Raw genomic sequence first — 54,522 nt, 5'->3', positions numbered from 1 at the left:
CGGGTACGGATCGAAGTCGACGACGACTGCCCGGACCATCCCGTGCTCACCCCACCGTCGCTCGAGCGCCTCGGTGGCCGCGGCATGCACATCGTGAACAAGCTCGCCCACACCTGGGGCGTGCTCGAGCACCCGGCCGGCGGCAAGACGGTGTGGGCCGAAGTGTCCTGCGACGGCATCGACCCGGCGCCGTCCGCGGCAGCGACCCGTCGCTGAAGTGAGCTTCACCCGCTCACCGCCCCTCCCCGCCTGCGCCACCTCCCGCCCCGCGCCTGGTCGACGAGGCGCTCTTCGGAGCTGACCGCGATCTGCTCCGCCGGCGCACGCTGCTCCGCCTCGGGAACGCCTCCGGCCGACTCGGCCACCGCCGACCGCTCCCCTCTCCGCCGGTCCGCCGGTGCGGGGTCAAGCGCAGAGGCGGCTGTAGAGCCGGCTGGCCAGGGATCCGGCCAGCTGGTTCAACGCCGAGTGGGGATCGAGCTGCGCGAACTGCCCCAGCAGCTCCGCCGCCGCATAAGCCTCGGCCTCGGACACCACCGCCACGCACCGCTCCCGCCGTCCCCGCTCCAGCAACCGCGTCAGCGCCTCCGCATACTCCTCGAGGTCGCCGACCTCGGTCAGGCCGTAGCGCTCCTCGAGCGGATCCCGGACAACCTCGTCACTCACGGTCGCACCCCTATCCTCACCGTCAACCCGACACGGGCCAGAAAATCTATGCCAGCCGGAGTAGACATTAGAGGACGGGTGTGTGTAGTGTCCTCCTCGTAGCGAGAGAGACAACGTCAAGCAGGCGCGGGAGAGAACGTAACTACCCGCGAAGTGAGACAAGTGAAGATCAGCAGTATCCGTAGTAGTTGTGTGCAAGTGCAGTGGCAGGACCGGTCAGGTGGCCGGGGCCGATCGGTGAACGGGGCTCCGGGCAGTGACCAGCGGCGTCAGCGTGCTGGGACCGATCAGTGGAAGGGTCCCGGCAGTGACGTCCGTCGCAAGTGAAGTGGCAGTACCGAGTAAGTGGAACAACCAGGAGAGAAGGGAACGGAGCCATCATTGGATCGCCCGCAGCGGCCGGGTAGTGCCGCGCGGGTGCCGCAGTCCCATCGAGTTCGGAGGTGGTGCTCGGTCACGAGTCAGCGATCCCCGCTCAGTCCGGCTTTCGGCCGGACGCGGGTGCAGGAAGCCGGCGGCGACGCCGGTTGACAATGGTGAAACCCAACCCTTGAGGACCCCGGGTGCCGTTCGCGGCATCCGGGGTCCTTCGTGATGTGGAGGTGGATTTGATCCCTGACCAGGAAGGGCCGGACACGCCGAGCCGGGCCGACAAGTTCGACGACGAGGACTATCCCGCCTACACCATGGGCCGGGCCGCGGAAATGCTCGGCACGACGCAGGGTTTCCTGCGCAGTCTCGGCGAAGCCGGGCTGATCACGCCGCAACGCTCCACCGGCGGGCATCGCCGCTATTCCCGGCGGCAGCTGCGCTTGGCCGCTCGGGCGCGGGAGCTGGTCGACGAGGGCACCGCCGTCGACGCCGCTTGCCGCATCGTTTCCCTCGAAGACCAGCTCCACGAAGCCCAGCGCCTCAACACCGAACTCCGCGCCTCCGACTGATCCCGCCGGCCACCCCGGCACGAAGCGGGAGTGCCGTTCACGACCGGCCTCCCGCTTCACGAGCCGGTGGAGGCAGCGGCATCGGCCGACTTCCCGCTACCGGGGCCGGCGAGTACGGCTCCGCTCGCTGCCGGCATCGGCGTGTGGATCGGATATCCCCGGCGTCGGCCGCGGCTCGCGCGATCGACGACGACCGGCGCCGGCCCGACGGCGGCTTCAGCAGGGCCGCGATCCGAGGATCACCCCGCAGCGGACATCGCGGGACCGCAGCCCGGGAGACCGGAGCAGCCACGAGCCTCGCCGTTCATTCCGAACCCTGGAGCACCTGCCACGCCCTGGTGGCCAGGTGCAGGTTGAGCCTGCTTTCGACGTCATTGAGGTCGAGATCGGTGATCTCCCGGATCCGGCCCAGCCGGTAGCGCAGGGTGCTGCGGTGGATCACCAGCGCGGAAGCGGTCTCGTCGTAGTGCCCGCCGCATTCGAGGTACTGCGACAGCGTCTGGACCAGATCCGTGTTCTTGTGCTCGTCGTAGTCGAGAAGCCGACCCAGCCATTCCCGCACGAACGCAACGATTTCGCCGCGATTCTCTCCCGTGTCCAGAATTCGATAAACGCCCAGCTGGTCGAAGGTTGTGACGCCGTCGGGCGACCTTGATTTCCTGCGAATATCCAACGCCCGCATCGCTTCCGAATAGGATCGCGGAAGATCGTCGGGGCTGTCACAGCCGGCCCCGATCCCGATCGCACCGGCGCTTCCGAGGCGCTCCGAAAGGGCGTGGTACAGCGCGTCCCCGTCCAGGTGGCCGCTGACGATGAGCACGATCCCTCCCGGGCGCCGCGAGGTCATCGAGCTCAGCCGGAGCGAAGCGGCCGCCCGGCCCGCGGCGTCGGCGACTGCGTCGCCGGTCTGCCTCCCGCCCCACTGGACGACGACCACGCAATGCGGGCCGCGCAGGTCGTGCCCGATCGCGTCGGCGCGAGCGTAGGCGCTCTCTTCGTCGGTGCCGGTGATCAGGTCCTCGACCAGGTCACGGTGCAGGCGCAGCTCGACCTCGGCGAGGTTGCGCAGGTGGGACAGCTCCAGCGCCAGCACCGTCGTCCCGTATTCGAGCGCGAACATCTCGTGGCTGCCCACGGTCTTGCGTGGGTCCACGAGCGCCACCACGCCGAGCACCTCGTGCCGCGGTTTGACCAGCGAGATCACCCGGTCCTTCTCCCGCACCGGATGGGCGACCGCCGAGGCGCGCCTGAGCAGCTCCTCGCGCTTGCGGGCTTGGGGCTTCGGGTACGGGTCGGGCTCACCCGGACCGGCCCAGGCCCGCAGGTTGCCGAACCGGTCTTCGATCGCGACCGGCAACGCCGTCAGCTGGTGGACCGCGTGGGCGATGCCGGGCTCGCCCCCACCGGACACGGAGATGTCGCCGAGCACCTCGTGCACGTGCGTCTGCTGCTGGAGCCGGGCGACCGATGCGGACAGCCTGCTGTTGAGCTGCTCCAGCTCGACAGCCTGGTCTCGCTCCCGCCGGTGCAGCGAAGCGTTCGCCAGTGCCCCCGCGGTCTGCTGCCCGAGCATTTCGAGCAGGAAGTACTCGTCCTTCGACGGTTCGACGTCCGCGTTCACCACCAGGTAGCCCTTCAGGCCACTCAGCCCGCGCAGCGCGAAGCCCCAGCACCAGCCACCGCCGGGGAGGACGAGCGGGCCGCTGCCGCCGTCGAGGAACCGGATCTGCCGGTCGAGCTCCGGGTCCGGCTCCGCGTGATCACGACGGCTGAGCGCGCCGTCGATCACCAGGTACACCGCCAGGGCGCCGCAGCCGCTCAACGACGGCACCGAGGTGGCGGCCAGCCGGATGATGTCGTCGGCTTCACGACCGTCGAACATCATCGTCGAGATGACGAACAGTCCGCGCAAATTCGATTGCCGGCCACGCCACCGGCTGTCCGACCTTTGTGGATTTTGGTGGGCTCCGCCCGCCGCCGCGGGTTCCATCCGGGCCTCCGACCGCCGACTGCGCAAAACATTACACGGTTCTTCCTGCTCTGCCGGGTCGATCATTCCCGCGAAATTCGACCTGCCGGGCGCACGCGCGGGCACCGCCGTCCTTGTCAGTGTTTGTGGCAGCCCGAGAGGTCACCGCGACGGCCCCGATTTCGCCGGTATCCGCAGAAATCGTGTCCGCGGGTGAACCGCGCCGCAGAGCCGGCTGGACGCGGTCGGCCTCTTCGCGACACCTACCCGGACGAGGGATGAGGAGAGTCATGACCTTGATGCGTTTCGACCCGTTCCGCGATCTCGAACGACTGACCGAGCAGGCCGTGGCCGGCACCCGCGGCCCGCGGGCGATGCCGATGGAGGCCTTCCGCCGCGGCGACCGGTTCATCGTCGCGCTGGACCTGCCGGGCGTGGATCCCGGCGACGTCGACGTGACGGTGGAACGCAATGTGGTGACCGTGCGCACCCGTCGCGCCCCGCTCCGCCGCGAAGGGGACGAACTGCTGGTCGACGAACGGCCGCAGGGTGAGTTCAGCCGCCAGTTCTTCCTCGGGGACAACCTGGACAGCACGCAGCTGACCGCGGAGTTCGACCGCGGCGTGCTCTTGCTCGGCATCCCGGTCGCCGAAGCCAGCAAGCCCCGCAAGGTCGAGATCGGCGGTGGTACCGAGAAAGCCGAAAACCAGCCCCGGATCGCCGACCGGGCTGCCCGAGAAGAACCCGCCAACGTCTAGGAGTGCGACGATGACCGCGCAGCCGGGCGCCACCGCGCCCTCACCACGTCATTCTTCGGACCAGCACGGTGCCGAACAGCTCACCTCGGACCAGCGCCGTCCGATCGGCGCCTACACGACCTACAGCGAAGCCGAACGTGCCGTCGACTACCTGTCGGACCACGGTTTCCCGGTCGAGCGGGTCGCCATCATCGGCTCGGACGTCAAGCTGGTCGAGCAGGTCGTCGGCCGCCTGAACTACGGCGGCGCCGCGTTGCACGGAGCCGGCTCGGGGGCCCTCACCGGGCTGCTGATCGGCTGGCTGTTCGGGATCTTCAACTGGTTCACGCCGCTGCTGGCGGCCTTCACGCTCGTCGTCTACGGCTTCGTGTTCGGTGCGGTGATCGGCGCGATCTTCGGCGTCGTCGCGCACGCGCTCCAGCGCGGCCGCCGCGACTTCGCCTCGGTCCGGGTGATGACGCCGAGCCGCTACGAGGTCGTCGCCGACGACGCGGTGGCCGACGAAGCCAAGAACCTGCTGGCCGGGATGAAGGGCGGTGCGTGATGGCGAAGGCGGTCGGCATCGACCTGGGCACGACCAACTCGGTGATCGCCGTCTGGGAGGGCGGCGAACCCACGGTCATCGCCAACTCCGAAGGCGCCCGGACCACCCCGTCGGTGGTCGCGTTCACCGAAAGCGGTGAACGGCTCGTCGGCCAGCTCGCCCGCCGGCAGGCGATCCTCAACCCGAAGGGCACCATCTACTCGGCGAAGAGGTTCATCGGCCGGAAGTACGACGAAGTGAGCGACGAGGCCAAGGCCGTCGGCTTCGACGTCGTCGAGGGCCCGGGCGGCGTCGTCCGGTTCAAGGTCCGCGACAAGCTCCACTCCCCGGAGGAGATCAGCGCGCAGGTCCTGCGCAAGCTCGCCGAAGACGCGGGCAAGTTCCTCGGCGAGCGGGTGACCGAGGCCGTCATCACCGTGCCTGCGTACTTCAACGACGCCCAGCGGCAGGCCACCAAGGACGCCGGCAAGATCGCCGGCCTCGAGGTCCTGCGGATCATCAACGAGCCGACCGCCGCCGCACTGGCCTACGGGCTCGACTCGAAGGGCCACGAGACGGTCCTCGTGTTCGACCTCGGCGGCGGCACCTTCGACGTGAGCCTGCTCGACGTCGGCGACGGCGTGGTCGAGGTCCGCTCGACCGCCGGTGACACCCACCTCGGCGGGGACGACTTCGACCGCCGGATCGTGGACCACCTCGCCGACCGGTTCCAGCAGGAGAACGGCATCGACCTGCGCTCGGATCCGCAGGCGCTGCAACGGCTCTTCGAAGCCGCGGAGAAGGCGAAGGTCGAGCTCAGCTCGGTCAGCCAGACCAGCGTGAGCCTGCCGTTCATCACCGCGGACAAGGACGGCCCGAAGCACCTCACGACCACCATGATGCGTTCGGAGTTCGAGCAGATCACCGCGGACCTCGTCGAGCGGTGCCTCGGCCCGGTCAAGCAGGCGATGGCCGACGCGAAGGTGACCGCGAACGACGTCGACGAGGTCATCCTGGTCGGCGGGTCGACCCGGATCCCGGCCGTGCAGAGCCTGGTCCGCAGGCTGACCGGGGGCAAGGACCCGAACATGACCGTCAACCCGGACGAGGTCGTCGCGCTCGGCGCGGCGGTCCAGGCGGGGGTGCTCAAGGGCGAGGTCAAGGACGTCCTGCTGCTCGACGTCACCCCGCTGTCCCTCGGCGTGGAAACCCGCGGCGGCGTGATGACGAAGATCGTCGAGCGCAACACGACGATCCCGGCGCGGCGGACCGAGGTGTTCTCCACCGCGGAGGACAACCAGCCCGCGGTCGACGTCGTGGTGCTCCAGGGCGAGCGGGAACGGGCCGCCGACAACCGGGTGCTCGGGCGCTTCCAGCTCACCGACATCCGGCCGGCCCCGCGGGGCGAGCCCCAGGTCGAGGTCACCTTCGACGTCGACGCCAACGGCATCCTCGACGTCACCGCGAAGGACAAGGACACCGGCGCGCAGCAGGGCATCACGATCAGCGAGAGCTCGAACCTCGACCAGGCGGAGATCGACCGCATGGTCACCGAAGCCGAACGCAACCGGTCCGAGGACCAGCGGCTGCGCGAGGAGATCGACGCGCGCAACCTGCTCGACTCGGCCGCCTACCAGGTCGAACGGGCCATCACGGACACCACCCCGCCGCACGAGAAGGCGCGGGCGGAGATGCTCGTCCAAGAGGCGCGCGAGGCGGTGAAGGACGCCGCTCCCCTGGACCGGGTGCGGTCGCTGACCTCCGAACTGCAGCAGGTGCTGGCCGGGCTCAGCGCGCCGCGAGCGAGCGGCGGCGGTAACGGCGAAAGCGGTGCTCCACCGCAGGCGGCCGACGAGGACGACGTGATCGACGCGGACTTCGACCGGGCGTGAGGCGGAGCGATGGCCACCACAGGAAGGGCCGCGGAGCAGGGAGAACCCTCCGCGGAGGTCGCCGAGGCCGGCACGGTTTCCCGCCCCCAGGAGATGCCGGCCTCGGCGACCGGGGCGGAGGAGAAGATCGCCGAGCTCGAAGACCGGTGGCGCCGGGCCGTGGCCGACCTCGAGAACGTGCGCAAGCGCCACGCCACGGAACTGCGGCGGGTGGCGGAAGCCGAGCGGGCGCGGGTCGCGTCGGCCTGGCTTCCGGTGCTCGACAACCTCGAGCTGGCGCTCACGCACGCCGAGGCGGACCCGGCGGCCATCGTGCAGGGCGTCCACGCGATCCGGGAGCAAGCCGTCCGGCTGCTCGCCGGCCTCGGCTACCCGCGTGACGACGAAACCGGGGTCCGGTTCGACCCGAACCGGCACGAGGTCGTCGCCGTCGTCGAGGACCCGGCCACCGAACCGAACACCGTGACCCACGTCGTGCGCCCCGGCTATGGGACCGACCGGCACCAGCTGCGGCCGACGGCCGTGACGGTGTCCAAGTCCCAGGGGTGATGGCCGTGGCAACCGATTTCTACGACGCCCTCGGGGTCGCCAAAACCGCGAGCGCCGACGAAATCCAGCGGGCGTACCGGAAACTGGCGCGCCGGCTCCACCCCGACGTGAACTCCGACCCGGACGCCGAAGAGCGCTTCAAGGAGATCAGCGAGGCCTACCAGGTGCTGTCCGACCCGGACCAGCGCAAGAAGTACGACCGGTTCGGCGCGGACTTCCGCCACGTGCCCGACGACTTCGACGAGCGGGTGTACGCCGGTGCCGGCGGGCGGGGTGGCGGCCGCGTCCGGCAGCCGGGTGCGGGCGGCGGTGGCGGATTCGGGGGCGGGTTCGAGGGCTTCGAAGGCGTCGACATCGAGGACCTGCTCGGTGGCTTCTTCCGGAGCCGGGGCGGCGGCGGGCCGATCGCGGGCGCCGACCAGGAGGCCGAGCTCGAGCTGACGGTCGAGGAGGCCTACCGGGGCGGGCGGCGGCACTTGAGCTTCGCCGGCGCGGGCGAGCGCGGTTACGACGTCGACATCCCGGCCGGCGTGCTCGACGGGCAGCGCATCCGGCTCGCCGGCCAGGGCGGGCGGGCGTCCGGGAACGCCGCGCCCGGCGACCTCTACCTCGTGGTGCGGATCAAGCCGCACCCCCGCTACCGCCTGGCCGGGCGCGACATCACGGTGGAGCTGCCGGTGTCGCCCTGGGAGGCGGCGCTCGGCGCCACGGTTCCCGTGATGACCCCCGGCGGTGAGGTGAAGGTGCGGGTCGTGCCCGGCTCGTCGACCGGACGGCGGCTGCGGCTGCGCGGCGAGGGCCTGCCCAACCCCAAGGGCAAGCCGGGCGATCTCTACGCCGAGGTGCGCGTCATGGTGCCGAAGAAGCTCGGCAAGCGGGAGCGCGAGCTCTTCGAGGAGCTCGCCGCGGTGTCCGATTTCGACCCGAGGAGGACCTGATGGCCGAGTACCTGCTCGCGCGTCCCGTCCGGCTCAGCCTCGACACGGTGGCCGCGCGCAGCGGACTGCACCCGGAGCTGATCCGCCGGTTCGTCGCGCTGAGCCTGGTGGACGGCACCGCCGACGCGAGCGGGCGGCTGTGGTTCGCGCCGTCCGCCGTGGCCACCCTCGCGCGCGTCCAGCGCCTGCGCGCGGGCCTTTCCCTCAACTACGCGGCCATCGGGCTCGTGCTCGACCTGCTGGACCGACTCGACGTCCTCGAAGCCCAAGTCAGGAGCCACCGGCGATGGACATGAGCAAGCTGACCCAGAAATCGCAGGAAGCGCTGCAGGAGGCCCAAAGCGTGGCGCAGCGCCACGGTCACACCGAGACCGACGGCGAGCATCTGCTGCTGGCCCTGCTCGACCAGGCCGACGGCCTGGCGCCCCGGCTGCTCGTGCAGGCGGGCGCGGACGTCGACGGTCTGCGCGAGGCCGTCGAAGCGGAGCTCGCGCGGCAACCGAAGGTGACCGGCCCCGGCGCCACGCCCGGGCAGGTCTACCTCACCCGGCGCCTCGCCGGCCTGCTCGACGCCGCCGAGCGGGAAGCCAAGCGGCTCAAGGACGAATACGTCTCCGTCGAACACCTCGTGCTGGCCCTCGCCGACGAGGGCGCGAAGTCCGCCGCGGGGCGGCTGCTGACCCGCCACGGCGTGACGCGCGAGTCGTTCTTGACGGCACTGACCAAGATCCGCGGGAACCAGCGGGTCACCTCGGCCACCCCGGAGGGCGCGTACGAGGCGCTGGAGAAGTACGGCCGGGACCTCGTCGCCGACGCGCGATCGGGCAAGCTCGACCCGGTCATCGGCCGGGACGCCGAGATCCGGCGGGTGATCCAGATCCTGTCGCGGAAGACGAAGAACAACCCCGTGCTGATCGGCGACCCGGGCGTCGGCAAGACGGCGATCGTCGAGGGCCTCGCCCAGCGGGTCGTGCGCGGCGACGTGCCGGAAGGCCTGCGGGACCGGACGATCTTCTCGCTCGACATGGGCGCGCTCGTCGCCGGGGCGAAGTACCGCGGCGAGTTCGAGGAGCGGCTCAAGGCCGTGCTGGCCGAGGTCAAGGCCGAAGAGGGCCGCATCCTGCTCTTCGTCGACGAGCTCCACACGGTCGTCGGGGCCGGCGCCACCGAAGGCGCGATGGACGCCGGGAACATGCTCAAGCCGATGCTGGCGCGCGGCGAGCTCCACATGATCGGGGCGACGACGCTCGACGAGTACCGCAAGCACATCGAGAAGGACGCCGCGCTGGAGCGCCGGTTCCAGACGATCGTCGTCGACGAACCGTCCGTCGAGGACGCCATCTCGATCCTGCGTGGACTGCGGGAGCGGCTCGAGGTGTTCCACGGGGTCAAGATCCAGGACGGCGCGCTGGTCGCCGCCGCGACCATGTCCCACCGCTACATCACCGACCGGTTCCTGCCGGACAAGGCGATCGACCTGGTCGACGAGGCGTGCGCGCGGCTGCGCACGGAGATCGACTCCATGCCCGCCGAGCTCGACGAGCTCACCCGGCGCGTCACCCGCCTGGAGATCGAGCAGGCCGCGCTGTCCAAGGAATCCGACGCGGCCAGCAAGGCCCGGCTGGCGGACCTCGACCGGGAGCTCGCCGATCTTCGCGCCGAAGCGGATTCGAAGAAGGCGCAGTGGGAAGCCGAGCGCCAGGCGATCCGGCGGGTCCAGGAGCTGCGGTCCGAACTGGAACGCCTGCGCCACGAAGCCGAAGAAGCGGAACGGAACTACGACCTGAACCGCGCGGCCGAGCTGCGCTACGGCGAGATCACCGAAGCCGAGCGCCGGCTCGCCGCGGAGGAGGAACAGCTGGCGGGCAAGCAGGGCCGCAAGCGGCTGCTGCACGAGGTCGTCACCGAGGACGAGATCGCCGAGATCGTCGCCTCGTGGACCGGGATCCCGGTTTCCCGGCTGCAGGAGGGCGAGCGGGAAAAGCTGCTGCGGCTCGACGAGATCCTGCACGAGCGGGTGATCGGCCAGGACGAGGCCGTCCGGCTGGTCGCCGACGCGGTCATCCGGGCGCGGTCGGGGATCCGCGATCCGCGCAAGCCGATCGGGTCGTTCATCTTCCTCGGCCCGACCGGGGTCGGGAAGACGGAGCTGGCCAAGACCCTGGCGGCGGCCCTGTTCGACAGTGAGGACAACATGGTCCGGCTCGACATGAGCGAGTACCAGGAGCGGCACACCGTCTCGCGGCTGCTGGGCGCTCCGCCGGGCTACGTCGGTTACGACGAGGGCGGGCAGCTCACCGAAGCCGTGCGGCGCAAGCCTTACTCGGTCGTGCTGTTCGACGAGATCGAGAAGGCGCACCCGGACGTGTTCAACACGCTGCTGCAGGTGCTCGACGACGGCCGGATCACCGACTCGCAGGGCCGGACCGTCGACTTCCGCAACACGGTGATCATCATGACCTCCAACATCGGCTCGCAGCACCTGCTCGACGGGGTCACCTCCACCGGCGACATCAAACCGGACGCCCGCGACGCCGTGCTGGCCGAGCTGCGCCACCACTTCCGGCCGGAGTTCCTCAACCGCGTCGACGACACCGTGCTGTTCACCCCGCTCGGCCCGGCCGAGATCGAACGGATCGTCGACCTGCAGTTCGACGAGCTGCGGCTCCGGCTGGCCGAGCAGGGCATCACGGTCGAGCTGACCGCGGAAGCGCGGAAGCTCATCGCCCGGCACGGGTTCGACCCCGTGTACGGCGCCCGGCCGCTGCGCCGCTACATCTCCCACGAGGTCGAGACCAAGATCGGCCGCACGCTGCTGCGCGGCGACCCGACCGAAGGGCTGGTGATCACCGTCGACGCCAAGGACGGCGAGCTCGCCGTCACCTACAGCGGGGGCGAAGGGAGGTCCGCGGCATGAGCACCGGCACCGGAACCACCACGACGGTCGTCTGCGAACACTGCGGCCACAAGAACCGCGTCCCGGCGGCCGCCGCGGGCAAGCCGAAGTGCGGGCACTGCCACGAGCCGCTGCCCTGGATCGTCGACGCCGGCGACCACGACTTCGCGGAAGTCGCGGAGCGGGCCACGATCCCGGTCCTGGTCGACCTCTGGGCCACCTGGTGCGGACCCTGCCGCCAGGTCAGCCCCGCGCTGGCCCAGCTGGCCCGGGAGCGGGCCGGGAAGGTCAAGCTCGTGAAGGTCGACGTCGACAAGGCACCCGCGCTGTCGCAGCGGTTCGACGTGAAAGCCGTGCCGACACTCATGGTGCTGCGCGGCGGCGAAGTCGTCACGCGGCAAGCGGGCGCCGCGCCCGTCCCCGTGCTGCGCGACTGGCTCGACCAGGCGCTGGCGCGGTCGGAGAGTGCCCCCGGGAAGACCACCTCGACCAAGGAAGGTGACGCGCGATGACCCACGTCGTCGACCGGCATCTCGCGCTCGTGCAGGACGTGGTGCCGCGAACCCCGCAGGGCTGCGAGGAGTGCCTGGTCTCCGGCACGCCGTGGCTGCACCTGCGGCTGTGCCTGACGTGCGGGCACGTCGGCTGCTGCGACTCGTCGCCGATGAAGCACGCCAGCAAGCACGCCTACGCCATCGGGCACCCGATCGTGCGCTCGTTCGAGCCCGGCGAGACCTGGCGCTGGTGCTACGTCGACCAGACCTTCGTATGACCGCCTCGACCGGGATCGACCTCGGCGCGCCGCTGACCGAGACGCCGGACTCGTACGGAGCCTTTCCCCGGCTCACGGACGAGCAGATCCGCACGCTCGGCGCCGGGGGTGACCGCCGTCCGGTCGAGGCGGGCGAGGTGCTGTACGCGCAGGGCGGGCAGCCGTCCGAGTTCTTCGTGATCTTGAACGGCAAGGTCGCCGTCACCGAAGGTACCGGGGACGACGCGACAGTCGTCCGCGTCCACGGACCCCGCCGGTTCCTGGGCGAGCTCGGGATGCTCGAAGGGCAGCCCGCGTTCGTCGGCGCCGTGGCCGCCGAGCCCGGCGAGGTGCTCGCCATCCCGGTGAGCGCGGTGCGGCGGGTGGTGCTCGGCGATCCGGTGCTCGGCGATCTGATCCTGCGGGCCTACCTCGTGCGCCGGACGCTCCTCATCGGAGCCGGCAACGGGCTGCGGATCGTCGGCTCCTGCTACTCCCCGGACACCCGGCGGCTGCTGGAGTTCGCGGCGCGCAACCGGCTCCCGTACCGGCTGGTCGACGTCGACAAGGACCAGCAGGCCGAGGCGCTCCTGGAGCGTTTCGGCGTCGCCGTCGCGGACACCCCGGTGGTCGTGGTGAACGGCACCGAGGTGCTGCGGAACCCGAGCACCGCCGAGCTGGCCAGGCGAATCGGGCTGCGGCCGCCGGAACCGGAACGCGGGGTGCGGGACCTCCTAGTGGTCGGCGCCGGGCCCGGCGGCCTGGCCGCGGTGGTCTACGGCGCGTCCGACGGGTTGCGGCTCTCGGCGTTCGACGCACTGGCCCCGGGCGGCCAGGCCGGGACGACGTCCCGCATCGAGAACTACCTCGGCTTCCCGCCGGGGATCTCCGGCGCGGAGCTGGCCGAGCGCTCGGTGATCCAGGCGGCCAAGTTCGGGGCCCGGGTCGGCGTGCCGGCCGAAGCGCGCAGCCTCGAACAACGCGGCGGCCGCTACGCCGTCGGATTCGACGACGGCATCGAGATCGTTTCCCGCGCCGTCGTGATCGCCACCGGTGCCCGCTACCGCCGGCTCGTCGTACCCGGCATCGAGACGTTCGAAGCGAGCAGCGTCTACTACGCCGCGACGCTGCACGAAGCGCGTCGATGCCTGGCCTCCCCCGTGGCCGTGGTCGGTGGCGGCAACTCGGCCGGCCAGGCGGCGGTGTTCCTCGCGGAAGGTTCGCCGGTGGTCTACCTGCTGGTGCGCGGCGGCGATCTCGGCGCGAACATGTCCCGCTACCTCGTCGACCAGGTCGAGCAGCATCCGCGGATCAGCGTGCTCGGCCACACCGAAGTCCGCGAACTCGTCGGCGGTGACGGCCTCGAGTCCCTGGTCGTCGAGAACAACCGCACCGGCGAGCGCGACGTCCTCGACGCCCGTGCGCTGTTCGTCTTCATCGGCGCTTCCCCGCACACCGCCTGGCTTTCCGGGATGGTCGCCCTCGACGAGGACGGGTTCGTCCTCACCGGGACGGACGCCGAGGGGTACCGGGACGCCGACGTGTGGCGCGGGATACCTCGCTCGCCATCGGTGCTGGAGACGAGCAGGCCCGGTGTGTTCGCCGTGGGGGACGTCCGCCACGGCTCGGTCAAGCGGGTGGCCTCGGCGGTCGGGGAAGGCGCCATGGCCGTCCGGTTCGTGCACGAACATCTCTCACAGGAGGCCTGATGCCGGTCATGGGTGCGGCGCGGTTCGAACGGTTCTTCCGGGTGGCCGCGAGCCTGGACGTCGACAAGAGCGATCTGAAACGGTACGACGAGTTCCTGGACCGGAAGGTCTACGACCTCTTCGTGGTCGCCAAGGCCACGGCCAAGGCCAACGGGCGGGACGTCATCGAGCCGCGGGACCTGCCGATCACCAAGGGACTGCAGGAGCGCATGCACGAGTTCCTCAAGCTGGACGAGGACCTGGAAGTGGTGCCGCTGCTCGAGCAGCTCCTGGCGCGTCCCGCGCTCGGGATCGCGATCTCCGAAGAGACCGAGGCCCGGCTCCCGGCCGTCGCCGGCGGCCTCAGCGTGGCTCTCGCCCAGGCGTTCAAGATCATCGATCCGCGGGTCAAGAACCCCGGCTCCGCCGAGTGGGACCAGGTCTTCCGGATGTTCGAACTGCTCCTCTGAAAGGGCCGGGCATGGTCAACGAACTTTCACTCAACCTCGACCAGCCGGCGTACGCGGTGGCGTTCGCCGAGCTGCACCGCCTCACCGGACCGGCGCGCGAGGCCGCCGCCACCGCGGGGAACTTCACGGTCACCTCGACCTTGCGCGACGACCACCACACCGTCGTCACGGTCCGCGGGTCGATCGACGCGCGGGCCCGCCACATCCTGGCCGCGCACCTCGCCGGGCTGCTCCACGCCGGCACGCGGCACCTGGTGCTCGACCTCTCCCAGGTCGAGCAGGTGGACGACGGCCTGTTCGACCTCGTGCACCGGCTGGAGGACCGGCTGACGGCGCTCAACGGCGTGTTCGAGCTGACCGGGCTCGCACCTCCCGTGCTGTACGCGATGGACGACACCCTGCTGGGTGAAGTCTTCAGCTGGTACCGAGCCGTCCTCGACGACCCGAAACCGCGTGCCGCGCTGTGGTCGGCCCTGCGCTGCCCGCAAGGGCTCGAGGACGTCGCGGAGCCCGGTTCCGCGGACCGGTACCGGACTTTCATCGACACGGCCGCCCACGGACGCGGCGAGCGGTGGGGGAGGCGCAGGTGAGGGCGGTCACCGCACGGCCGAAACGACGGATGTGGCTGCGGATGTTCGGAGCGGGCCTGGTCCTGTGGATCCTGTCCGCGCTCGTCACCTACCTGACCGGGAACCCCAACCTCATCCCCACCCTGGTGCTGCTCGGCAGCTTCCTGGTGCCGGTGACCTTCGTGGCGTGGGCGTTCGAGCGCCGGGACTCCGGCGAGATCACCGCCGAGCTCGTGTTCCGCACGTTCATCGTCGGCGGGGTGCTCGGCGTGCTCGGGGCATCGGTGCTGGAGGCGTACCTGCTGTACCCGACGGCGTGGCTGTACGTCGGCGTCGGGCTCATCGAGGAAGCGGTCAAACTGGTCGCGCTCGCCCTGTTGACCCGGCGCCTGGCCGTGAAGTCCATGCGCGACGGGTTGATCCTGGGTGCCGCGGTCGGGTTCGGGTTCGCCGCCTTCGAGTCGGCCGGGTACGCGCTGACCGCGCTGTTCACCCCTCAGGGACTGTCTCTGACGGACCTGGTGACCACCGAGCTGTTGCGCGGGCTCCTCGCCCCGGTCGGGCACGGGTTGTGGACCGCCGTTCTCGGCGGGCTCCTGTTCGCGTGGAGCACCCGCGACCACTTCGTCCTCACCGCCCGGCTCGCCCTGGCCTACCTGGGCGTTTCGCTCCTGCACGCGCTGTGGGACTCGATGTCCTCGATTTCCCTGTACCTGACGCTGCTGCTGACCGGTCAGCCGTGGCAGTACGAACTGCTGCTGCGCGGCCTGCCGCCGGCGCCGACCGCGACCCAGGTCGGGCTGTACACGACGCTGACCTGGGTGGGTCAGGGCCTGATCGCGGCGATCGGGGTGGTGTGGCTGCTGGTGCTCATCGCGCGGGCGCGCCGGGAGCGGCGGAGCCCGCCGCCGGCCTGGGCCTACCGCGTGGCGACGTCCCGGCATCCCGCCATGCCGCTCTGAACCGCCGGGCCCGGGAGTCGGCCGTTACCCCTGGGGAAACCGACGAGCGAGGAGAACCCATGGACGCACCACGCCAGGTGGCCGTCGGAGTGCTGGCCGACGAAGGGCTGCCTTGGCGGGTGATCACGACCCTCGTCGACGACCTCCCCGCGATCTTCGCCGCCCGGGTGTGCGGGGAGACGCGGTGGCGGGTGGAGCACGAGCTCGACCGGCTGCCGCTGGACGAAGACGGGGACATCCCGATGCGCACGCTGTCGCGGCGGCACCGGCCGGACCGGGGCTGGGACCTGCTGGTCCTGGTCACCGATCTGCCCCGGCGCGCGGGGACGAAACCCGTCGTCGCCGGGGTCGACGTCGAGCACGGGGTCGCGATGATCTCGCTGCCCGCGCTCGGCGCCGTCCTGGTGCGGCACCGGGCCCGGGCGTTGCTGGTCCGCGTCGTGCGGCAGCTGGCGGCGGGCCCGCTCGGAATCGACGGCGACCACCGGGCCCGGGGAGCGGCGGCCCGGTTGCGGGAGGCCCTGGCCCCGACGCGGCACCTGTCCGGCGGACACCCGTCGGCCGCGACCCAGCTCGCGCTGGTCGGGCCGCGTGGCCGGCTGCGCCTGCTGGCCGGGATGGTGCGGGGCAACCGGCCGTGGCGGCTGGTGCCGCACCTCGCGGGCGCCACCGCCGCCGCGGCGGGGACCGCCGCCTACGGCATCATCACCAATTCGTTCTGGCCGCTGGCCGACGCGCTGTCTCCGCTGCGGCTGGCGGCGATCATGGTGGCCACCGTCGGGGTCATGACGGTGTGGCTGACGGTGTACAACCACCTGTGGGAGCGGCCTTCCGAGACCGCCGAGCGGCGCAAGGCCTTGCTGTACAACGTGTCCACGGCGACCACGCTGGCGATCGGGGTGGCGTGCATGTACGCGATCCTGTTCGTGCTCGCCCTGCTCGCGGCGGCGGTCCTGATCGACAGCGGCTATTTCGCGCAGACCCTCGGGCACCCGGTCGGGGTGGGTTCGTACCTGAGCCTGGTGTGGTTGTGCAGCTCGGTCGGGATCGTCGCCGGCGCGCTGGGCTCCAGCCTCGAGGACGAAGAGACCGTCCGCAACGCGACCTACAGCCGCCGCGAGCGGGAACGCCAAGAACGCAACCGGCTCCGGCAGGAGTGACCGGACGGCGTCGCGGCCGGCTCACCCCCGGCGGGCGGCCGCCAGGTCGAGAGCGACGTCGGTGATCATGTCCTCCTGGCCGCCGACCATGCCGCGGCGGCCGACCTCCACGAGGATCGCCCGGGTGTCGAGGCCGTACCGCGTCGCCGCGACCTCCGCGTGGCGCAGGAAACTCGAGTAGACCCCCGCGTAGCCCAGGCTGAGGGTTTCCCGGTCCACGCGGACCTCGCGGTCCTGCAACGGACGCACCAGGTCGTCGGCCGCGTCCATCAGGGGGAACAGGTCGCAGCCGTGCTCCAGGCCCAGCAGATCGGCGACCGCGACGAAGGCCTCGAGAGGGCAGTTCCCGGCCCCCGCGCCCTGCCCGGCCAGGGACGCGTCCACGCGGGTCGCGCCGTTCTCCACCGCCACCACGCTGTTCGCGACGCCGAGTGCCAGGTTGTGGTGGGCGTGGATGCCCAGTTCCGTGGTGGCGTCCAGGACGTCGCGGTAGGCGCGGAAGCGGTCGCGCACGCCGTCCATCGTCAGGCGGCCGCCGGAATCGGTGACGTACACGCACTGCGCGCCGTAGGACTCCATCAGCTTCGCCTGCCGCGCCAGCTCGGCGGGTTCGGCCATATGGGACATCATCAAGAAGCCCGCGACGTCCATGCCGAGCTCGCGGGCGGCACCGATGTGCTGGGCGGAGATGTCGGCTTCGGTGCAGTGGGTGGCGATCCGCACCGACCGGACGCCGAGTGCGTGGGCCTGACGCAGGTCGTGCAGCGTGCCGATGCCGGGCAGCAGCAACGTGGTCGGCACGGCCCGGCGCGCGACGTCGCACACGGCCTCGATCCACTCCCAGTCGGTGTGGGCGCCGACGCCGTAGTTGATGCTCGAGCCGGACAGCCCGTCGCCGTGTGCGATCTCGATCGCCGAGACGCCGGCGGTGTCCAACGCGGACGCGATCGCCCTGGCCTGCTCGACGGTGTAGCGGTGCCGGACGGCGTGCATGCCGTCCCGCAGGGTCACGTCCTGGATGTACAGCCGGGTCATCGGGCCCTCCCCTCGCCCGCGCGGCGGGCGGCGATGCGTTCGGCGGTGCCCAGTGCCGCCGAGGTCATGATGTCGAGGTTCCCGGCGTACGCGGGCAGGTAGTGGGCGGCGCCTTCGACCTCGAGGAAGACCGACACCTTCACCGGCGCGGCCCCGGACGGGACCAGCGCGCGCAGCGGGTCGTCCGCCGCGACCACGTCGAACTGCACCTTCTGCTTGAGGCGGTAGCCGGGCACGTAGGCCTGCACCCGGCCCACCATCCGCTCGACCGACGCCGTGATCGCCTCGGTGTCGGACTCCGAAACCAGGCAGTACACCGTGTCGCGCATGATCAGCGGTGGCTCGGCGGGGTTCAGCACGATGATGGCCTTGCCGCGCGCCGCGCCGCCCACCCGCTCGATCGCCGCGGCGGTGGTCTCGGTGAACTCGTCGATGTTGGCCCGGGTGCCGGGCCCGGCGGACCGCGACGAGATCGAGGCGACGATCTCGCCGTAGTGCACCGGGGTGACCGCCGCGACCGCCGCCACGATGGGGATGGTGGCCTGGCCGCCACAGGTCACCATGTTGACGTTCGGCGCGTCGAGGTGGGCGTCCAGGTTCACCGGTGGGACGACGTAGGGGCCGACGGCGGCCGGGGTGAGGTCGATGACGGTCCGGCCGAGCGCGCGCAGCACCTTGTCGTGGTAGCGGTGCGCGCCGGCCGAGGTCGCGTCGAAGACGTAGTCGACGTCGGCGAACTCGTCCAGCCGCACGAGCCCGTCGACGCCTTCGTGGGTGGTCGCGACCTTCAGCCGGCGGGCCCGGGCGAGGCCGTCGGAGTCCGGGTCGATCCCGGCCAGCGCGGCGATTTCGAGGGTTTCGGACAGCCGCAGCACCTTGATCATCAGGTCGGTGCCGATGTTGCCCGACCCGATGACGGCGACTTTCGCTTTGCTCACCGGGATTCTCCTTCCGCCGCGAAGCCGACCCGCACCGAACCGAGGCCGAAGATCTCGCTGTGGAAGACGTCGCCCGGGGCAACGGGCACCATCGGTCCGAGGGCGCCGGTCAGCACGACATCGCCCGCCCGCAGCGGATCTCCCCGGCGGGCCAAGGTGGACGCCAGCCACCGCGCGGCGGCGAGCGGGCTGCCGAGGCAGTCGGCACCGCTGCCCTCCGAGGCCACCGAACCGTTGCGGGACAACGTCATCCGCACCGTCCGCAGGTCCACGCGGTCGAGTGGCACCCGGGTGCCGCCCAGCACGAACAGGCCGGACGACGCGTTGTCCGCGACCGTGTCGACGATGGAGATGTCCCAGTCGGCGATCCGGCTGTCCACGATCTCCAGCGCGGCCGCCGCGAAGCCGGTGGCGCGCACGACATCCGCCGCCGTGCAGTCCGGATCCGGCAGGTCGTCGGTCAGCACGAGCGCGACCTCGGCCTCGATCTTCGGCTGCAGCAGCCGGCGGGCGGGCACGGTGCCGCCGTCGGCCACGGTCATGTCGGCGAACAGCGCCCCGAAATCGGGCTGGGCGACACCCAGCTGGCGCTGGACGGCGGGCGACGTCAGGCCGATCTTGCGGCCGGCCAGCCGCCTTCCCGCGGCCAGCGCGCGCTCGGTGTTGAGCCGTTGCACCGCATAGGCGGCTTCGATGTCGCCGAAGGTGAACCGATCGCGGATCGGCGGGCACGGCTTGCCGGTGTCGGCGGCGGTCCGCAGCAGGTCCGCGGCTTCACTGATGGCGGCAGCCACCGGATGGGGCGGGGGCATTGATTACCTCCGAATTCAGGCGCTGAACGGGTCGAGGCAGAAGCCGGACCACGCGTCGGAGTACTCCGAGTCCGCCGCGGGGCTGAGCAGGTGGCGGTAGCGGCCGGCGTGGAACACCAGCGGCTCGCCCGCGGCGTCGGCGAGGTGGCGCACCTCGCCGACGAACAACGTGTGGTCACCGGCGGGGTGGGCGTCGACGATCTCCGCCGCCACCTGCGCCAGCGCCCCGGCCACGAGCGGAACTCCGGCATGCTCGTCGAACCGTGGGTGCAGGTCCGGGTCCGGACGGCCGCTGAAGTGCCGGCTGACGGGTTCCTGGTCCGCGGCGAGGACGCTGACGCCGTAGACGCCGCCGGCCACGAGGAAGTCGTGCATCTTGGCGCGGCGCGCGATGGACACCACGACGAGGGCGGGCTCGAGGGACACCGACATGAAGCCGTTGGCCGTCATGTAGTGGGGTCCCGCCGGGGTCGGCGTGCTGATGATCGTGATGCCGGTGGCGAACCGGCCCATGGCGTCGCGAAACCGCCGTGGGTCGACGTTCGCCGCCGGCGCGGCGGTACTCATGGGTCCTCCTGGGGGTTTCCGGGTGCTCAGCTGGCGACCGCGCCCGCCGTCGCCAGCAGCAGGTCCAGCAGGACCCCCTCGACGTTCGCGGTGACGACGGTGTCGGCCAGCCCGGTGAAGGCGTCGAGCCAGGCACCCGGGTCGACGACGACGACCCGGCCGGCGCCCTTGACCGCCTGGAGCGTGCCGAGGTCGTGGCGGCCGAACCCGAGGTAGACCGCGGGCGCGATGCTGCGGGCGAGCGGCCCGATCTCGAGCTGCGGGGGCATCTCCCCCGCGGCCACCGCGGCCGCCGTCGCGACGAGTGCGATCCCCGGCGTCGAGGCGACGCGCTCGGCGACGCGGCGGGCCCCGGTGCCCAGGCCCGGCCCGAGCCCGATGACCAGCCGCGCCGCGGCGAGCCTCGGGGCGTCCGGCAGCTCGACGCGGCGTTCGACCGCGGTGCACGCACCGTCGCCGGTCGCGGTGCCACCGGCGAACTCGACGTCCGGCTCCCGCTGATCGCGCACGGCTCGCGCCGTGAAGGACCCGGGTCGCAGCGTGCCCATCGACGGGGTGGAGTGCGCGATCACCGGCGCGACCACGTCGGCCGACAGTGCCGGTTTGAGCCACCGCAGGTCAGGATCGTCGGTGTCCGCGTCACGGACCTCCAGGGCGGTGAAGTCCCCGGTCAGGCCGAGCCCGAGCCGCGCGGCGACGCGCGGGGCGTAGTCGCGGCCACGGGCGCTGAACGGCGCGATCACCGCGAACGGCGCGTGCGTGGCGATGGCCGTGCTCAGTGCGTCGGTGACCAGGTCCGTGCGGTAGTCCGCCGGCTCGGTCCCCCGCAGCACCAGCACCCGGTCGGCCCCGTGCGCGTAGAGCACGCGCGGGAGGTCGTGCGGCTGGTCGCACGGCAGCACCGCCACGATCGTGGCCCGCAGCTCGCCGGCGACCGTGCGGGCGCAGGCCAGCGCTTCGAGACTCGTCGGGTGGAGGCCACCGCCGGGCAGCGGCTCGGCGACCGCCCAGATCTCGCGCGCCGGGCCGGCCACGACGACTTCGGCCTCGGGCTCCAGCGGCGCGAAGGCCGCCTCCAGCAGTTCCGCGGTGTCGAACCCGGCCCCGACGTACTCGGCCTTGCGTTCGCGGGCGTCGTGCCGGATCTCGGCCACGAAGGTCGGCGAACCCCGGGTGCCGAAGTCGCGCGGTCCTCCCCCGAGCTCCTCGGCGCCGAGGGTCTCGACGGCCGACGCGTCGGCCGCGGTCACCCACGGCGGTTCGGTACCCCGCCCGACGGAGACCACCGCGGGCAAGGCGACGGTCCAGGTCTCCCGGCCGACGTCGGTCTCGACGTCCGCGGCGAGGACACCGTCGGCGGCCCGCAGGTTCGAGGCCTGGGTCAGCTGCGGGAACCCGGCCAGCTCCGCGACCTGCGGGCCGACCTGCGCGGTGCCGCCGTCCAGCGTCCACCGGCCGGTGAGCACCAGGTCCGGGCGCTCCCGTTCGACGAGCCGGGCGAGCGCGCGGGCCGTCGCCAGGGTGTCGGCGCCGGCGAACCGCCGGTCGAGCAGGTGCACGGCCCGGTCGGCACCCCGGCTCAGCGCGTCGAGCAGGGTCGACGCGGCCGCCGGCGGCCCCATCGTCACGGCCACCACCTCCCAGCCGGTCTCCGCCCGCAGGGTCAGCGCCTGCGCCAGCGCGTGCAGGTCCGGCGGGTTGGTGACGACCTGGTCGTCGTCCCGGCGGATCCGTTTCGTGCGTTCGTCGAAGACGCCCCGGCCCGGCACCGGGACCTGCTTGAGGCAGACAAGGATGCGGCCCGGCGTGCTCACCCCTGCGCTCCGGCGTAGGCGTCGTCCTCGACGTCGTACTCGTCGCCCGGCGCGAGCATCCGGAACTCCTTCTTGCGCGCCCCGCACACCGGGCAGACCCAGTCGTCCGGGATGTCGGCGAACGGCGTGCCGGGCTCGATCCCGCCTTCGGGGTCGCCGAGGCGGGGGTCGTACACGTCCTGGCAGACGTCACAGATCCACAGCGCGGTGTCGGGATCGGCCTGGGTTTCTTCGGTAGCCACCAACGTCTTCATCGACGTCTCCTTTCGAGGTGGAAAGGAGACGGCCCCGGAACTCGGGGTTTCCGAGGCCGTCTCCCCGCTTGGTGCGGCGGGCGGATCAGGGCTCGAGCCCCGCCATGCGCGTCATCCCGCGCACGCCCAGCCCGCCGTCGCTGTGGATGATCGTGCCGGTGACCGCGGGCGCGCGTTCCTTGGCGGCGAGGAACGCGTAGGCCCAGGAGTGGTCGTCCGGCTGGGCGACGACGCCCAGCGGGTTGATCCCCTTGATCAGGCCTTCGATGTCCGGGACGTCCTTCAGCGACTGACCTTCGTTGGCCAGCGCGGGAATCCCCCGCAGGTCCGTGATCGTGCCGCCGGGGGCCACGCCGTTGACCCGCACGTGCGGCGAGAGCTCGTACGCGAGCTCGGTCACCAGACCGCGGACGGCGAACTTCGACGCCACGTAGAGCGGACCACCGCCGCCGGGGTAGAACCCGGCGTTGGAGATGGTGAGGATGATCTGGCCGCGGTTCTCGATCAGCTGGTCCAGCGCCGCTTTCACGGTCAGCAGGTTGCTCTTCACGTTGACGGCGAAGAGCTGGTCGAACGCCTCGCTGATCTTGTCCCGCGGCAGCTGCGGGATCTCGGTGAAGTAGTCGAACACCCCGACCGCGCAGACCAGGGTGGTCAGCGACCCGAACGCTTTCGTCACGTCCGCGACGGCACGTTCGTTGTCCCACAGGGAAGTCGCGTCGCCTTGCGTCACGACCACGGCGTCCGACGGCAGTTTCTCCCGCAGGTCCTGCGCCTTCTCGGGCGAGATCTCGAGGATGCCGACCTTCGCGCCCTCTCGCACGTAGAGATCGACCACGGCCCGGCCGATCCCCGATCCCCCGCCGGTGACGAGGGCGACCTTCCCGTCCAGGAAACCCATGGGAATCAGTCCTTTCCGAGCAGAGCCGACAGCGGGCGCGCGTTGAGCTCCGTGCCGGGGCCGTACGGGGTGTCGAGCAGCTTCGAAAACGTTTCGGGCGGCTGCCAGGTGAGACTTTCCAGCTGCAGCGGGTCGAGCAGGGTCTGGAACCCGAGCCGGGGCGAGCTGACCAGGAGGCGCTCGCGCTGGCCGGTGCTGGTGTAGCTGACCTGGATCACCGTGAACTCGTTGGCGATCTGGATGATCGGGTCCTGGCCCTCGTTGTGGATGATGGTCACCGAACTGCCTCCGTCACATGATCAGGGCGAGGTTGTGCGTCATGACGGTGGTCTGGTCGAGCACGACCACCCGCTTGGCGAGCCGGTAGCCGCCGGCCACCCGGCGGAGCACGTCGTGGCGCTCGCCGGAGAGGATGTCGAACGTCGCGACGTCACCGCGGGTGCGGTACAGCAGCAGGTTCGACTTGACGGCCAGCTCGTCCTCCGCCTCGCCGGCGGCGACCCGGACGTTGGTCACGAAGTGCCGGGACCGCGACGGCGGGTCCTCCGCCCACGCGTACTCGGTTTCCAGGCGCAGGACGCGCATCTCCATCGAGTCCCAGTCATCGTCCATCAGGGTCATCCCCTCGACGATGTCCGTGTCGGCCTCGCGTTCGCGCGTCACTCGCAGCGGCACGATGTAGGACAGGTCCTCGGCCACCAGTTCCAGCCACTCGCGGTACTTGCCGGTGTCGAGCAGTTCGGCCTCGCCGAAGAGCCACTCGCCGACTTCACGGACCGTGGCGTCGGTGATTTCCGTTGCTGTGGTCATGGTTGCTACGCCTCCGCCCGCGTGAGCGCTTCGGCCGCGGCGTCGGAGACCTTGCCGTTGCCACTGCCGTTGTCACCGGGCGCGACCGGATCCGTGACCATCAGCTGCATCCAGTACTCCATGAAGTTGCGCTGGTTGGCTTCGGCGTAGTCCATCGGGAACGCCTTGCCGGGGCCGGGCCAGTCGGGGTCGGGCTCGTAGACGCCGCGGCCCATCTGGTAGTTGAGCTCCATGGTCTTGGCGTACTGGGCGCCCAGCACGCGGGTGATGCTGCGCCAGTTCTCGGCGTCGTCCTGCTCGAAGGCCCCGGAGATACCGAACGTGCGCACGTAGGCCTGGTAGCTCTCCTCCTTGTACCAGTCCGGTGCTTCCTTCTCGACCAGGAAGAAGGACATGATCTCCATCTTGTCCGGGCCGATCGGGTGCCACAGCCGGAGCGTGAGGAACGACGTCGGCGGCGAGACGTGGTCCTTCGACATCAGGAAGTTGCCGATGGACAGGTTCGGGAACACGGTGCCGTGGATGAACGCGACCGGCCGGAACACCTCGACCTGCTCCGGCGAAAGCCGGCGCTGCAGCTGCTCGACGATGTTCTCCGGCATGCCCAGGAACTCGGGCAGCGGGATCCCCGGCGGCGGGCCGATGATGCCGAGGCCGTGGCCGTGCTCGGTGTGCACGTGTTCGCCGTAGAGCGCGAACTTCGGGTCCGGCGGGGCGAGCCCGAGCTCCACCATGGACCGGTGCGTCATCATCGTGTGGTAGGCGTCGCCGATGAAGTTGTCGGCACCGAGCTTCCAGTTCGCGTCGACGATCCACCGCTGGGGGGCGCCGACGACCTGCAGGCCGGCGTCACTGCGGTCCAGCACGATGTCGAGGTAGAACTTCATGTCCCCCAGGTACTCGTCGAGGGAGGGGGCGTCCGGGTCGAGGCAGCCGAAGACCAACCCCTTGTAGGTGTCCAGTTTCGGGACCGGCTTGAGCTGCCACAGCGACTTGTCCAGCTTGTTGCCGTACGCCTCGCGTCCGGCCGGCACGCCGACGAGGCTGCCTTTGTTGTTGTAGGTCCAGCCGTGGTACGGGCAGCGGAAATGGGAGGCGTTCCCCATTTCGGCGCGGCACACCTGCATGCCGCGGTGGCGGCAGCTGTTCAGGTGGCCGCGGACTTCGCCGTCTTCGTCCCGGCAGACGATGAATTGATCTTCCGAGATGTACCGGACGACGTAGTCGCCGCGCTCCGGGATTTCGCTTTCGTGGGCGAGGAAAACCCAGGAGCGGCCGAACACGCGCTCACGCTCGGCGTCGTGCATCTCCGGGTCGTTGATGATCGCGGCCGGAACGGTCCAGTCCGCCTCTACGTCACGCAAACCCTTCTCGAGGATCTGCCGGAGTTCGTCCCTCAACATGTGACCGCCTTGGCGTCAGACATCTTTGTCTCCTCCGAAGAATCGCGAGCCCGTAATGGTCAGGGCCGCGGCAACAGCTTGACTGGCTTTCTAAGATACTAGTATCTTCAGCCCCGTTGTCAAACCCCAGTTGTCCGCCGCGGAGGCGAACCGAAGGAGAGCGCACCATGGGAACACCCGTCCTGTCGCCGGAGTGGATGAAGTCCTACGCCGAGCTCTGGAACACCACGGACGCGACGCGCGAGGGCCTGAGCAAGCTGAGCATGGTGGTCGAGTACCGGCTCGCCGAGGACGAGAGCCGCGCGGGCCAGATCGAGGTCACGGCCGGCGAAGTCGTGCGCGCCGGAGCGCCGGCCGAAGGCGTGAAGCCGGACTTCCTGCTGACCGCGAAGGTCGAGACCTGGCAGCGGCTCGGCGCGGGCGAACTGCCCGCCGCCAAGGCGATGGTCACCCGGAAGGTCAAGTTCCGCGGGTCCATGTCGGTGGCACTCGCCAACCTGCCCGGCCTCGAAGCCGCGATGAAGATGTTCGGCCAGATCGACGACACCGACTGGTCGGTGGGCTGACCGACGTCGTGGGCGGCGGCCCCGGACAGCCGGGGCCGCTGCTCCACCCGGCGCAATGACCCCCCGGATTCCCGGTTCGGCGCATCCCGGCCCGCCATTGACACGCTAGAATCTCGGCGTGATCGACAGTAAGCCAGCACCGACCTTCTCGCACCGAAGGGCCGGATAGTCCATGCCCATGATCGCGTCAGTCACCAAAACAGACCAGATCTACCAAGCGCTCCTCGCCCAGCTGCTCGAGGGGCGCCACCAGTTCGGCGAAATCCTCAGCACCTACGACCTCGCGACGGAGTTCGGCGTGAGCCGCAGGCCGGTGATGGACGCGGTGATGCGGCTGGCCTCGGCCGGGTTCATCTCGGTCATCCCGCAGGTCGGCTGCCAGGTGGCGGTCCCGGACGAACGCAAGGTGCGCGACCACTTCGCCGTGGCGGGCATCCTCGAGGGAGCGGGCGCCCGGCTCGCGGCGCTCACCGCCACCGACGCGCAGCTGGCCGAGATCGACGACATGCTGGTGCGCGGCACCGGCCCGGCCAAGCGGGACGACGCACTCGCCTTCGCCGGGGCCAACCGGGACTTCCACTCCGCCGTCCTGGCGGCCGGCGGCAACCAGCGGTTGACCGAGCTGGCCACGGACACCTGGGACCTCAACGACTTCTACCTCCAGAAGAACCGGTTGAGCACGGACCTGGCGCAGGCGCAGAGCGAGCACACCGAGATCGCCGAGGCGATCGAGAGCCGGGACGCGGAGCGGGCCGGCAAGCTCATGGAGGAGCACGTTTCACGATTCTGGAAGTTCGTGGAAGTGTAGCCGCATTCACCTGAACGGGTGTCATGCCGCCGGCCATGACACCCGTTTTTCTTTTCCTTCATCGAGCGGTGGCAGCTTCACCGCAAACACAGCTTGCTCCTGAGATTCTAGTATGCCAACATGGGAGAACGTCGCGACAGGAAGGAACGCTGTGGAGCAGCACGTAAGCATCTGGGGCGATTTGACGGGCGTCGAGTTGCGCCAGCGGACCGTGGACGCGGCCGGCATCGCCACCCGGGTGGTGGAAGCGGGCACCGGTCCGGCACTGGTCATGGTGCACGGGACGGGCGGGCACCTGGAGGCGTATTCCCGCAACATCCGCGACCTGGCGAAAGAATTCCGGATCGTCGTCTACGACATGGCGGGGCACGGGCATTCGGCCAAGCCCGACCGGCCTTACACCATCGATTACCTGAGCGACCACCTGATTGCGGTCCTGGACGCGCTGGGCATCGAAAAAGCCCACCTCTCCGGTGAGTCGCTCGGTGGCTGGGTGGCGGCGTGGGCCGCGGCGCACCACCCCGGCCGGGTCGACCGGCTGGTGCTCAACACCCCGGGCAACATCACCAACAAGCCGGAGGTGATGGCCGGGCTCAAGGAATCGAGCATGAAGGCGGTCCGCGAAGCGAGCCGGCAGAGCGTGCGCACCCGGGTCGAGTGGCTCTTCCACGACAAGAGCCTCGTCACCGACGAACTCGTCGACCTGCGGCTGCGGATCTACACCCAGCCGGGGTTCGAGACCGCGATGCGCAACATCCTCGCGGTGCAGGACTGGGAACACCGGCGGCCGTACGTCTGGTCGTCGCAGTGGTGCGGCCGCATCGTCTCGCCGACCCTGCTGCTGTGGACCGACCACGACCCGACGGCTTCGGTCGAAGAAGCCGCGCTGCTGGAAGAGCTGATCCCCGGGAGCCGCCTCGAGGTCATCGAGGGCGCGGGCCACTGGCCGCAGTGGGAGAAGCCGGACCAGTTCAACGAGACCCACATCAGGTTCTTGAAAGGAAAGTGATGACCGCACGAAACGGCGCCGCGTACCTCGACCGGCTGCGCACCCACAGCCCGGAGCTGTGGGTCGGGGCCGAGAAGATCACCGACGTGGCCGGGCACAAGGCGACGTCCGGCGCCGCGGCCGAAATCGCCCGCCTCTACGACTTGCAGTCCAAGAACGACAGCATGCTCTTCTCGCCCGAAGACGGCGGCGGCAAGGCAGGCGTGCAGTTCCTGATGCCCCGCACGGCCGAAGACCTCGAGCTCCGCCGCGTCATGCACAAGCAGTGGGCGGACTCGAGCCTCGGCATGATGGGTCGCAGCACGGACTTCGTCAGCGCGATGCTGGTGGCGTGGAACGCCAACGCCGAGTTCTTCGGCGAAGGAGCCGACCGGGTGCGCGCGTACTACAAGTACGTGCGGGACAACGACCTCTTCCTGTCCCACGCGCTGGCGGACCCGCCGGTCGACCGGTCGAAGCCGCCGTCGCAGCAGCCCGACCCCTACACCTACCTCGGCGTGAAGCGCGAAACCCCGGACGGCATCATCGTGAGCGGGGCGAAGATGCTGGCCACGGCCGCGCCCTACTCCGACGAGATCCTCGTCTGGCCCTTCTCGCTCCGCAAGTACGCGGCCGACGAAAAGCCTTACGCCATCGCGTTCGCCATCCCGGCCGACGCCCCGGGGGTCCGGCTGATCTGCCGCGAACCGTTCGGCGGCGGGAACGGCTTCGACCACCCGCTCTCCAGCCGGTTCGACGAGATGGACGCCGTGGTCGTGTTCGACGACGTGCTCGTGCCCTGGGAGCGGGTCTTCATCAACCAGGACTTCGAGCGGGTCAACAACATCTGGGCGATCAACTCCAACGCCTTCACCGGCGTCCAGACCTCGGTCCGGCTGCTGGCGAAGCTCCAGTTCGTCGCGGGCATCGCCAAGCGGGCGACCGAGATCGTCAAGACCGACCAGTTCCCCCAGGTCCGCGACGCGCTCGGGGAGATCACCACCTACATCGAGCTGACCCGGGCCGCCGTCCTCGCCGCGGAAGCCGGCGCGCAGCCCAACGACGACGGCATCCTGTTCCCCGACGTGCGGCCGCTGTACGCGGTCCGCAACTCCGCGAACCGCTGGTACCCGCGCGTCCGCGAGATCCTGCAGCAGATCCTCGCCGGCGGCCTGCTCTACCAGCCGGCCGACGTGAGCGCGTTCGACTCGCCGATCGCCGCGGACATCGCCCGGTTCTACCGCGGTCCCGACACGAACAGCCTGGACCGCATCGCGATCTACAAGATCGCCGCCGATCTCGCGGTCTCCGCCTTCGGCGGCCGCCACGAGCTCTACGAGCGGTTCTACGCGGGCGATCCCCTGTTCCTCCGCATCAACACCCAGTTCGCCCAGTACGACTGGACCGAGCCGCTGGGCCTGATCGACGGGCTGCTGGCCACCTCGATCAAGGAGTCCGGCCTGCTGCCCGGCGGTACCGGGGAGGGTGCGGCGGCATGACGGTGCACGGGCGGCGGGCGCTGGTGACCGCCGGGTCGAGCGGGCTCGGCATGGCGATCGCGACGGCGCTGCGCGCGGACGGCGCCGAGGTGTTCATCACCGGAACGGGACCGCACACCGGCGAGGTCGCCCGGAAGATCGGGGCGGCGGGCTGGGCGGTCGCGGACTTCACCCGGCCCGGCGCCGCGGCCGCGGCGGCCGGCGCCGCGCGCGAAACGCTCGGGGACATCGACATCCTGGTGTCCAACACCGGCGGCACCCGCGCGGCGAAGGCGACCGAACTCTCGGCGGACGACTGGGATTCGGCCTACCGGCTCGTCCTGGACAGTGCGCTTGCGCTGACCAATGCGGTGCTGCCGGGGATGACCGCGGGCGGGTGGGGACGGCTGATCTACGTCACCTCGGTCGGCGTCGTGAAACCGTTGCCGCTGCTGCACCTGTCCAACGTGATGCGGGCCGGGGTGGCGGCACTGGCGCGGTCGCTGGCCGCCGAGGTGGCGCCACACGGCGTCACCACGCACGTCATCGCCCCCGCGCACATCGACACGCCGCGGCGGCGGTCGCTCGCCGCGGCGCGCGCGGCCGCCGCCGGTGTCCCGACCGAAGAACTGGAACGACGGCAGCTCGCGACCGAGCTGCCCGTCGGCCGGTGGGGCCGTCCCGAGGAGATCGCCGACCTGGTGACCCACCTCTGCTCGGAGTTCGCCGGCTTCCAGACCGGGCAGACCCACGTCGTCGACGGCGGGATGACCTCGACCTAGCGGGAGAACCATGACGAATTTCGAGCAGTGGATGCACAAGCTCCACGAAATGAAGGACTACGACCCGGAGCGGTCGCTGCCGGAGCACCTGGTCACCCGCTCGGCGAGTGCCCGGTGGCTCGAGGAGGACGTGACCGGCAACCCCAGCCGGGTCGGCGTGCTCGCCGACGTCCCGGCGAAGGCGATGGAGTTCTACCTCCAGGAGATCCCCGCCGGCACGGCCACCGACCTCCAGCGCCACCTGCACGAGTCCGTGCACTGCGTGCTCGAGGGCAGTGGCTACTCCGAAATCGGGCCGGAAACCCTGCGGTGGGCGGCCGGGGACTTCGTCTACACCCCGCCGTGGGTGTGGCACCGGCACTACAACGACGGCACCGGACGCGTCCGCATGATCCTCGTCGAGAACTCGCGACAGCTCGACGCCCTCGGCATCAACCGGCGGGAAAGCGCCGGGAACATCCCCTACGACAAGATGGACAGGAGCTGACCCACCGATGGGTATTTCTCAGGTGGCCCACGCCGAACTCGCCGTGGCCGATCTCGACGAGGCGATCGGCTTCCACACCGACGTGCTGGGCATGCGGGAACTCGGGCGCGCCGACGGCGCCGTGCGGTTCTCCGTCGGCATCGACGGCGGCTGCGACCTCGTGCTGACCGCCGGCGGGACCGGCGTCCGGAAGTTCGCCCTGCGGGTCGACGACGTCGACGACCTCGACCACTACGGGAAACGGCTGGCCGAGGCCGGTGTGGTGACCGAGACCCGCACCGACGAACACCCCGGCGTGGTCCGGTCCCTGCAGTTCGCGGCGCCGTCCGGACACGTCATGGAGCTCGCGGTGCTCTCGGCCGGGCCGCAGTACATCCACGCGGCCAAGGCGCCCCACCGCGGTGGGATCCGTGCCCTGGACTTCGACCACATCACCGTGCAGGCGCAGGACCCCAAGCCGCTGGTCGACTTCCTGGTCGGGCTGCTGGACTTCCAGGTGTCCGACATCTTCGCCCCGGCTCCCGGGGTGATCGGCGCGGCCTGGTGCCGGGCGAGCACGCTGCACCACGACATCGCGATCATCTCCACCCCGGAGGCCGGGAAGTCGCTGCACCACTACGCCCTCGGGATGGAGTCGTTCGACCACCTCAAGCTGGCCGCCGACGAGCTCGGCCGGCACGGCGTGCCGATCGAGGTCGGGCCGGGCCGCCACGGCGTGGGCGGCAACGTCTACACCTACTTCTGGGCCGCGGGCAACCGCTACGAGCTGTCGGCCGAGATGCCGCGGGTCCGGCGCAACGACCCGGTGGTGTGGGACGACTTCCCGAAGGCGTTCAGCCCGTGGGGCCTGCAGCCGCCGGAGTCGTTCGGCCACGCTTCCTGACCTCCCCCGAACCGGTCCGCCCGGCGGGGCAGCGCAGCCCCCCACCTGACCCGCCGGGCGGGCCACCCATTCCCCTGTGAACCCGAGGAGACCCGTGGTGCAGAAGTTCGGTGTCGACGACCTGCGCGGCGTCATCGCCGTCACGCCCACCCCGGCTTTGCCCGGCGCGTCCGCACTCACGGCGCGCGACACCGTGGACCTCGGCGAATCCGATCGCATGATCCGCGCGCTCGTCGCCGACGGCGTGGACGGGATCATCACCAACGGCACGCTCGGCGAGATGGCGACCCTCACGCTGGCCGAATGGCAGGCGTTCGCCGCGTGCGTCGCCGACGCGGTCGCGGACACCGCCCCGGACCTCCCGCTGTTCGTCGGCGCCACCGCCCCCAACACGCGGGACACCGTCGACCGGATCCGCTTCCTGCGGGACCTCGGCGTGCGCGGCGTCATCCTCGGCCGTCCGATGTGGAGCGAGCTCGGCGCCGACACGCTGCTCGCGTTCTACCGCGGCGTCGCCGGCCTGTTCCCGGACATGGCGATCGTCCTCTACGACAACCCCGAGGCGTTCAAGGGCCCGATCCCGTCGGCCGCCTACGCCGCGCTGGCCGAGGTCCCCCAGATCATCGGCGCGAAGTACATCGCGATCACGCCGAAGTTCACCGCTGACATCGCGGCGGTCGGCGGCCGGCTTCGGTTGCTGCCGCTGGAAAGCGACTGGCTCGCGGCGCACACGCTGTACCCGGAAACCGCGCTCGGCTGCTGGAGCAGCAGCGCCCTGTGCGGTCCGGAGCCCGTGCTCGCCCTGCGCGACGCGATCCGGGCCGGGGACGTCGACACCGCGCGGCACCTCACCCGGCGCATCGAGTGGACGTACGAACCGTTCCTCGCCCGGACGAACTTCCCCGAGTTCTCCAAGTACAACATCACCCTCGAGAAGCTCCGCTTCGACGAAGCCGGCTACGTCACCGCCGGCCCCGCCCGCCCGCCGTACCACGTCGTTCCCGGCCCTTACGCCGAAGGCGCGCGCGAAAACGGGCGGCGCTGGCGCGGGCTCGTCGGCGAAGTCCGTGGCCAAGGCTCCTGAGACCCGCCCGGCACCGTGCTTGTGTGTGGCACGGCCGGGCTCGCGGGAAACTGATGGCGCCGCCCCCACCAGCCGGGGCGGCGCCATCAGTCGTCACCGGAGCTCAGTGCCCGCCGAGCGGGCCGAGGAGCCCACCCACCACCTGGCCCGCGGTCGTGACGACGCCGTCCAGCGGCGCGGGCACGCTGATCGGCAACCCGGCGATCGGTGCCGGCGCGGGAGCGGGAGCGGGTGCCGGTCGCGTGGGTGGGCCGGCCGGCGCGGGGGCCGGCTTCTCCGGTGCGGGCGGGGCCGGTACGGCACCCGTGGCCGACGGGCGCGGCGCCGCCGGATGGGCCGGAACGGACGCCACGCTTTCGTCGTAGGTCGGATCCTCGCCGGCGTATCCGGGTTCGTCCGGCACGGCGAACGAACCCGAGGAATAGGTTCGCGTCCACGCCGTGACCTTGTTCAGATAATCCTCGGAGTTGTTGTAACTGAGAATGGCGCTCCGCAGTCCGGCGCCGGTGTTCAGATCGCGATCGGCGGCGCAGAGATACCGGCCGGCCGACTCCGTGGAATCGTAGACGTTCTGCACGTCCGCCTGGCCGTCACCGGATCCGTCCGCACCCCATTTCCGCCAGGTCGAGGGGATGAACTGCATCGGGCCGGCGGCACGTGCCCACTGCCCGCTCCCCGCGTCGACCATCCTGGCGAAGCCCGGCGAACCGTCCAAGGCGGGACCGTAGACCGGCCGGACCATCGTTCCCCGCGCGTCCACGTCGCCGTGGCGGGCGTGGTTCGACTCGATCTTGCCGATCCCCGCGAGCAACGCCCAGGTCAAGTGGCACCCCGGGTTCGCGCGGGCGAGCGAGGCCTCGGCGCGGTGGTAGGCGTCGAGCACCGTGGCCGGAATGCCCGTGCTCGCACCGGATCCGCCGGCGGCGCCGAGCCGGTAGCCGGCCGGGACCGCGAGCGGCGGCAGCACCGGCACGCTGGGCAGCGTCGCGGGGAGCTCCACCCCCGGCACGGCGGGTTTCCCCGGCGCCGGCGACCTGGTCGCGGCCTTCGCGGCGGTCGCGGGAAAGGGCCGCCCGTCGGCCACGGGTTCGACCAGCAGTACCCCACCGCCGACCACGAGCGCACTCGTGAGGGCGACCGCGGTGCGGGTCCGGTGCCGTTTCCCCCTCCTCCTGCGCGCTGCGCGGTGACTGCCTTCGCTGCGATTGCCGATCGGCACTGTCATGCCAGGTCCCTTTCCGTCGCGTCATCGAAACCGAGGACTGGTATGCTAAGATTCTAGCATGTTTCTTACCGAATGAACGCCCGCAAAGAAAGGGTGGTGGGTCGATGCCCGTTGCCGTGTGCGCCCTGTCCCATTCGCCGCTGATCGGTTTCAACCACCCGGCGAAAGCCGTCGAGGAGCGGGTCGAGAAGGCTTTCGACCACGCCCGGCGCTTCATCGCCGGATTCGACCCCGACCTCGTGGTGCTCTTCGCGCCGGACCACTACAACGGTTTCTTCTACGACATGATGCCGCCGTTCTGCATCGGGACGCGGGCCACCGCGCTCGGGGACTACGACACCCCGGCCGGCGAGCTCTCGGTGGCCAAGTCCGCGCGCACGCTCGCCAAGGACGTGCTGGCGGCCGGGATCGACGTCGCGGTGTCCGAACGGATGTACGTCGACCACGGGTTCTCCCAGCCGCTGCAGCTGCTGTTCGGCGGGCTCGACCGCGTTCCCGTCGTCCCCGTCTTCATCAACTCGGTCGCCGCGCCGCTCTGTCCCGTCGGCCGCGTCCGGCAGCTCGGCACGGCGATCGGCCACGCGAGCGCCCACCTCGACGAGCAGCGCGTGCTGTTCCTCGGCTCCGGCGGGCTCTCGCACGACCCGCCGGTGCCCCAGCTGGAAAACGCGACCGAGGAGGTCGCCGCGCGGCTGATCGACGGGCGCAACCCGACGCCCGAAGAGCGTGCCCGGCGGCAGGCCCGCGTGATCGCGTCCGGCCTCGACCTGGCCGCGGGCACGTCGTCGATGCGGCCGATCAACCCGGAGTGGGACCAGCAGTTCCTCGATGTGGTTTCGGCGGGCGAGCTCCGGCTCGTCGACGGCTGGAGCACCGAGTGGTTCGCCGAGCAGGCCGGTCACTCCTCGCACGAGGTGCGGACCTGGATCGCCGCGTACGCCGCGATGGCGGCCCGCGGGAAGTACGTGATGAACTACCGGTTCTACGAGCCGGTGCTCGAGTGGGTGGCGGGTTTCGCCGTCACCACCGCCGTTTCCGCCGACGCCTGATCCTCCGGGCGCGGCGCCGGACCTCCTCCGACGAGCGGGTCCGGCGCCGCGCGTTCCCGCCCGGCTTGAGAGGAAACCATGAAGTCAACGCTGACTCCGCCCCGGAACGGCCGCGGGCACCCCGTTCCCCACGCCGTCCTGCGCGACGTCCGGGCCGTCACCACCCGGGCCCGCTCCCTGCTCGGCGACGACCCGGACCCGGACGTGCCCGACGAGTTCCCGGCCGCGGAAGCGGCGCTGGCCGAGCTCGCCGAGCGGGTCGGGGAACTCGCCACCGCCGGACACGCCGGCGCGGTCCTCGACCTGTTCATCGAGGTCTCCGACGTCCGCGAACGGCTGCGCCAGGCCCAGCTCGACCTCCGGATGCGCGTCCACGCCCAGGTCCAGGAGGCGCTGACCCGGCTGCAGGACGCCCGCTCGGTGGCCCGGCTCGCCGAGTGCGTGCCGGACGCGGTGTGCCGGCTCGGTTTCGACCGCGCGCTGTTTTCGGAGATCCGGGAGTCGGTGTGGGTGCCCCAGTCGTGCACCGTCGTGGGCGATCCCGCCTGGGCGGCGGAGATCCTGCGGATCGGGCGGGCGGAGTCCCCGGTCCTGGACCGCACGGTCGTCGAGACCGAGGCCGTGCGCAGGCGGCGCGCGCTGCTCGTCACGGACGCGCAGCGCGAAGCGCGGGGGCTCCCCTGCCTGGTCGAGGCGGCCCGGCTGGAGTCCTATGTGGTCGCTCCCGTGGTCGGCGACGAGGGCGTGCTCGGGCTGGTGCACGCGGACCGGCACGTCCAGGGGCGTCAGGTCGACGAGTTCGACCGCGAGGTGTTCGGCACGTTCGCCCAGGGGCTGGGCATCGCGTTCCGGCGGACGGTGCTGGTCGAGCGCCTGCACTCGCTGCGGACCGAGGTCGGCCGGTTCACGATGAACCTCGCCGACGCCATGGACCGCATCCTGAGCACCGGCCACCCGGCGGCCCCCGTCATCGGCGATCCGGTCGTTCCCCCGCCCGGCCCGGTGCCGGCCCGGTCCTTCGTGGAGTCGGCGCTGACCCCGCGGCAGCTGGAGGTCCTGCGCCTCATGGGCGACGGCCGGACGAACGCCGCGATCGCGACCCGGCTGACGATTTCCGAGGACACGGCCAAGTCCCACGTCAAGCAGATCCTGCGCAAGCTCGGCGCCGCGAACCGCGCGGAAGCGGTCTCGCTGTTCCTGCGGACCCAGCAGGGCCGCGGGGTGCCGGAGTCCGCCTGACCGTCGTTAGAACTCGGTGTCCCTGCAGGGCCGCAGCATGCCGGAGTCCGCCTGGCCCTCACCAGGAACACGGCCGGGGACCCGCGAGCCCGCCCGACCCTCACCAAAAGCTCCACACCGCCGCGAGCACGAACACCACGCCCACGACCTGGAGCGCGTGTCCGCTCCCCCGCAGCTTCCCGATGCGCCGCCGGCGCTCGGCTTCCGGCAGGGCCGGGCTGACCCGCCCGGCCGCCGCGCGGGCGCCCCACCGGCCGACCGCCACCAGCGCGGCGCCCGCCACCGCGAGCGCCGCGAAGTCCGCGATCACCGCGACGGCTGGGGTTGCCCGGGCACCTGGCCCGGCACCGGCGACGACCCCGGCGCCTGCTGCGGCGGCGCGGCCGGGTCGGCCGGGCGGTAGGCGTCGGCGTACCGGACGTTCGCGCTCGTGAGCTGCGCCCCGAGCCACCCGCGCCACGTCGACAGCGCCTTCTCCAGGGTCAGCTGCTGCTTGAGCTGGTCCTTGACCTGGTCGAAGACCGCCGGCTGCGGGGGCAGGACCTGGCGGACCCGGCCGACGTTCCAGCCGTGCGCGGTCTGCACCGGACCGAACAGCCCGCCGACGGGAGCCGCGAAGGCCGCCTTGGCGTAGCCGTCCTCGAGCTGGGCCGCGGTCACCTGGCCGAGGTCGCCGCCTTTGTCCCGCGTCGCGCCGTCCAGGCTCCGTTGGGCCACCGCGGTTTCGAACGGGGTCCCGGCCTGGAGGTCGGCGAGCACCCGGTCGGCGTCCTCTTTGGTCTTGACGACGATGTTGGTGAGCTGGCGCCGTTCCGGCGTGTCCAGCTGCGCCTTCCGCTTGGCGAACGCGTCCGCGACCTCGGCGTCGCCGACCGCGCTTCCCGCGGTGACCGAGTCGAACAGCTGCGAGACCGCGAGCTGGCGCTTGATCTCGTCCAGCACCGCGTCCTCGGACGTCCCGGTGGTGCCGAGCGCCTGGACGAACTTGCTCCGGGCGTCCGGCCCCTCGCCGATCTGCTGGGAGATGAACCGCGTCAGCACGTCCCGGGCCGCCTTGTCGGCGACGACGATGCCGCGGTCGCGCGCCGCCTGGTCGAGCAGCATCCCGACGGCGACCGCCTTCGCGGTGTCCCGGCGGAACGCGTCGGACTTGGCGGTGTCCTGCTGGTCCGGTGGCTGCACGCCGTAGAGCGCCTTCAACGTCTGGATCCGCTCCTGCAGCTGCGCGACGGTCTCGACCTGGCCGCCGTAGGCGAAGGCGGCGTCGCCGGGCAGGTCGTCGGCCCGCGCCGACCACCACGCCAGGCCGGTTCCGCCGAGCAGCACGACGAGGACGAGCAAGGTCGTGATCCGGCCGCGGCGGCTGCGGGGCACCCGGATCTTGCCGGGCAGTGCGGTGATCTTCATGAGGGAACTCCTACGAGTGCTTCGGGCGCCGGGCTGGGTTCCGGAGCGGGGGCGGGGCGGCCCGGCGCGAGCCAGACGACGAGCCGGGCGGCGGCCATCGACAGCACGACGGCCGCGGCGAGCAGCAGGCCGAACTGCCGGATGGCGTCGAGCCGTGAAAGCGCCAGTGCGAGGTAGCCGACGGTCGAGACCGCGCCGACCAGCAGCACGGATCTGCGCAACGCGTGATCGCGACGGCGACCGGCTTCCGCCAGCAGCACCGCGAACTCGCAGCCGACGGCGGCGAGGAGGGACCCGAGGGCCATGGTGATCGGCGTCAGGGAAATCCCGGCCAGCCAGACCGCGAGCAGGCCCGTCCCGGTCGCCACGAGGGCGGTGGCGACCGCGCGGAGCGCGTCCTTCCGCCGGGCGAGCACGACCGTGAGCACGAGCCCGGCCACGGCGATGCCGACGCCGTTGGTCCAGAACCGGTTGTCCGACACCAGTTCGTACCCGCGGGCCGCGACGATCGGCAGCCCGGTCAGCTCGGCGCGGTAGCCCGGCGGCGCTGGGGGAAGCTGGTCCAGCAGGTCGTCACGCAGGCCGACCAGGCTCTCGACGTCGTCCAGCCGCACGCCGAACGAGAGCACGGACTCCTGCCCGTCCGCTCGCAGAACCGACCCGGTCAGGTAGGGCGGCAGCAGGCGCACGGCCGCGGTGATTTCGTCCTTCGTGGGCGCGGAACCGAGGAAGTTCAGCAACGTCGGGAGCGACACGACCGGACGGAGCCGGTCGCCGTGCCGGGAGACGGCGACGTCCTGGGCTTGCCGCGACCACGCCAGCGCCTGCGGAGACGTGACGTCCGGGCCGTGCAGGACGACGTCGACCTCGCCGGAGGAACCGATGACCTGCTCGACGTGCTTCGCGTCGTCGAACGCGGGCAGGCCGTGGACGAAGCTTTCGATGTCGCTCTGCAGGGAAAGCTGCGGCAGCGTCGCCCAGCCGCCGGCCGCCAGCGCCGCCACGGCGAATCCGACGCCCAGCCGCACCGGCAGGCACGCCTTGTGTCCACTGTAGACTTTTACGGGCGCGGGCTCCGCCACGGCCGGCCGGAACAGCAGGCCGACGGCGAAGGCGACCAGCACCCCGATCCCGAGCGCGATCCCGAGGTCCCGCACGAACGGCAGCGGCGCGAACGCCAGCGCTCCGAACGCGGCCGCGGTGGCGGCGGCGACCGCGAACACGACCCGCCGGTCCGCCCGGCGCGCCAGGTAGGTGGGGAAGTCGCTGCCGACGCCGAGCAGCACCGGCAGGAAGGCCACCACCCCGAGCGACAGCGGCCGGCCGAGCCAGCCGAACAGGGCGACCGTCACCGCGGTGGCCACCAGCGAACCCGCCAGCGGCAGCAGCCGGTGCCGGCGGCGGTGCCACGGCACCAGCAGGAAACAGAGGGCCACCGCGACCAACGCGGCGCCGCCGAGCAGGGGAAGCTCCGCGCGAACCTCGTCGGCGAGGGCGCCCGCGATCGCGGGGACGCCGGACACGGTCACCTTCGCTCCGTCGACGGCGGCCGCGCCGACCGCGTCCCGCACGCCCCGGACGAGCCGCTCGGTCGCGGACTGGTCGAGGTTCTGCCGCGGCCGGACCAGGATCGCGACCGCGTTCGCCGACGGCACGACGAAGTGCCACTGCGGCCGGGGACTTCCGTCCGCGCCGAAGACGACCGCGGTGACGAACGCCTGGTTCTTCAGCGTCGGCAGGCCCGCCGGCAGGGCCTGGACGAGCAGCTTGCCGTACCGCTGGTCGAACGCGGCCACCGCGGCGTCGGCGGCCTGGCCGGCCGCCCGGTCGGACGCGCCCCGCTGCTTGGCCTGCGCCTGGGCCTGCGCGCGCAGGCGGTCACGGCGGCCGGAGAGCTCGGCCATCAGGTCCTGGGCCCGGCCGGCGGCCTGGTTCAGCACGGTCCCCGGCCCGTAGACGGCGGCGACGTCGGGCAGCTTCGCGAACTCGCCCTCCAGCTTGACCAGCGACGGCAGGTGCGGCTGGTCGAGCAGCAGCCCGGGTCGCGGCGATTCGAGCAGCACGACGACGGGGTCACCGCCGAACGACCGGCTCAGCTCGTCGAACCGCGCCACCGCGGGATCGTCGCCGGGCAGGAGCGAGCTGACCCCGGTCTCGATGCGGGCCCGGGCCATGCCGGTGCCGACGAACCCGGCGAGGACGACGAGGACCGCCGTCATCGCCAGCACCTTGCGGGGCGGCCGCCGCAGCTTGAAGCCCCTCACTTCGGCGGGTCCTGGACGACGCGCGGGTAGGACCCGGTGAACGGCCCCGGGTTCGCCGACTGTCCCGGCGCCGGGAAGGGGTTGTTCTTCTTCAGCGGGCCGACGTCGATGTTGAGCGGCAGGCCCTTCACGCTCTGCTCGTTGAAGACCATGAACAGCCGGATCGCGTTGCCGTTGGCGTCACCCCGCGCCGTCACCTGCCCGATGTTGGTGAAGAACGCCGCGACATCGCGGCCGTAGGGCACCAGGTAGGACAGCATGGGGTTCACGTCGCCCAGCGCCACGTTCAGCGTCGGCAGGAACTTCGACGCGTCCGCGGCCACCGCGGGCACCCGCTGCAGCGTGCCGGGTGCCGCGTCGAGCACGCCGTTCAACGACGGCAGCAGGCCACGCAGATCGGCCGACGTCGCCGGCAGCTCCTGCAACGCGGCATCGAGGTCCGGTGCGGCCGCGTTCAGGCCGCCCGCGACCGGGCCCAGCGCGGGCGAAAGCCGGCTCAGCCCGCCGCTGGCGTTCTTGGCGGTGTCCATCAGGCCGGGCAGCCGCCGCAGGACCTCCCGCAGCTCGGTGTCGCTGCCCGCGGTCGCCTGGGTGAGCTTGTCGGCGTCGGTCACCAGGTCGGCGATCTGACCCTGCCGGGTGTCGAGCGCCGCCAGCAGCTTCGCGGTGTTGCCGGTCAGCTGCTGCAGGTCCCCGGACTGGGCCGAGAGGGCCGCCAGCGCGCCGTGCCCCTCCCGGCCGAGGTCGCCGAGTCCTTGCAGGGCCTGGGAAACGCCCTGCTTGGTGTCTTTCGTCCCGGCGCCGAGCGAGCGGACCAGGGTGCCCAGCGACTCCTTCGTCGGCCGGTCGAGGCTCGTGAGCACGTCGTCGAGCTCGACGGCCTCCTTGCCCGCCGACGACGGCAGCACGGTTCCGTTGGCCAGCGCTGGGCCGTGGCCGTCGGTGATCTCGAGGTAGGTCTCCTCGATCAGGGTCTTGTTCCGGACCTGGACGGTCGCTCCTTCATGCAGCGGCGCGTTCCGGTCGAGCCGCATCGTGACGTGCGCGAGGTCGCCTTCGGTGCGCAGCGCCTCGACCTTGCCGACCTTGACCCCGGCGATGGTGATGTCCGAGTCGTAGACCAGGTTCGACGCCGTGCGGAACTGCACCTCGGTGGTGTAGCCCGCCTTTGAGATGCCGGGCAGCCGGCCGCCGGAGTTCAGCCACAGGTACCCGAACAGGCCGGCGCAGGCGGCGATGAACACGGCCAGCACCAGGGTCCGGATGTGCGGGACGAGCCCACTGGGAATCCTCATTGGACACTCCCTCTATCGCGCGGCGGCGGCTTGCAGGGCGGGCAGCAGCGGCAGCAGGCCCGTGACGCTTTCCGGCGAGAGCTGGGCGATGGCGCGGTACGCCCCACCGGTTCCGTCGCGCAGGCTGGTGATCGACCGGGAGTTCGTGACGAACGCGGCCAGGTCGTTCAGGTACGGCAGCACCGCGGTGGTGATCGGGCCCAGCCGGCCGGTGACGTCGTGCAGGTCGCCGAGGGAGGCGTTGAGGTCGCCGACGAACGGACGCAGGTCGTGCACCACGGGACCGGCCTTGTCGACCACCGGCCGGGCGGTGTCGACGGTCTCCCCGAGCTTGTCGACCGTCCCGGTGAACTTCTCCAGTGAGCCGGGCAGGGTCCCGCTCGCCTCGCGCAGCTTGTCCAGGACCGGGTCCAGCTGGGCGCTCAGCGCGCCGATGCTGCCCGTGGCCTGCTCGAGCTGGTGGGTGAAGTCCGGCAGCTGCGCGAGCGCGGCGTCGAAGTCGCCGTTGCGCTGCCCCACCGTCGCGAGGGTCTTCTGCAGGGAGTCGGCCAGCGCGCTCAGTCGCTGGTCGTCGTCGCCGGTCGCCGACGCGATCTGCCCCAGCGCGGTGACGAGCTTCTGCAGCGTCTCCTTACGGGTCTGCAACGCGGTCGCGACGGGACGCAGGTCCCGCACCACCTGATCGGTCGCCTCGAGCCCCTTCGGCAGGGTGCCCGGCGCTCCGGCCAGCGCGACGTCCGATTCGGACAGCAGCGTGGTCAGCGCTTCCCGGGTGTTGGCGTCCAGGTGCCCGAGTGCTTCGTCGACCTGCACCGGCCGCACCGAGTTGGCGACGGGCAGGACCCCGTCCTCGGGCAGCGGCTTCCCCGGCGGGCCGCCGGGGTTCAGCTCGACGTACATCTCGTTCAGCGGGCTCTTCGGGCGCAGCAGGACCCGGGCGTTGTCGTAGACCTGGTGTCCCTGGTCGATCGCCAGCTCGAGCCGCGCGTGCCCGCGGTCGTCGACGCTCGCCGCGCGGATGTCGCCGACCGACACGCCCGCGATCCGGACCTCCTGCCGGCTCGACGGGTTGATCGCCGGCGCGGACTCGAAGGTGACCGAGAAGTGCGTCTTGCCGTCCCAGGGGACGCGGACCTGTTGCATCGTCAGGATGTAGCCACCGGCCACCAGCCCCGCGGTCACGAGCGCGGCCACGGCGAGGACGTTGCGCTTGAGCCGCGGTTCGCTGGAGATCCGCTGCCAGGTCCGCCGGACCCGGCCCGGGTGCGCGTTCATCGTCCGCTCCTGTTCTCCGGGGTGGCGCCCTGCAGGTGGGCGAGCGTGTTCATCAGCTGCTCGAAGTTGATCGGGGTGCCGGCGATGCTGCCGCCGCCGAGGCCCGGCTGGAGACCCACGGCCACGCCGTTCGCGTCGGTGAGGTCGGACGCGCGGTCCATGGTCGCGAACATGTAGCCGACCTCTTTGTAGAACGGCTGGTCCGAGCCGCCACCGGCGTAGATCCCGGTGCCCTTGAAGGGCGAGAGCACCATGTTCATGATCGGGCCGTTGACGCGGTCCAGCACCGGCCCGCGAACGTCGTCGAACACCTTCGTGGTGCCCTGTGCGGCCGGGACGAGCTGCTCGACCAGCGGCTGCGCGTCGGTGAGCAGGCCGCGCACGTCGGTCAGCAGCGGCCGGGTCCTGGCGAGCACCGGATCGGCGTGCGCCAGGAACGCGTCCAGTTGGCGCGCGACCGGCCGGGCGGGGTCCGCGGTGTCGCGCAGCTTGCCGAGCGTGACGCCGAGGTGGTTCAGCCCGTCGTCCGCGTTGTCCAGGGTCCTCGGCAGGTCGGCGATCGCGGTGGCGATGTCGGTGCGCCGGTGGTCGAGCGTCGAGGTGACCCGCTGCAGGTTCTGCACGATCGAGTCCAGCTGCCCCGGCTGCTCGGTCAGCACCCGCGCAGTCGACTCGAACCCGTGCACCAGGTTCGGCAGGTCGGTGCGCGGGTCCTGCCCCTGCAGGCCCTGCAGGACCGGTGTCGTCGCGTCGAGCGTGTCCGGCGCGTCGGCGAGCAGGTCCTCGATCGCCGACTTGCCGCCGCCGCGAAGGGTGTCGTCCAGGTTCTGCGTCGCGGACCGGATGCCCTTCACCGCGTCCGGCTGGAGCGCGTCCGCGAGCTGCTGGAGTTCCACCGGGGTTTTGGTCCGCTCGACCGGGATCGTGCCGGCGAAGGTGGTCCGGCCGCCGCCCGGGACGAGCTCCACGTAGTACTTGCCGCCGAGGATCGTGGTCGGGCGCAGGGCGGCGCTCGGCGTGGCACCGAGCTTGCCCGTGACGTCGTCGTCCACCTTCAGCTCGACCAGGGCCGAGCCGTCGCCGGATCGGTCCACTGAGGACACCACGCCCACCGGCACCCCGGCGATCTTGACCTGGGAGACGAACGGCTGCAGGTGGTAGTCCTGGGCGAACTGGACGCGGACGATGTCGCCCGGCCGCAACGCCGTCGCGACCCGGTCCTTCTCGAGCAGCGCGAAGCCGGCCAGCAAGGTCACGACGACGATGACGACGCCGAGCTTGAACGCGGACACCGGCCGCCGGTGCCGGGTGCGGGATCGAAGCGCCTTCACCGGTTGCCTCCTGGGATCTTCCGGGCGTCGTGGGCCGCCTGACCCGGTGCGGGATAGGGGTTCCGGGCGACCAGCGGATCGCGCAGACCGCCTTGACCCAGCACGGACTCCTCGCTGAACAGCAGGTAGAGCCGCAGGAAGTGGCCGTTGGCGTCGCCGTGCGAGAGCGCGGCGGCCCAGTTCGTGAACCACCCGCTGACTTCCGGGGCGTACGGCGCGAGCACCCGCAGGAACTGGTCGGCACTGGCAAACGTTTGCGTCAGCCGCGGAGCCAGTGGCCGCGCGTCGTCGACGGTCTTGGTCAAGTCGGTCAGCGCGGGCTCGGCCTGCTTGCCGACGTCGGGCACCTTCCCCAGCGGCGGTACGGCTTCCCGCAACACACCCCGGAGGTCGGGGGTCGCCTGACCGAGCGCACGCGCCCCGGGGACGAGCTGCGCCATGCCGGCGTGCAGGTCCTTGAGCGGGGCCTGCAGCGACTGCAGGCCGGCGCGCGCGGCCTGCAGCGTGCCGGGGGCGCGCTGCACGACGTCGTCGAGCGGTTTCCCGTCGTCCACCGCGACGGCTCGCATCGTCGTGTCCAGCCGGCCGAGCAGTTCCGACAGCTGGTCCTGGCGCCCCGCGAACCGGGCCGACAGCCGGTCGGCCGTGGTCAGCAGCGCGGTCAGGTCCGCGCCGTCGTTCGCGGACAGGGCCTTCGACACTGTTGCGAGGTCCGGTAGCATCCGCGGCGCGGACTTGAGCGCGTCCTGCAGGTCCTGCGCGTGCCCACCGGCGCCGCCGCCCACTTCGCGGACGGTCGAGCCGAGCGCGTCCCGGGTCGGCGCGTCGAGCACGTCCAGCAGGTCGCTCAGCTCCTGGGAGCCCGCGGTCCGCTTGGCCGGGACCACGTCCGCCGGGCCGAGCTTCCCCGCCTCGGGCGTGCCCGGGGTCAGCGCGATGTACTTCTGCCCCAGCGCGGACCGCGAGGCCACCGTGACGCTCTTGGCCTCCGCGGCCGCGTTCCGGTAGACCTCCCGCGTGCCGTCGAGCTGGAGGGTCACCCGCGGGGACCCGCCGACCAGCCGGATGTCCTTGACGCGGCCGACCCGGACGCTGGCGACGCGGACGTCGTCACCGGGGCGGAGCGCACCCACGTCCGAAACGTCGGCGTCGACGAGGGTGTAGGTCGCCCCGGGCAACCCCTTGTCCGCGGTGAGCGCGAGCTGCAGCGCGAGCGCGAACACCACCAGCACCACGGCGCCCGTGGACACCGAGCGGAACTTGCGCGACCGGCGCTTGGCCATCAGGAACCTCCGAGCAGGAACTGGAGAACGCCGCTCTCCTGGCGCTCGTTGAGCCCGGTCACGCCGCCGTCCGGCGCGACGAGGGACTTCGTGTCGAGCAGGCCCGACGAGCCGAGCGCGCCGGGGAGCCCGGGGATCGGCGACGGAGTGGCTTGCTTGCCCGGGATCGTGGGCGGCGGCGGGGTTCCGGTCAGCGACGGCAGCAACCCGGTGATCTCCTCGGGGTGGATGATCGCCTGGCCGCGGAAGTAGTGCGAAAGGCCGTCCCAGCCGTTGGTCGACATCGCCCAGAACCGGAAGAAGTTCAGGACGTTTTCGATGTTGCCGGTCAGCTGCGCGGTGAGCGGGTTCGCCCCGGCGACGGTGCCGCGCAGGCCCGGTCCCGCCTTCCGGAGCTCCTCGACGACCGGTCGTGCCGCGTCCATTAGCTTCTCCGCGCGCTCGAGGACGGGCTTCGCGCTCGTCAGCGCCGGGTCCGCCGACTCGCTGAACTTGCGCAGTTCGTCGCTGACGGCGGAGAGGTTGTCGGTCGTAGGCCGCATTCCTTCGAGCACGGGCGTGGTGGCCTTGGCCGTGCCGGTGAGCTCGGCGAGGGTGTCGCGCGCGGCGGAGAGGGTTCCCGGCAGTTCGGCGAGCGAGGCGTCGAGGCCCTGCTGGTTCTTGGCCGTGACGTCGAGCACCTGCCGGGAGGAGTCGACCAGGTCGCCGAGGGTCTTCCCGTTGTCGGCGGCCAGTGCGCCCGCGACCGGCTGCACGTGGTCGACGAGGTCGGTGAGCACCTGGTTCTGCTGGCCGAGCAGCTTCACCAGCCCGTCGGTGTCCTGCATGGACGACGCGAGCGCCTTGATCGACGCCTGCGCGTTGGCGCCGTTGCCCTGCATGCCCTGGCCCAGCATCGTGACGAGCGCGGCGAGCGACTGCCCGGTCGGGTCGTCGATCGTGTTGAGCACCTGGTCGAGGTCGGTCGCCTGGCCGGTCTGCTTGATCGGCAGCACGTCGCCGTCGTTCAGCAGCGGCGCGGAGGCCGTGCCGCGATCGAGGTCGACGAAGCGCTCCCCCAGCAGGCTGACCGGCTTCACGGTGGCCCTGGCGTCCTTGTGCAACGGCAGCGCGGTGCCGTCGACTTTGAGCGTGACGATCGCCTTGGCGTCGTGGACGCTCATGCCGGCCACCTCGCCGACGGTGACGCCGTTGACCTTCACGTCGTTGCCGACGACGAGCGGGCTCGCGTCGGCGAACTCCGCGGCGATGGTGAGCTTGTCCGGCTGCTCGCCGGAGCCGGTGTTCGTGACCGCGGCGCCCGCCACGGCCGCCGCCACCGCGGTCGTGGCCAGCACGGCCTGGATCTTCCGCCGGGTCCTCATCGGACTCCACCCCCGAACGCGTCGGTCCACGGCTGCCCGGCGATCGCGCCGGGGGCCGGGAACGGGTCGCTGGCCATCCCGGGCGGCATGACCCCCGGGTTGTTGTCGAAGCTCGAAATCCCGGCCGGGATGTTGACGCGCATGTAGTGGCCGTTGCTGTCGTAGTTGGCGGCCGAGGAGCCCCAGTTCGACAACCACCCGACCACTTCGGGCGTGTAGGGCCGCAAGAAGCTCAGTGCGGGCGTCAGCGAAGACACCGCCGAGTCCGTGCCGGGCAGGGCCCCGTGGGCACTGTCGAGCAGCCCCGGGGTGAACTGCAGCAGCGTGCCGAGTGAACCGAGGGTGGGCTGCAGCTGCGCCACGGTCGGGCGGAGGTCCGCGAGCACCGGGCGCAGGGTCCGGGCCACGGCGGGCAGGCGGTCGGTCGCCGGGCGCAGATCCTCCAGCAGCGGTACCGCTTTGTCGACCGTGCCGGGCACGTCGGCCAGCGTGCGGTCCGCGGTCCCGAGGGTGCCGGGCAGCTTCCGCAGCGCCGCGCGCAGCTGGTCACGCTGCTGCGCGGCCGCTTCGGTCGCGCCGGACAGCCCGGACACGATGGCGCGCACCTGCTGATCCCGGTTCACCAGCGTGGTGACCATGCCGTTCAGCTGGCCGGCCAGTGCCTTGATCGCCGGCCCGTCCGAACCGACGGCGCGCAGCACCCCGCCGAGCGCTTCGACCGTCGGGCCCGCCTTCTGGAAGGTCTGCCGGAGGTCGGTCTCATTGCCCCCGACAGTGTGGTCGAGGCCCTGGACCAGGGAGCTGAGGTGGGTGCGGGTGGCGGGGTCGAGCGCGGCCAGCACCTTGTCCATCTCGACCGGGTCGGACACCTTGCCGTCCAGGGTGCCGCCCGGCGGGATGACCGGGTTCGCCTTCGGGCCGTCCCGGACGTCGAGCTGCCGCTCGCCGAGCACGGCCTTCCACACGATGCCCGCCGACGCGCCGGAGTGCAGCGGCGCGAAGTCCTTGGTCAGCCTCATGGTGACCTGCGCGCGTCCGTCCTTGATGGACACATCGTCGACCTGCCCGGCGTCGAACCCGTTCACCAGGACCTTGCTGCCGGCGATCAGGCCGGTCGCCGACGGCAGCACCACGTTCGCCGGGTAGTCGTCGTCGCCCGGGGCGATCAGCAGCGCGGCGGCGGCCACCGCGGCCACCCCCAGCACGAGGAGGGGAATTCTGCGCATGGGTTCAGTCCATTCCCAGCGGTCCGGCGGAGTCGCCGGAGAGGAACTGGCGGACGAACGGATCCGGGGAGTTGAACGCTTCCTCGGTCGGTCCGTAGTGGACGACCTGGCCCTTCCAGATGACCCCGACGTAGTCGCTGACCTTGCGCGCGGTGCGGATGTCGTGCGTCACCAGCAGGTAGGTCCCGCGGTACTCCTGGTGCATGTCGAGGATCAGGTCGTTGAGCAGGCTGGTGCGGACCGGGTCGAGGCCCGAGTCGGGCTCGTCGAACAGCACGATGTCGGGGTTCATCACCAGCGCCCGCGCGAAGCCTGCCCGCTTGCGCATGCCGCCGGAGACCTCGTTGGGGTACTTGTAGGAGGACCGTTCGAGGCCGACTTCCTTGAGCCGCTGGTTGACTTTCGCCTCGATCTCGTCCTCGCCCATGTCGGTGTGCTTGCGCAGGGGGAACGCCGTGTTGTCGAAGATGTTCATCGACCCGAACAGCGCGCCGTCCTGGAAGAGGACGCCGAACCGCTTGCGCAGTTCGTAGCGTTCCCGCTCGCTGACCTTCCAGATGTCACGGCCGAAGATCCGCACCTCGCCCTGGTCCGGCTCGAGCAGTCCGACGAGGTGCTTGATCAGCACGCTCTTGCCCGTACCGGACGGGCCGAGAATGGTGGTGATCGCGTTGTCGGCGAACTCCAGGTTGAGCCCCTTCAGCACGTCGAAGCTGCCAAAGGACTTGTGGACGTTGCGCACCTCCATCGTGTGCACGCGCTCCGCCGGCCCGATCGTGTCGACGGCCGTCCCGTTCATCCCGGTGACCATGAGTTCTCCTTGTCAGTTGCCGATCGGCATGTTCGGGTAGGAGCCCCAGAAGAACCACGTGCCGAGCAACCCGACGACGTGGATGAGCACCATGTTGAGCATCATCGATTTCGCCGTGTTCCTCCCGACGCCGACCGGCCCGCCGGAAGCGTTGTAGCCGTAGTAACAACCGACGAAGATGATGATCGTGCCCATCGCGATCATCTTCGAAATGGCGGCCATCAGGTCGTAGGGGTTCTGGAACAGCCAGAAAACGAAGGAATAGCCACCGCTGGAGACCGTGCCCAGCTGGTAAACGGTGACCAGGTGCATCGAGATGAACATCAGGCCGAGCCCGACGATGTACAGGAAAGGCATGCAGAGCCAGGCGGCCGCGATCCGGGTGCCGACGAGGTAGCTGCGCGACTTGATGCCCAGCACTTCGAGCGCGTCGATCTCCTCGGCGATGCGCATCGAACCGATTTCCGCGACGAGCCCGCACCCGACTTTCGCCGCGAAGATGTAGGCCCACATGTAGACCGACATCTCGCGCAGGCCGCAGACGTCGTTGAACACCGCCGAATAGATCGGGGCGCCGACCTGCTTGAGCGTGTAGCTGGCTTCGGTCGCGCACATCGTGCCGACGACGAACTGCATCAGCCAGACGATGATCCCGCTCGACAGGATCAGGATTCCGGCCTGGGCGAACACTTCCGTGACGTGGTGGCGCAGGTCCGGCAGGCTGCGCACCGTGCGGCCGGCGAACTTCATGATGTCCCCGCCGGCCGCGACGGCGTCCCGCAGTTTCCCCGCCATCCCGCCGAAGGTGATGACGACGTCCGGTGTCTTCGTACGGCCCGTCGGTGTGGTCATTCCGCTTCCCTCACTTGAAGACCTGCATGTCGGGGTTCAGCCCGAGCAGCGCGGACGTGTAGACGTAGTTGAAGATCCAGATCGACGCGAAGGAGATGACCACGGCCTGGTTGACCGCGCGGCCGACGCCGATCGGGCCACCTTGGGCGTTCAACCCCTTGTAGCAGCAGACGACCGAGAGGATCAGTCCGAACGCGAGGGTCTTCACGATGCTGCCCCACATGTCCGTGGTGGTCGCGTTGGACCAGAAGTTCCCGATGAAGGCCGCACCGGTCGCCCCGAAGATCGGCACGGCCGCGATGTAGCCGCCGATCACGCCGCACACCAGCGCGAACACTTCGAGCAGGCCGGTCATCAGGGTGACCGCGATGATCCGCGGCAGCACGAGGGTCCGGACGGGATCGACACCGAGGACCTCCATGGCGTCGATCTCTTCGCGGATCCGCCGCGCGCCGAGGTCGGCGGCGATGGCCGTGCCCATCACCCCGGCGACGATCATCGCGTCGATCCACGGCGCGAATTCGCGGACGCTGGCCATCAGCAAGAAGGAGCCGAGGCGGTCGGGGATGCCGAGCACGCTGTAGAGGCTGCCGCCCTGCATGCCGGGGCCGGCAAAACCGAGCGCGGTCGTGGAGATGATGACCGGCAGCCAGCAGCGGCGCAACGTCTCGAACATCAGGTCGCGGACTTCGCCCCAGTACCCGAACGGGTGGCGGATCGCGAGCCAGAGCACGCGGCCGAGCAGGTGGACGATCTCCCCGGCTTCGACCAGCGGCCGCTGCGCCCCGGCGCCCCACCGGCGCGCGGGGGCGGTTTTCGTTGCGGTCACGCCTTTTCGCCTCGCTTCCCCAGAGCGCGGCCGGTGAAGCCGGCCAGCCCACCGACGGCGACGGCGACCGCCGCGGTGGCCAGCACCTGCTGCGGCCCGACCGAGGCCGAGGTGAGGAAACTCAAGGGCAGCACCAAAACGTAGCTCCCGACCGCGGTCACGGCCCCCTGGAGGATCGGGCGGTGCGTGTCACCGGTGCGGAAACCCGCGAAGCCGAAGGCCGCGACGGCGGTGATCAGCAGGAAAAACGCACCGACCGGCGGGGCGACGGCCGCGGCGACCGGCTGCAGCAGGGCGCCGATCACCAAAACCGCGAAACCACGCCAAACACCGCGCCCGCACGCCTTGGTGTCGAGTCCCCCGGACATCGTCACGCGGGTGCCGGCCCGGGCGACCGGCCCGGCTCCTGATCGGCTCACCATTCCACCCAACTCCTTCTCCGGGCGTGACCGTGCTTGCGGTCAAACCGCATCGCGGAACTGCGATGGTCGGTAATGATGCGGCGCGCGGAACCGCGCGCGCATCACCACCCGGCGGCAAAAGGATGACTCGTTGGGGTAGCGACGGCCCGCGGTCCACCACTGGCTGTCAACGTTGTCGGCGTGCAGCCGTCCAACCGGGACTCTCTACTGTGGACGGACCGCGGGGTCGTGGTCGAGCAGGCCGTAGGCCCCGGCCAGCCCGGCGGCTTCGACCCGGTTGGCCGCGCCGATCCGGTTCAGCAACGAGGCGACCATGCGCTTGGCCGTGCGCTCGGAGACCAGCATCCGGGTGGCGATGTCCTGGGTCTCCAGGCCGCGGGCGAGCAGCGCCCACAGCCGCAGGTCCTGGGAGTCGAGCGTGTCCAGCAGCGTTTCCGGCGGCTTGCGGGTCGTGGTCAGCAGCACGTCGAGCAGCTCGCCTTCGAGGACCCGGAACCCGGCGGCCACGGTCAGCAACGGCGCGACGAGGACCTCCGGGTCCGCCGACTTCGTGAGGTAGCCGTCCGCCCCGGCGCGCAGAGCCTGCTCGGCGAGTTCCAGATCGTCCGATCCGGACAGTGCGAGCACGCGGGTGGCCGGGTGGCGCCGCTTGATCTGGCGGATCGCGGCCGCGCCGCCCAGCGGCGGCATGGCCAGGTCGACGAGCGCGAGATCGGCGCCGCAGGACTCGACCAGGGCCGGCGCCTCCTCGACGTGCGTGGTGGTTCCGCCTACCTCGAAGCGGTCGCCGGCGTTGGTCGTCAGCAGCAGCGCCAGCCCGCGGGCGAACAGCTCGTGATCGTCCACGACCACGACCACCAGGCGCCGATCCTTCACGGGCTTAGTATGGCAGGTACTTTCCGCCACCAATCCGGCCGCGGCGACAACAGTGAGTCACGAGGAGGGCCGACGTGCCGACCGTGCCGGGTGCCCTGCCGGTCGCCCGGGTGATGGTCACCGTGCGGCTCGCGGTCGCGCTGTCGATGGTCCTGCTGCTGGTCACCGGCGGCGACGACGTCCGGCGGCACCTTCCGTGGGTCATCGCGACCCTGGCCGTCGCGTCCGGCTACGCCGCCGTCGTCGCGGCGAACCCGCGCTGGGAGCTCTACACCCGGCCGGCCGCCTGGCTGCTCACCGTCCTCGACGCGACCTTCACCCTGCTCACGATCGCCATGACCGGCGCGGCGACCAGCCCGGCGGTGGCGATCCTCGTGCTCGTCGTCACCGCCGCGGCCATCCGCCTGCCCCTCGGCCCGACCATGGCCCTCGCCCTCGGGCTCGGCGTCGCCTACCTGGCCGTGGTGCTCCTGGTCGACCCGGAGTTCACGTCGTGGCGGGAACGCTGGCTCGAAGGCCTCTGGTGGACGGGCTACCTGCTGCTCACCGGCCTGCTCGGCGCGAGCCTGTCCCGGCTGGTCGAGCGCGAGCGGGAAGCCGGGATCGCCGCCCGCGTCGAGGCGATGGCCGAGCACGCCGCGGCCGCCGAGGAACGCGACCTGCGGCGGCGGCTCCTCGAGTCGTACCAGTCCCAGCAGGACGGCCTCGCTGTCCTGCTGCACGAGTTCCGCACCCCCGTGATCTCGCTCCGCGCGCTGGCCCGCGGGCTCGCCGAGGACGGCGCGCTCACCCCCGCCGACCGCGAAACGGGCAGCAGGCTGATCGCCGAGCACGCGAACCACCTCTCCGACATGCTCGACGCACTGGGCGATGTCGCGGCGAGCCGCCGCCCGGCGTTCGGCACCGGCCGGCACCGGCCGGTGGAGCTGCGGGCCCTGGTCCTGGCCTCCGCGGACGCGGCCGGACTCCAGCCACCCCGGCTGCGGTGGGACTTCGACGACGCGCTGACCGTCACCACCGACCCCCAGCGGCTCCGCCGCGTACTCACGAACCTGCTCGAGAACGCGGCCCGCCACGGTGAAGGCAAGCCCGTCGACGTCGAGGCCGAAGTCACCGCCGGGCGGCTGCGGCTGCGGGTGCTCGACCGCGGCTCCGGCGTGGACGCCGGCAACCTCGCGAAGCTGACCGGCAAGTTCACCGCGGCCGGGTCGAACCGCGGCACGGCCGGCCTCGGCCTGTGGATCGTCGAGCAGATCGTGCAGGCGCTCGGCGGCCGGGTCGGCTTCCGGAACCGCCCGGGCGGCGGCCTCGTCGCCGAGGTCGAGGTCCCGGCGGACTGAGCGGGCCGGAAGTTGGCCCTCGCGGGCCAGCCGTGGCGCGCGCGGACCATTCCGCCACTGCCCCGGACGGGTGATCCTGGCGGCCAGCGCAACCGGACACCTGGAGTGGCCATGTCCCTCACCCGAGCCATCGAGCCCCGCCGCCACCTCGGGTTCGGCGGCGGAGCCCGCACCGGGCACCGGCCGGACCCGGTCCCCCGGCAGCTCTTCCGCGACGGCAACGCGACGTTCTGGAATCCCGACGACATCCACCTCGCCGACGACGAAGCCGACTTCGCCACGCTGTCCCCCCGCGAGCGGCGCCTCACCTGCCTGTTCGTGGCGAACCTCATCTCGATCGGCGAGTCGGCGCCCCAGGACCTGCAGCCGTTCGTGACGGCGATGGCCGCCGAGAACCGGCGGGACGACGAGACGTACCTGACGCAGCTCGTGTTCGAAGAGGCGCAGCACACCCAGACGCTCCGCACGTGGTTCGAGGCGGTCGGGATGAGTGACTCCCTGCCGTGGTTCACCGAGACCGGGGACGTCCGCCGCCGGGCCTTCCTGGAAGAACTCTCCTGGTCGCTGTACGCCCTCACCGAGGACCACTCGCCCGCCGCGCAGATCCGGGCCGCGGTGACCCACAGCCACATCGTCGAAGGCTGCCTCGCCTTGACGTGCTACACCGCCGCGGCGCGGATCTGCCGGAGCCGCGCCATCTTCCCCGGCCTCGTCCGCATCGTCGAGCACATCGCGGCCGACGAACGCCGTCACATCGCCTGGGGCACGTTCACGTGCCGCCGGCACGTCGCGGCCGACGACGCGAACTGGGCGATCGTCCTGCAGCGCACGCAGGAGCTGCTGCCGCTCGTCACCGAGATGATCGGGGAAATGCTGGCGCCGTTCGGACCGGGAGCGCCGTTCGGGATCAGCATGCAGGGGCTGATGGGCTCCGCGCTGAACGACGTCGGCCGCCGCCTCGACGCGGTCTCGCAGGCGCGTGGCCGCCACCCCGAAGAGGTCGACCGCGACCACTCGCCGATGCGCCTCGAGGACGAGATCGAGCTGGCCGGAAATCGCTCAGGCGGCGAGGACGACCGCCGGACCGTGGTGGCGATCAGGCGTCCGGTGCGCCCTGCGCCGTGAACGAGCGGCAATCCTGAAGCGGCCCAGCCGGCCGGTGCGTTCAGCACGTCATCCCTTCGATGACATCCCTCTTGTCATCACTTGGATGACGTGTTAGAACAGTAGTGCGTGTTGACACCTGAGATCAACGAATCCGGAGGTGGACCCGATGTTGATGCGCACTGACCCCTTCCGCGAGCTGGACCGCTTCGCGCAGCAGGTCTTCGGCACTCGCGCACCCGGCACCTGGTCGAGGCCGGCCGCGATGCCCATGGACGCCTACCGCGCCGGCGACGAGTTCGTCGTCTGCTTCGACCTGCCCGGCATCGCTCCCGACGCCATCGAGCTCGACGTCGAACGCAACGTCCTCACCGTCAAGGCGGAACGCCGCCCCGCACCCACCGGTGACGACGTCCAGATGCAGGTCTCCGAACGGCCGCTCGGGGTGTATTCCCGCCAGCTGTTCCTCGGCGACACCCTCGACACCGACCACATCGCCGCGAACTACGACGCCGGCGTCCTGACCCTGCGCATCCCGATCGCCGAGAAGGCCAAGCCCCGGCGCATCGAGATCGCCGGCGCCACCACCGACCGGAAGGAAATCCAGGCCTGACGGCCTCGCTGCCGCGCGGGACCGGCAACCCCGAGCCGGTCCCGCGCGGTCAGCTGTCCCAGAAAGGCAGCTCCACCCGTGACCGCATCGCTGTACATCCCGACCGGCCACCCCCACCCGGCCTTCACCGCGCTGCAGACCTACCTCGCCGACGTGACCACCGCCCTCGGCGTCGGTCTCGAATCCTGCACCGTCGACCACGACAGCCCGGTTTCCGCTTACGTCGCCCTCGACGAACACCTGCCCGGCTACCCGGGTCGCGACGTCGCCCTGCTGTGGGACGAAGTCCACGGCTGGGCCGCCGCCATCGAGACCCACTCCGGCGAAGACCTCATCGTCCTTCGCTATCTCGGCGGCACCACCGTTACCCCGGTG

General features: G+C 71.1%; 57 protein-coding genes (2 of these 57 running past the window's edge). 30 read left to right on the top strand and 27 right to left on the bottom strand.

The genetic code is table 11. The features are described 5' to 3' along the window. Positions 1-216: the 3' portion of an ATP-binding protein gene (locus ACZ7OU_RS23610; protein ID WP_470256700.1), read on the top strand. The gene continues 237 nt to the left of window position 1, outside the view; 216 of the gene's 453 nt are visible here — the last part of the coding sequence; its start codon lies beyond the left edge, outside the window; it ends in the stop codon at positions 214-216. A gap of 189 nt (positions 217-405) precedes the next feature. On the opposite strand, the gene ACZ7OU_RS23605 is transcribed toward ACZ7OU_RS23610, so the two are convergent. Next, on the bottom strand, positions 406-666 hold the full coding sequence (locus ACZ7OU_RS23605; RefSeq protein ID WP_470256699.1) for a hypothetical protein: 261 nt from the start codon (positions 664-666) through the stop codon (positions 406-408). 608 nt (positions 667-1,274) lie between these two features. On the opposite strand from ACZ7OU_RS23605, the gene ACZ7OU_RS23600 reads away from it, so the two are divergent. Then, the gene (locus ACZ7OU_RS23600) at positions 1,275-1,607 is read left to right on the top strand and encodes a MerR family transcriptional regulator (RefSeq protein WP_470237937.1); all 333 of its coding nucleotides are present in this window, start codon (positions 1,275-1,277) and stop codon (positions 1,605-1,607) included. 304 nt (positions 1,608-1,911) lie between these two features. On the opposite strand, the gene ACZ7OU_RS23595 is transcribed toward ACZ7OU_RS23600, so the two are convergent. Beyond that, entirely contained in the window at positions 1,912-3,702 is a 1,791-nt protein-coding gene (locus tag ACZ7OU_RS23595) for a PucR family transcriptional regulator (RefSeq protein ID WP_470256698.1), read from the bottom strand. A gap of 164 nt (positions 3,703-3,866) precedes the next feature. Between ACZ7OU_RS23595 and ACZ7OU_RS23590 the strand changes: the two genes are divergently transcribed. The 14 genes from ACZ7OU_RS23590 to ACZ7OU_RS23525 are packed head-to-tail and all read left to right on the top strand — an operon-like array spanning position 3,867 to position 16,732. Next, a complete protein-coding gene (locus ACZ7OU_RS23590) occupies positions 3,867-4,334 on the top strand; it encodes an Hsp20/alpha crystallin family protein (protein WP_470256697.1) in 468 nt (155 codons plus the stop codon). Between the two features lie 10 nt (positions 4,335-4,344). Further along, positions 4,345-4,878 carry a YflT domain-containing protein gene (locus ACZ7OU_RS23585; protein ID WP_470237940.1) on the top strand — a complete coding sequence of 178 codons (534 nt, stop codon included), beginning with the start codon at positions 4,345-4,347 and terminating at the stop codon, positions 4,876-4,878. After that, positions 4,878-6,749 carry a molecular chaperone DnaK gene (dnaK, locus tag ACZ7OU_RS23580; RefSeq protein ID WP_470237941.1) on the top strand — a complete coding sequence of 624 codons (1,872 nt, stop codon included), beginning with the start codon at positions 4,878-4,880 and terminating at the stop codon, positions 6,747-6,749. The genes ACZ7OU_RS23585 and dnaK overlap by 1 nt, the downstream gene beginning before the upstream one ends. 9 nt (positions 6,750-6,758) lie before the next feature. Continuing rightward, a complete protein-coding gene (locus ACZ7OU_RS23575) occupies positions 6,759-7,298 on the top strand; it encodes a nucleotide exchange factor GrpE (RefSeq protein WP_470256696.1) in 540 nt (179 codons plus the stop codon). A 5-nt stretch (positions 7,299-7,303) separates the two neighbouring features. Then, a complete protein-coding gene (locus tag ACZ7OU_RS23570) occupies positions 7,304-8,236 on the top strand; it encodes a DnaJ C-terminal domain-containing protein (RefSeq protein WP_470237943.1) in 933 nt (310 codons plus the stop codon). Then, positions 8,236-8,532 carry a chaperone modulator CbpM gene (locus ACZ7OU_RS23565; RefSeq protein ID WP_470237944.1) on the top strand — a complete coding sequence of 99 codons (297 nt, stop codon included), beginning with the start codon at positions 8,236-8,238 and terminating at the stop codon, positions 8,530-8,532. Before ACZ7OU_RS23570 ends, ACZ7OU_RS23565 begins: the two co-directional genes overlap by 1 nt. Continuing rightward, a complete protein-coding gene (clpB, locus tag ACZ7OU_RS23560; RefSeq protein WP_470237945.1) occupies positions 8,523-11,153 on the top strand; it encodes an ATP-dependent chaperone ClpB in 2,631 nt (876 codons plus the stop codon). Before ACZ7OU_RS23565 ends, clpB begins: the two co-directional genes overlap by 10 nt. Next, positions 11,150-11,644, top strand: coding sequence for a thioredoxin (trxA, locus tag ACZ7OU_RS23555; RefSeq protein ID WP_470256695.1), 495 nt, complete (start codon positions 11,150-11,152; stop codon positions 11,642-11,644). The genes clpB and trxA overlap by 4 nt, the downstream gene beginning before the upstream one ends. Continuing rightward, entirely contained in the window at positions 11,641-11,904 is a 264-nt protein-coding gene (locus ACZ7OU_RS23550; RefSeq protein WP_470237947.1) for a ubiquitin carboxyl-terminal hydrolase 14, read from the top strand. Before trxA ends, ACZ7OU_RS23550 begins: the two co-directional genes overlap by 4 nt. Next, positions 11,901-13,592: an FAD-dependent oxidoreductase gene (locus tag ACZ7OU_RS23545; RefSeq protein WP_470256694.1), complete on the top strand. Its 1,692-nt coding sequence runs from the start codon at positions 11,901-11,903 to the stop codon at positions 13,590-13,592. The genes ACZ7OU_RS23550 and ACZ7OU_RS23545 overlap by 4 nt, the downstream gene beginning before the upstream one ends. After that, entirely contained in the window at positions 13,592-14,041 is a 450-nt protein-coding gene (locus ACZ7OU_RS23540) for a DUF1931 family protein (RefSeq protein WP_470237949.1), read from the top strand. Before ACZ7OU_RS23545 ends, ACZ7OU_RS23540 begins: the two co-directional genes overlap by 1 nt. A gap of 11 nt (positions 14,042-14,052) precedes the next feature. Beyond that, positions 14,053-14,631, top strand: a complete 579-nt coding sequence (locus ACZ7OU_RS23535; RefSeq protein WP_470237950.1) for an STAS domain-containing protein — start codon at positions 14,053-14,055, stop codon at positions 14,629-14,631. After that, positions 14,628-15,572 (top strand): PrsW family intramembrane metalloprotease, encoded by a 945-nt coding sequence (locus ACZ7OU_RS23530; RefSeq protein ID WP_470237951.1) that lies wholly within the window; start codon positions 14,628-14,630, stop codon positions 15,570-15,572. Before ACZ7OU_RS23535 ends, ACZ7OU_RS23530 begins: the two co-directional genes overlap by 4 nt. A 59-nt stretch (positions 15,573-15,631) precedes the next feature. Continuing rightward, positions 15,632-16,732: a hypothetical protein gene (locus tag ACZ7OU_RS23525; RefSeq protein WP_470256693.1), complete on the top strand. Its 1,101-nt coding sequence runs from the start codon at positions 15,632-15,634 to the stop codon at positions 16,730-16,732. Between the two features lie 21 nt (positions 16,733-16,753). Here ACZ7OU_RS23525 and dmpG read toward each other — a convergent pair whose 3' ends face one another. The 10 genes from dmpG to ACZ7OU_RS23475 form a co-directional block, all read right to left on the bottom strand. Further along, positions 16,754-17,767, bottom strand: coding sequence for a 4-hydroxy-2-oxovalerate aldolase (dmpG, locus tag ACZ7OU_RS23520; RefSeq protein ID WP_470237953.1), 1,014 nt, complete (start codon positions 17,765-17,767; stop codon positions 16,754-16,756). Further along, complete coding sequence (locus tag ACZ7OU_RS23515) at positions 17,764-18,705, bottom strand: acetaldehyde dehydrogenase (acetylating) (protein ID WP_470237954.1); 942 nt, start codon at positions 18,703-18,705, stop codon at positions 17,764-17,766. Before ACZ7OU_RS23515 ends, dmpG begins: the two co-directional genes overlap by 4 nt. Next, the gene (locus ACZ7OU_RS23510) at positions 18,702-19,517 is read right to left on the bottom strand and encodes a 2-keto-4-pentenoate hydratase (RefSeq protein WP_470237955.1); all 816 of its coding nucleotides are present in this window, start codon (positions 19,515-19,517) and stop codon (positions 18,702-18,704) included. The genes ACZ7OU_RS23515 and ACZ7OU_RS23510 overlap by 4 nt, the downstream gene beginning before the upstream one ends. A 15-nt stretch (positions 19,518-19,532) precedes the next feature. Next, positions 19,533-20,084, bottom strand: a complete 552-nt coding sequence (locus ACZ7OU_RS23505; RefSeq protein WP_470237956.1) for a flavin reductase family protein — start codon at positions 20,082-20,084, stop codon at positions 19,533-19,535. 26 nt (positions 20,085-20,110) lie between these two features. Continuing rightward, positions 20,111-21,898, bottom strand: a complete 1,788-nt coding sequence (locus ACZ7OU_RS23500; RefSeq protein WP_470237957.1) for an electron transfer flavoprotein — start codon at positions 21,896-21,898, stop codon at positions 20,111-20,113. Further along, positions 21,895-22,152 carry a rubredoxin gene (locus ACZ7OU_RS23495; protein WP_470237958.1) on the bottom strand — a complete coding sequence of 86 codons (258 nt, stop codon included), beginning with the start codon at positions 22,150-22,152 and terminating at the stop codon, positions 21,895-21,897. The genes ACZ7OU_RS23500 and ACZ7OU_RS23495 overlap by 4 nt, the downstream gene beginning before the upstream one ends. An 85-nt stretch (positions 22,153-22,237) precedes the next feature. After that, positions 22,238-23,053: a 3-(cis-5,6-dihydroxycyclohexa-1,3-dien-1-yl)propanoate dehydrogenase gene (gene hcaB / locus ACZ7OU_RS23490; protein WP_470237959.1), complete on the bottom strand. Its 816-nt coding sequence runs from the start codon at positions 23,051-23,053 to the stop codon at positions 22,238-22,240. A 5-nt stretch (positions 23,054-23,058) separates the two neighbouring features. Next, a complete protein-coding gene (locus ACZ7OU_RS23485; protein ID WP_290057904.1) occupies positions 23,059-23,331 on the bottom strand; it encodes a dihydrodiol dehydrogenase in 273 nt (90 codons plus the stop codon). A 13-nt stretch (positions 23,332-23,344) separates the two neighbouring features. Continuing rightward, entirely contained in the window at positions 23,345-23,863 is a 519-nt protein-coding gene (locus ACZ7OU_RS23480) for an aromatic-ring-hydroxylating dioxygenase subunit beta (protein ID WP_470237960.1), read from the bottom strand. Positions 23,864-23,868: 5 nt separating this feature from the next. Then, positions 23,869-25,266: a Rieske 2Fe-2S domain-containing protein gene (locus ACZ7OU_RS23475; RefSeq protein ID WP_470256692.1), complete on the bottom strand. Its 1,398-nt coding sequence runs from the start codon at positions 25,264-25,266 to the stop codon at positions 23,869-23,871. Positions 25,267-25,433: 167 nt separating this feature from the next. On the opposite strand from ACZ7OU_RS23475, the gene ACZ7OU_RS23470 reads away from it, so the two are divergent. From ACZ7OU_RS23470 to ACZ7OU_RS23435, 8 genes are all read left to right on the top strand, one after another. Beyond that, positions 25,434-25,832, top strand: a complete 399-nt coding sequence (locus ACZ7OU_RS23470; RefSeq protein WP_470256691.1) for an SCP2 sterol-binding domain-containing protein — start codon at positions 25,434-25,436, stop codon at positions 25,830-25,832. A 178-nt stretch (positions 25,833-26,010) separates the two neighbouring features. Beyond that, a complete protein-coding gene (locus ACZ7OU_RS23465) occupies positions 26,011-26,640 on the top strand; it encodes a GntR family transcriptional regulator (RefSeq protein ID WP_470237963.1) in 630 nt (209 codons plus the stop codon). A gap of 151 nt (positions 26,641-26,791) precedes the next feature. Further along, positions 26,792-27,649, top strand: a complete 858-nt coding sequence (locus ACZ7OU_RS23460) for an alpha/beta fold hydrolase (protein WP_470256690.1) — start codon at positions 26,792-26,794, stop codon at positions 27,647-27,649. Next, positions 27,649-29,127: a 4-hydroxyphenylacetate 3-hydroxylase family protein gene (locus ACZ7OU_RS23455; RefSeq protein ID WP_470237965.1), complete on the top strand. Its 1,479-nt coding sequence runs from the start codon at positions 27,649-27,651 to the stop codon at positions 29,125-29,127. The genes ACZ7OU_RS23460 and ACZ7OU_RS23455 overlap by 1 nt, the downstream gene beginning before the upstream one ends. After that, positions 29,124-29,888 (top strand): SDR family oxidoreductase, encoded by a 765-nt coding sequence (locus tag ACZ7OU_RS23450; RefSeq protein WP_470256689.1) that lies wholly within the window; start codon positions 29,124-29,126, stop codon positions 29,886-29,888. Before ACZ7OU_RS23455 ends, ACZ7OU_RS23450 begins: the two co-directional genes overlap by 4 nt. Positions 29,889-29,898: 10 nt before the next feature. Beyond that, positions 29,899-30,375 carry a cupin domain-containing protein gene (locus tag ACZ7OU_RS23445; protein WP_470237967.1) on the top strand — a complete coding sequence of 159 codons (477 nt, stop codon included), beginning with the start codon at positions 29,899-29,901 and terminating at the stop codon, positions 30,373-30,375. Positions 30,376-30,382: 7 nt separating this feature from the next. Further along, a complete protein-coding gene (locus tag ACZ7OU_RS23440) occupies positions 30,383-31,258 on the top strand; it encodes a VOC family protein (protein ID WP_470256688.1) in 876 nt (291 codons plus the stop codon). 97 nt (positions 31,259-31,355) lie between these two features. Further along, a complete protein-coding gene (locus tag ACZ7OU_RS23435) occupies positions 31,356-32,342 on the top strand; it encodes a dihydrodipicolinate synthase family protein (protein WP_470256687.1) in 987 nt (328 codons plus the stop codon). Positions 32,343-32,445: 103 nt separating this feature from the next. Here ACZ7OU_RS23435 and ACZ7OU_RS23430 read toward each other — a convergent pair whose 3' ends face one another. Then, complete coding sequence (locus ACZ7OU_RS23430) at positions 32,446-33,567, bottom strand: lytic transglycosylase domain-containing protein (protein WP_470256686.1); 1,122 nt, start codon at positions 33,565-33,567, stop codon at positions 32,446-32,448. A 104-nt stretch (positions 33,568-33,671) separates the two neighbouring features. Between ACZ7OU_RS23430 and ACZ7OU_RS23425 the strand changes: the two genes are divergently transcribed. Together ACZ7OU_RS23425 and ACZ7OU_RS23420 are read left to right on the top strand one after the other, a co-directional pair. Next, a complete protein-coding gene (locus ACZ7OU_RS23425; RefSeq protein ID WP_470237971.1) occupies positions 33,672-34,616 on the top strand; it encodes a 3-carboxyethylcatechol 2,3-dioxygenase in 945 nt (314 codons plus the stop codon). 78 nt (positions 34,617-34,694) lie between these two features. After that, positions 34,695-35,855: a LuxR C-terminal-related transcriptional regulator gene (locus ACZ7OU_RS23420; protein WP_470256685.1), complete on the top strand. Its 1,161-nt coding sequence runs from the start codon at positions 34,695-34,697 to the stop codon at positions 35,853-35,855. Between the two features lie 100 nt (positions 35,856-35,955). Here ACZ7OU_RS23420 and ACZ7OU_RS23415 read toward each other — a convergent pair whose 3' ends face one another. From ACZ7OU_RS23415 to ACZ7OU_RS23350, 14 genes are all read right to left on the bottom strand, one after another. Beyond that, a complete protein-coding gene (locus tag ACZ7OU_RS23415; protein WP_470237973.1) occupies positions 35,956-36,165 on the bottom strand; it encodes a hypothetical protein in 210 nt (69 codons plus the stop codon). Continuing rightward, complete coding sequence (locus ACZ7OU_RS23410) at positions 36,162-37,262, bottom strand: peptidylprolyl isomerase (RefSeq protein WP_470256684.1); 1,101 nt, start codon at positions 37,260-37,262, stop codon at positions 36,162-36,164. The genes ACZ7OU_RS23415 and ACZ7OU_RS23410 overlap by 4 nt, the downstream gene beginning before the upstream one ends. After that, complete coding sequence (locus ACZ7OU_RS23405; RefSeq protein WP_470256683.1) at positions 37,259-39,526, bottom strand: MMPL family transporter; 2,268 nt, start codon at positions 39,524-39,526, stop codon at positions 37,259-37,261. The genes ACZ7OU_RS23410 and ACZ7OU_RS23405 overlap by 4 nt, the downstream gene beginning before the upstream one ends. Next, complete coding sequence (locus ACZ7OU_RS23400) at positions 39,523-40,821, bottom strand: MlaD family protein (protein ID WP_470256682.1); 1,299 nt, start codon at positions 40,819-40,821, stop codon at positions 39,523-39,525. Before ACZ7OU_RS23400 ends, ACZ7OU_RS23405 begins: the two co-directional genes overlap by 4 nt. A 12-nt stretch (positions 40,822-40,833) precedes the next feature. Continuing rightward, the gene (locus ACZ7OU_RS23395; RefSeq protein WP_470256681.1) at positions 40,834-42,096 is read right to left on the bottom strand and encodes an MlaD family protein; all 1,263 of its coding nucleotides are present in this window, start codon (positions 42,094-42,096) and stop codon (positions 40,834-40,836) included. After that, on the bottom strand, positions 42,093-43,427 hold the full coding sequence (locus ACZ7OU_RS23390) for an MlaD family protein (protein ID WP_470256680.1): 1,335 nt from the start codon (positions 43,425-43,427) through the stop codon (positions 42,093-42,095). Before ACZ7OU_RS23390 ends, ACZ7OU_RS23395 begins: the two co-directional genes overlap by 4 nt. Beyond that, positions 43,424-44,710 carry an MlaD family protein gene (locus tag ACZ7OU_RS23385; protein ID WP_470256679.1) on the bottom strand — a complete coding sequence of 429 codons (1,287 nt, stop codon included), beginning with the start codon at positions 44,708-44,710 and terminating at the stop codon, positions 43,424-43,426. The genes ACZ7OU_RS23390 and ACZ7OU_RS23385 overlap by 4 nt, the downstream gene beginning before the upstream one ends. Continuing rightward, a complete protein-coding gene (locus ACZ7OU_RS23380) occupies positions 44,710-46,074 on the bottom strand; it encodes an MlaD family protein (protein ID WP_470256678.1) in 1,365 nt (454 codons plus the stop codon). Before ACZ7OU_RS23380 ends, ACZ7OU_RS23385 begins: the two co-directional genes overlap by 1 nt. Next, positions 46,071-47,300 carry an MlaD family protein gene (locus ACZ7OU_RS23375; protein ID WP_470256677.1) on the bottom strand — a complete coding sequence of 410 codons (1,230 nt, stop codon included), beginning with the start codon at positions 47,298-47,300 and terminating at the stop codon, positions 46,071-46,073. The genes ACZ7OU_RS23380 and ACZ7OU_RS23375 overlap by 4 nt, the downstream gene beginning before the upstream one ends. 4 nt (positions 47,301-47,304) lie before the next feature. Then, a complete protein-coding gene (locus ACZ7OU_RS23370; protein ID WP_470256676.1) occupies positions 47,305-48,111 on the bottom strand; it encodes an ABC transporter ATP-binding protein in 807 nt (268 codons plus the stop codon). Between the two features lie 12 nt (positions 48,112-48,123). Continuing rightward, complete coding sequence (locus ACZ7OU_RS23365; protein ID WP_230862874.1) at positions 48,124-48,963, bottom strand: ABC transporter permease; 840 nt, start codon at positions 48,961-48,963, stop codon at positions 48,124-48,126. 10 nt (positions 48,964-48,973) lie between these two features. Beyond that, entirely contained in the window at positions 48,974-49,792 is an 819-nt protein-coding gene (locus ACZ7OU_RS23360) for an MlaE family ABC transporter permease (RefSeq protein ID WP_470256675.1), read from the bottom strand. Further along, complete coding sequence (locus ACZ7OU_RS23355; protein WP_470256674.1) at positions 49,789-50,214, bottom strand: hypothetical protein; 426 nt, start codon at positions 50,212-50,214, stop codon at positions 49,789-49,791. Before ACZ7OU_RS23355 ends, ACZ7OU_RS23360 begins: the two co-directional genes overlap by 4 nt. A 204-nt stretch (positions 50,215-50,418) precedes the next feature. Further along, positions 50,419-51,090 (bottom strand): response regulator, encoded by a 672-nt coding sequence (locus ACZ7OU_RS23350; RefSeq protein WP_470256673.1) that lies wholly within the window; start codon positions 51,088-51,090, stop codon positions 50,419-50,421. A gap of 74 nt (positions 51,091-51,164) precedes the next feature. Here ACZ7OU_RS23350 and ACZ7OU_RS23345 point away from each other — a divergent pair, with 74 nt between their 5' ends. The 4 genes from ACZ7OU_RS23345 to ACZ7OU_RS23330 all read left to right on the top strand — a co-directional run. After that, entirely contained in the window at positions 51,165-52,430 is a 1,266-nt protein-coding gene (locus ACZ7OU_RS23345; RefSeq protein ID WP_470256672.1) for a sensor histidine kinase, read from the top strand. A 111-nt stretch (positions 52,431-52,541) separates the two neighbouring features. Further along, a complete protein-coding gene (locus tag ACZ7OU_RS23340) occupies positions 52,542-53,555 on the top strand; it encodes a R2-like ligand-binding oxidase (protein WP_470237988.1) in 1,014 nt (337 codons plus the stop codon). Between the two features lie 148 nt (positions 53,556-53,703). Then, complete coding sequence (locus tag ACZ7OU_RS23335) at positions 53,704-54,147, top strand: Hsp20/alpha crystallin family protein (protein ID WP_470256671.1); 444 nt, start codon at positions 53,704-53,706, stop codon at positions 54,145-54,147. Between the two features lie 78 nt (positions 54,148-54,225). Further along, positions 54,226-54,522: the 5' portion of a DUF6292 family protein gene (locus ACZ7OU_RS23330; RefSeq protein WP_470256670.1), read on the top strand. It continues 138 nt past the right edge of the window; only the first 297 of its 435 coding nucleotides appear in the window; it begins with the start codon at positions 54,226-54,228; its stop codon lies off the right edge, out of view.

Source organism: Amycolatopsis sp. NPDC114505 (genome assembly GCF_055633615.1).
The sequence above is the reverse complement of the archived record's forward strand: the minus strand, read 5'-3'. Positions and strand labels throughout refer to the sequence as shown.

What these genes read in the sequence shown, in the direction of transcription:
- ACZ7OU_RS23590 (WP_470256697.1), top strand. Translation starts at nt 3,867, where the DNA reads ATGACCTTGATGCGTTTCGACCCGTTCCGCGATCTCGAACGACTGACC.
- ACZ7OU_RS23585 (WP_470237940.1), top strand. Translation starts at nt 4,345, where the DNA reads ATGACCGCGCAGCCGGGCGCCACCGCGCCCTCACCACGTCATTCTTCG.
- dnaK (WP_470237941.1), top strand. Translation starts at nt 4,878, where the DNA reads ATGGCGAAGGCGGTCGGCATCGACCTGGGCACGACCAACTCGGTGATC.
- ACZ7OU_RS23575 (WP_470256696.1), top strand. Translation starts at nt 6,759, where the DNA reads ATGGCCACCACAGGAAGGGCCGCGGAGCAGGGAGAACCCTCCGCGGAG.
- ACZ7OU_RS23565 (WP_470237944.1), top strand. Translation starts at nt 8,236, where the DNA reads ATGGCCGAGTACCTGCTCGCGCGTCCCGTCCGGCTCAGCCTCGACACG.
- clpB (WP_470237945.1), top strand. Translation starts at nt 8,523, where the DNA reads ATGGACATGAGCAAGCTGACCCAGAAATCGCAGGAAGCGCTGCAGGAG.
- trxA (WP_470256695.1), top strand. Translation starts at nt 11,150, where the DNA reads ATGAGCACCGGCACCGGAACCACCACGACGGTCGTCTGCGAACACTGC.
- ACZ7OU_RS23550 (WP_470237947.1), top strand. Translation starts at nt 11,641, where the DNA reads ATGACCCACGTCGTCGACCGGCATCTCGCGCTCGTGCAGGACGTGGTG.
- ACZ7OU_RS23545 (WP_470256694.1), top strand. Translation starts at nt 11,901, where the DNA reads ATGACCGCCTCGACCGGGATCGACCTCGGCGCGCCGCTGACCGAGACG.
- ACZ7OU_RS23540 (WP_470237949.1), top strand. Translation starts at nt 13,592, where the DNA reads ATGCCGGTCATGGGTGCGGCGCGGTTCGAACGGTTCTTCCGGGTGGCC.
- ACZ7OU_RS23535 (WP_470237950.1), top strand. Translation starts at nt 14,053, where the DNA reads ATGGTCAACGAACTTTCACTCAACCTCGACCAGCCGGCGTACGCGGTG.
- ACZ7OU_RS23525 (WP_470256693.1), top strand. Translation starts at nt 15,632, where the DNA reads ATGGACGCACCACGCCAGGTGGCCGTCGGAGTGCTGGCCGACGAAGGG.
- dmpG (WP_470237953.1), bottom strand. Translation starts at nt 17,767, where the DNA reads ATGACCCGGCTGTACATCCAGGACGTGACCCTGCGGGACGGCATGCAC.
- ACZ7OU_RS23510 (WP_470237955.1), bottom strand. Translation starts at nt 19,517, where the DNA reads ATGCCCCCGCCCCATCCGGTGGCTGCCGCCATCAGTGAAGCCGCGGAC.
- ACZ7OU_RS23505 (WP_470237956.1), bottom strand. Translation starts at nt 20,084, where the DNA reads ATGAGTACCGCCGCGCCGGCGGCGAACGTCGACCCACGGCGGTTTCGC.
- ACZ7OU_RS23495 (WP_470237958.1), bottom strand. Translation starts at nt 22,152, where the DNA reads ATGAAGACGTTGGTGGCTACCGAAGAAACCCAGGCCGATCCCGACACC.
- hcaB (WP_470237959.1), bottom strand. Translation starts at nt 23,053, where the DNA reads ATGGGTTTCCTGGACGGGAAGGTCGCCCTCGTCACCGGCGGGGGATCG.
- ACZ7OU_RS23480 (WP_470237960.1), bottom strand. Translation starts at nt 23,863, where the DNA reads ATGACCACAGCAACGGAAATCACCGACGCCACGGTCCGTGAAGTCGGC.
- ACZ7OU_RS23475 (WP_470256692.1), bottom strand. Translation starts at nt 25,266, where the DNA reads ATGTTGAGGGACGAACTCCGGCAGATCCTCGAGAAGGGTTTGCGTGAC.
- ACZ7OU_RS23470 (WP_470256691.1), top strand. Translation starts at nt 25,434, where the DNA reads ATGGGAACACCCGTCCTGTCGCCGGAGTGGATGAAGTCCTACGCCGAG.
- ACZ7OU_RS23465 (WP_470237963.1), top strand. Translation starts at nt 26,011, where the DNA reads ATGATCGCGTCAGTCACCAAAACAGACCAGATCTACCAAGCGCTCCTC.
- ACZ7OU_RS23455 (WP_470237965.1), top strand. Translation starts at nt 27,649, where the DNA reads ATGACCGCACGAAACGGCGCCGCGTACCTCGACCGGCTGCGCACCCAC.
- ACZ7OU_RS23450 (WP_470256689.1), top strand. Translation starts at nt 29,124, where the DNA reads ATGACGGTGCACGGGCGGCGGGCGCTGGTGACCGCCGGGTCGAGCGGG.
- ACZ7OU_RS23445 (WP_470237967.1), top strand. Translation starts at nt 29,899, where the DNA reads ATGACGAATTTCGAGCAGTGGATGCACAAGCTCCACGAAATGAAGGAC.
- ACZ7OU_RS23440 (WP_470256688.1), top strand. Translation starts at nt 30,383, where the DNA reads ATGGGTATTTCTCAGGTGGCCCACGCCGAACTCGCCGTGGCCGATCTC.
- ACZ7OU_RS23430 (WP_470256686.1), bottom strand. Translation starts at nt 33,567, where the DNA reads ATGACAGTGCCGATCGGCAATCGCAGCGAAGGCAGTCACCGCGCAGCG.
- ACZ7OU_RS23425 (WP_470237971.1), top strand. Translation starts at nt 33,672, where the DNA reads ATGCCCGTTGCCGTGTGCGCCCTGTCCCATTCGCCGCTGATCGGTTTC.
- ACZ7OU_RS23420 (WP_470256685.1), top strand. Translation starts at nt 34,695, where the DNA reads ATGAAGTCAACGCTGACTCCGCCCCGGAACGGCCGCGGGCACCCCGTT.
- ACZ7OU_RS23410 (WP_470256684.1), bottom strand. Translation starts at nt 37,262, where the DNA reads ATGAAGATCACCGCACTGCCCGGCAAGATCCGGGTGCCCCGCAGCCGC.
- ACZ7OU_RS23400 (WP_470256682.1), bottom strand. Translation starts at nt 40,821, where the DNA reads ATGAGGATTCCCAGTGGGCTCGTCCCGCACATCCGGACCCTGGTGCTG.
- ACZ7OU_RS23395 (WP_470256681.1), bottom strand. Translation starts at nt 42,096, where the DNA reads ATGAACGCGCACCCGGGCCGGGTCCGGCGGACCTGGCAGCGGATCTCC.
- ACZ7OU_RS23385 (WP_470256679.1), bottom strand. Translation starts at nt 44,710, where the DNA reads ATGGCCAAGCGCCGGTCGCGCAAGTTCCGCTCGGTGTCCACGGGCGCC.
- ACZ7OU_RS23380 (WP_470256678.1), bottom strand. Translation starts at nt 46,074, where the DNA reads ATGAGGACCCGGCGGAAGATCCAGGCCGTGCTGGCCACGACCGCGGTG.
- ACZ7OU_RS23375 (WP_470256677.1), bottom strand. Translation starts at nt 47,300, where the DNA reads ATGCGCAGAATTCCCCTCCTCGTGCTGGGGGTGGCCGCGGTGGCCGCC.
- ACZ7OU_RS23370 (WP_470256676.1), bottom strand. Translation starts at nt 48,111, where the DNA reads ATGGTCACCGGGATGAACGGGACGGCCGTCGACACGATCGGGCCGGCG.
- ACZ7OU_RS23365 (WP_230862874.1), bottom strand. Translation starts at nt 48,963, where the DNA reads ATGACCACACCGACGGGCCGTACGAAGACACCGGACGTCGTCATCACC.
- ACZ7OU_RS23355 (WP_470256674.1), bottom strand. Translation starts at nt 50,214, where the DNA reads ATGGTGAGCCGATCAGGAGCCGGGCCGGTCGCCCGGGCCGGCACCCGC.
- ACZ7OU_RS23340 (WP_470237988.1), top strand. Translation starts at nt 52,542, where the DNA reads ATGTCCCTCACCCGAGCCATCGAGCCCCGCCGCCACCTCGGGTTCGGC.
- ACZ7OU_RS23335 (WP_470256671.1), top strand. Translation starts at nt 53,704, where the DNA reads ATGTTGATGCGCACTGACCCCTTCCGCGAGCTGGACCGCTTCGCGCAG.